Genomic DNA, 56,599 nt, shown 5'->3' on the forward strand with positions numbered 1-56,599 from the left:
GGCGCCCGAGCAGCGCCGCCAGCGGCGCACGACGGCGCACGCGGTCGTCGCGCGCGGGCGGCCCCGCCGGAGCGGCTCCCGTCGACGGGCTCGAGGAGCTGGGGTCTGGGCGCCCCGACGCGGGGCTGTGCGCGGTCTGCGTCATCGCAGCCTCTCTTCGGAGTGCGGCGGCCGCGGGGCGGACGCACCGCAGCGGGGTCCCCGGGACCGGGGCCGCCGGGGGCGACCGTCGGGCGTCGCGCCCGTCCGGCCCTCGCGGGTCGTCGGCGACCCGAGGGGCGTTGCGTGCCTGGTGCTGGGTGGTGCTTCGCGCTCCGCGGCGGCCCCTGCGGGCCGCGCGGCCACCCGCCCTCGTCGGCGGGTGGTGTGGATCGAGGATGACGCGACGAAGGCCGCAGGTCAAGGACTTCGTCCTGACAACAGGACACGTCCTGGCACCGGGGCGCCGGCGGGTCCGGCCGTCGGTCGGCGAGCGCGGCGAGCGGGCGCGGGGCCGACGAGGACGGGCGCGGAGGTGGTCTCCCCCACGACGACGGCGCCGCCCCGGCGGGGACGGCGCCGTCGGTGGGGTGCTGGGTCAGTCGTTCTGGGGGAAGCCGAGGTTCAGGCCGCCGTGGGAGGGGTCGAGCCAGCGCGAGGTGACGACCTTGCCGCGGGTGAAGAAGTGCACGCCCTCGGTGCCGTGGGCGTGGGAGTCCCCGAAGAGGCTGTTCTTCCACCCGCCGAAGGAGTAGTAGGCCATCGGCACGGGCACCGGCACGTTGATGCCGATCATCCCGACCTCCACCTCGTGCTGGAAGCGCCGGGCCGCGCCCCCGTCGTTGGTGAACAGGGCCGTGCCGTTGCCGTAGGGGTTGGTGTTGATGAGCTCCAGCGCCTGCTCGTAGGTGTCCACGCGCAGGACCGACAGCACCGGGCCGAAGATCTCGTCGGTGTAGACGCTCATGCCGGTCGAGACGTGGTCCAGCAGCGTCGGGCCGAGCCAGAAGCCGTCGGCCTCGCCGTCGGGGCTCACCTGGCGCCCGTCCACGACGACCTTCGCCCCGGCCTCCTCGCCCGCCGCGACGTAGCTCTCGACCTTGTCGCGGTGGGCCCTGGTCACCAGGGGGCCCATGTCGGCGCCGCGGGTGCCGTCGCCGGTGCGCAGGGTGTGCGTGCGCTCGGCGATCCGCGCGACCAGGTCGTCCCCCACGCCGCCGACGGCCACCAGCGCGCTGACGGCCATGCACCGCTCCCCCGCCGACCCGAAGCCGGCGTTGACGGCGGCGTCGGCGGCCAGGTCCAGGTCGGCGTCCGGCAGCACGACCATGTGGTTCTTCGCCCCGCCGAGGGCCTGGACGCGCTTGCCGGCCCGCGTGCCGGTCTCGTAGACGTACCGCGCGATCGGCGTCGAGCCGACGAAGGAGATGCTCTTGACGTCCTGGTGCTCCAGCAGGCGGTCGACGGCGACCTTGTCGCCCTGCACGACGTTGAAGACGCCGTCGGGCAGCCCGGCCTCCTTCCACAGCTGCGCCATCCACAGCGCCGCCGAGGGGTCCTTCTCGGACGGCTTGAGCACGACGGTGTTCCCCGCCGCGACCGCCACGGGGAAGAACCACATGGGCACCATCGCGGGGAAGTTGAACGGCGAGATGATCGCCACCGGGCCCAGCGGCTGGCGCACCGAGTGCACGTCCACCTTCGTGGAGGCGTTCTCGGTGAAGCCGCCCTTGAGCAGGTGCGGGATCCCGCAGGCGAACTCCACGACCTCCTGGCCGCGGGAGACCTCGCCGAGGGCGTCGTCGAGGACCTTGCCGTGCTGGCTGGTGATGATCGCCGCCAGCTCGGGCTTGCGGGCGTTCAGCAGCTCGCGGAAGCGGAACAGCACCGCCGAGCGGCGCGCCAGCGAGGTGTCCCGCCAGCCCGGGAACGCCGCGGTCGCCGCGGCGACGGCCGCGTCCACCTCCTCCACCGAGGCCAGCGCGACCTCGCCCGTGGTGACGCCGGTGGCCGGGTTGGTCACCGGGGCGGTCCGCCCGCTCGTCGAGGCGGTGTGCGCGCCACCGACCCAGTGCGCGATGGTCTCGGGGGTCTGGTCAGCCATGTCTGCGTGTCCTCGTCCTTGGGTGCGGAGGTGCGGGGGTGCGGGGGTGCGGGGGTGCCGGGGGGTGGCGTCAGGACGCCGACGGGCTCGTCTCGGCGGGCAGCCCGTGCCGCGACGCGAGGTCGCGGATGGCGGCGAGCATCGAGGTGCCGGACTCCTCGGCGCGCTCGTCCCACCCGAAGACGCAGGTGGTGAGGACGCCGTCGAAGCCGGTGCCGGCGAGGGCGTGGAAGACCTCGTCGAAGTCGACGTCGCCGCGACCGATGTCCATGTGCTGGTGGACGCGGGCGGTCGTGCCGGGCGGGTTGAGGATGTAGCGCAGCCCGTCCGAGGCGGTGTGGTCCATGGTGTCCGCCAGGTGCACGTGCGTGAGCAGGTCGCCGGCGCGCTCGATGATCCCCGGCGCGTCGTCGCCCTGGTGGAACGTGTGGGGCGTGCAGTAGAGGAACGACACGAGGGGGTGGTCGATGCCCCGCACCAGGTCGACGGCCGGCACGCCCAGCTCGACGAAGTCGTCGGGGTGGGGCTCGAGCACGAGCCTGACGCCCTCGCGCTCGAGCACGGGGAGCAGCTCCTCGAGGGAGCGCCAGAACATCGCCTCGGCGAGCTCGGGCTCCTCGGGGCGGCCGTTGAGCTCGGTGTTCATCGTGTCCACGCCGAGCTCGACGCAGATCTGGATGGCGCGCTCCCAGTACCGCACCGCGGCCCGGCGCTCGTCCTCGCCGGGGCCGGACCAGCGCATCACCGGCAGCAGCGACGTCACGCCGACGCCGGCCGACGCCAGCGCGCCCCGGAGCGCCCGCACGGTGGCCAGGTCGACCCGGGGGTGCTTGAAGAAGGGGATGAAGTCCTCGCGCGGGGAGAGCTCCACCCACTCGTAGCCCATGCCGGCGACGACGTCGGGCAGCTCCAGCAGGGGGGTCGTCCGCAGCATCTGCGGGTCCAGGGCGATCCTCACGCGGGCGCGCCCACCGCGGACCTGTCGGCGAGGCGCACCTCGACGCGCGCGCCGGTGCGCACCGACTCCACGCCGGCCTCGCAGACGGCCACGGCGGCGTAGCCGTCCCACACGCCCGGGCCGTCCACCTCGCCGCGGCGGGCGGCGTCCACCCAGCGCTGCACCTCGGTGTCGTAGGCCGGCCCGAAGCGCTCGCGGAAGCCGGGCGTGAGGCGCTCGGAGCGCAGCCCCTCGCCGGCGACGGTCTGGTGGCGGACGAGGCCGCTGTCGCGCCCGATCGTCGCGCTGCCGTCCTCGCAGACGACCTCGGTGCGCACCTCGTACGCGACGCCGGTGCGGACGAAGATCTCCACGTCGACGAGACGACCGCTGGCGGTCTCCAGCAGCACCAGCATCGGGTCGGAGGCGCCCTCGACGGCGTGCCGCGACGCCCGGGGGCGCAGCGCGGTGACGGCGGTCACCTCCTCGTCGAGCAGGAAGCGCGCGACGTCGACCTCGTGCACCACGGAGTCGTTGATCATCATCACGCTGTCGAAGTGCGGCGGGACGTCGGCGTTGCGGTGCGCGCAGTGCACCAGCAGCGGCTCGCCCAGGTCGCCGGAGTCCACCAGGTCCTTCAGCGCGACGTACTCGGCGTCGAAGCGGCGCATGAAGCCGAGCTGGACGAGGCGCCGGCCGGTGCGCTCGGCGAGCTCGTCCTCGGCGCGCACCACCGCGAGCGCCGACGCGGAGTCCGTGGTCAGCGGCTTCTCGCACAGCACGGGCTTGCCCGCCTCGAGGCAGGCCAGCACGAGGTCCCCGTGCGTGGGGCCGGGGCTCGCGATGACGACGGCGTCGACGTCCTCGGCCGAGATGGCCGCGAAGGGGTCGTCCACCGCCCGCGCGCCGGGGACCCCGGCGGCGACCTCGGCGGCCTTGGCGGCCACGAAGTCGTTGACCACGACCACGCGGGCGCCGGACGTGCGCTGGTGCAGCCGGGCCACGTGGTCGGCGCCCATGAGGCCGACGCCGATGACGGCGACGCGCAGGTCCCCGGAGACGGCGGGTGCCGGGGCGGTGTCGGGGAGGCTCATGCCGGGTTCTCCTGCGTCGTCGCGGGGCTCTGGTCGGAGGTGCGCAGGGGGCGCGGGCTGCCGAGCTCGACGGACGGGCGCCCGCACGAGGAGATGTAGCGGGCGGTGCGCTGCGCGATCGGCAGCGGCACGTCGGGCTCGCACGGGTAGAGGTCGTGCTCGACGATCGCGAACACGTCCAGCCCGAGCTCCTCGACGGCCTCGAGGATCGGCGGCAGGTCCGGGACGCCCTGCGGCGGCTCGATCATCGAGCCGCGCTGCACGGCCGTCGGGAAGGCCAGGTCCTGCTCGAGCACCTCGGCGACGACGGCCGGGTCCACCTGCTTGAGGTGCAGGTAGCCGATCCGCTCGGGGTAGCGGCGGATCAGGTCGAGGTTGTCCCCGCCGTAGTAGCTGACGTGGCCGGTGTCGAGGCACAGCGGCACGAGCTCGGGGTCGGTCTCGGCGAGGAAGCGCTCGATGTCGCCCTGGTAGCCGACGTGGCTGTCGGCGTGCGGGTGGAACGCGATGGAGAGGCCGAACTCGTCGCGCACGGCGCGGCCGAGGCGGTCCATGCCGGTGGCGAGGGCCTTCCACCGGTCGTCGTCGAGGTGGCGGCTCTCGATCGCCTCGCCGGTCCGGTGGTCGCGCCACACGTCGGGGATGACCACGACGTGCGTGCCGCCCATGGCCCTCGTCAGGCTCGCGACGTCGCCGACCTGCGCCCAGACGGCGTCCCAGCTGTCGGGCCGGTGCAGGTGCTCGAAGACGGTCCCGGCGGAGACCTTCAGCCCCCGGGAGCCGAGCTCGTCGGCGAGCTGCGAGGGGTCGGTCGGCAGGTACCCGTAGGGGCCGAGCTCGATCCACTCGTACCCGCAGCTGGCGACCTCGTCGAGGAACCGCTGCCACGGCACCTGCTGCGGGTCGTCGGGGAACCACACGCCCCACGAGTCGGGCGCCGACCCGACCCTGATGCGGCTGCTGCTGGCCATGCGTGCTGCTCCTTCGCGTCGTGCGTGCCCGGGGTGCCGGGCCGGGGGGGTGGGGTGCGGCGGGCCGTCAGTCGACCGCAGGCCGCAGGTAGGGGTGCTGGGCGCTCTTCCACCGGTCGTGGACGGCGCGCGCGCCGCGGGTGCTCTCGAGCTCGGAGACCTCGCTGACCGGGACCTCCCACCAGGACTCGCTGGAGGGCGCGTCGACGAGCGGGTCCGTCGTCACGTGCACGACGGTCGTGCGCTCGCTCGCCCGGGCCGTCCGCAGCGCCTGCTCGAAGGAGGCCGCGTCGTCGGCGACGAGGACGTCCACGCCGAGGCTCGCGGCGTTGGCGGCCAGGTCCACCGGCAGCACCCCGCCGTCGAGGCGCCCGGAGTCCGCGGACCGGTAGCGGTACCGCGTGCCGAAGCGCTGGCTCCCGAGGGACTCGGACAGGGCGCCGATCGAGGCGTACCCGTGGTTCTGCACGAGGACGACGACGACCTTGACGCCCTCCTGGACGGCGGTCACCAGCTCGGTGGCCATCATCAGGTAGCTGCCGTCGCCGACCATGACGAAGACCTCGCGGTCGGGCGCCGCCATCCGCACGCCGATGCCGCCGGCCACCTCGTAGCCCATGCAGGAGTAGCCGTACTCGACGTGGTAGCCCTTGCGCTCCCGCGCGCGCCACATCTTGTGCAGGTCGCCGGGCATGGAGCCCGCGGCGCAGACGACGACGTCGCGGGGGTCCGAGACGCCCTCGACGATCCCGATCACCTGGTTCTGCGTGAGCAGGCCCCCCGCGCCGGAGATCGAGGGGTCGCGCACGGCGTCGACCTCGTCCTCCCAGCGCTGCTTCTCCGCGGCGGTGCGCTCGCGGTGCGCGTCGGTCACCGACCAGCCCTCGAGGGCGTCGGCCAGGGCCTCCAGCGCCTCGCGGGCGTCGGCGTGCACGGTGGCGCCGGCGTGCTTGGCGGCGTCCAGCGCGGTGACGTTGATGTTGACGAACCGGACGCCGGGGTGGCTGAACGCCGTGCGCGACGCCGTCGTGAAGTCCTGGTAGCGGGTGCCGACGCCGATGACGACGTCCGCGTCCCGCGCCAGGGCGTTGGCCGCCGTCGTGCCGGTGGACCCGATGGCGCCGAGCGACTGCGGGTGGTCGAACGGCAGCGCGCCCTTGCCGGCCTGGGACTGGCCGACCGGGATGCCCGTCGCCGAGGCCAGGCGGTCGAGCGCCTCGCTCGCCCCGGAGTAGATGACGCCGCCGCCGGCCACGAGCAGCGGCCGCTCGGCGGAGCGGATGACCGCGAGCGCCCGCTCGAGCTCGGCCCGCTGCGGCACCGGGCGCCCGACGTGCCAGGTGCGCTCGGCGAAGAGGTCGACGGGGAAGTCGTGGGCCTCGGCCTGGACGTCCTGCGGGAAGCACACCGTGACGGCGCCCGTCTCGGCGGGGTCGGTGAGGACCCGCATCGCCCCCGTCAGGGCGCCGGCGAGCTGCTCGGGCCGCCAGACGCGGTCGAAGTACCGGGAGACCGGGCGGAAGGCGTCGTTGACCGTGACGTCGCCGCTGCCCGGCTGCTCGAGCTCCTGCAGCAGCGCGCCGGCGGAGCGGGTGGCGAAGGTGTCGGCCGGCAGGAGCAGCACGGGCAGGCGGTTGATCGTCGCGAGCGCGGCGCCGGTGACCATGTTGGTGGCGCCCGGACCCACGCTGGTGGTCACGGCCCACGTCTGCAGCCGGTCCTTGGCGCGGGCGTAGGCGACCGCGGTGTGCACCATCGCCTGCTCGTTGCGGCCGAGGACGTAGGGCAGCAGGTCGGGGTCCTCCAGCTCGGACTGCAGCAGCGCCTGGCCGAGGCCCGCGACGTTGCCGTGCCCGAAGATGCCGAAGCAGCCGGCGAACAGCCGCTGCCGCTCGCCGTCGCGCTCCGTCCACTGGGCGGCGAGGAAGCGGACCACGGCCTGGGAGACGGTGAGCCGCACCGTCTCGACCTCGGCGGGGGGTGCGTACGCCGGCTCGCTCACCGCTGGGCTCCTTCGCTCGTGCTGGGACTCGTCCGGCTGTGGGCCGGAGGGGCGCCGGGCCTCAGCGGCAGGCGGGGGTCGACCTCCTGGTCGGCCCAGGTGCCCCGGACCCACGCGTGCTCGGGGTCGTCGACGATGCGCCAGGCCCGCTCCTGCCCGGGGCCGGCCATGACGTTGAGGTAGTACAGGTGGTGCCCCGGCGAGGCGACGGACGGGCCGTGCCAGCCGTGCGGCACGAGGACGACGTCGCGGTCGCGGACCTCCTCGAGGACCTCGATCGGCCGCTCGGGGGTGCCGTAGACGCGGTGGTAGCCGAAGCCCCGCTGGCCCTGCGGGCCCGGGGCGACCTCGAAGTAGTAGATCTCCTCGAGCTCGGACTCGACCTCGGACGTCTCGTCGTGCTTGTGCGGCGGGTAGGACGACCAGTTGCCGGCGGGCGTCACCACCTCGCAGGCGATGACCGCGTCGGCCTCGAAGACTCCGGCCGTGGCGAAGTTGCGCACCTCGCGGCTGCTGCGGCCCGCACCGCGGAGCTCGACGGGCACGTCGGCCGCGGGGCCGTACCGGAACGGCAGGCGGCGCCGGGCCCGCGCGGCGCACAGCGCGAAGCGGCCCCCGCCCGCGCTCGTCAGCACGGCCGTCGCCCCCGGCGGCAGGTAGGCGAAGTCGGTGGGCCCGTCGAAGACGCCCGCCCGTCCGGCCAGCTCGGCGCGCTCGCCCTCGCACTCGACGTCGAGGGCCCCGGAGAGGGGGACGACGACGACCTCGTCCTCGCCCGTCGCGAGCTCGTGCGACCCGCCGGCCGCGAGCGCCAGGACGCGCAGGCCGGAGTGGCCCCAGCCCGCCGACTCGGGGGTCACCTCCAGCTCGTACGGCCCGGAGGCCGCGCTGCCCGCGGGCAGGTGGAGGGCGGACGGCTGCGCTGCCGGGCTCATGGTGCGGGCTCCTCGGGGTGGGGTCTGTGCGGGAGTGGGTCTGCGTGCAGCGGGTCTCGGCGCGCTGCACCGGGCCGCGTCGTCAGCGGACGAGCGAGACGGCCGTGTCGACGGCCGCGGCGACGTCGTCGTCCTGCGGGTACAGCAGGGTCCGCCCGACCACCAGGCCGCGCACGGACGGCAGGGCCAGGGCCGAGCGCCAGCGCGCGTAGGTCTCCTCCGGCGCGTCCGTCGGGTCCCCGCCGAGCAGGAGGGTGGGCAGCGTCGTCGCCGCCATCACGCGCTCCATCTCGTGCACCACGGGCAGCTTCATCCAGGTGTGGGCGGAGGTGGCGCCGAGGCCCTGCGTGATGTGCACGGACTTGATCACGGCGTCGGCCGACAGGTCGTTGACCACCCGGCCGCCCGGCCCGTCGGGGCGGCGCGCCATGAACGGCTCGAGCATGCAGACGACACCGGCTCGGGCGCACTCGGTCACGGCACGACCCGCGGCCTCGAGCATCCCCACCGTGCTCGGGTCCTCGAGGTCGATCCGGTTGAGCATCTTGGCGGCGTCGAAGCGCGCGGCGACGACGCCGGGGACGTCGTACCCCGTCATCCGGTCGTCGAGCTCGAACGTCGCGCCCGCGAGCCCGCCCCGGTTCATCGAGGCGACGACGACCTTGTCCTCGAGCGCCCCCAGGAGCAGGAGGTCCTCGGCGACGTCGGCCGTCGCGAGCAGGCCGTCCACGCCCGGGCGGGCGAGCGCCGAACGCAGGCGGTCGAGCATGTCGCGCCGGTCGTGCATCGCCGTCGGGCGCCCCTGCGCCGCGAGGGCGCCGCGGGCGGGGTGGTCGGCCGCGACGAGCATGAGCCGGCCGTCCGCGGGCAGGAAGGACGGACGACGCCGGCGCGCCGCGAGGGCTCGCGCGACGGCGCGCGGCTCCCGGGCGCGCAGCTCGGTGACCTCGTCGTAGGTCCGGCACAGCGGGGCCGGCGCGCTCACCGCCGCCGCCGCACCGGCGGTCGAGCCGAGCGGAGGGGCGCCGGGGGCGAGCGCGGCGGCCTCAGGCACGACCAGCCCCCTCGGTGGCGGCGTGGGCGCGCACGTGGGCGTCCACCTCCTCGTGCGTGGGCATGGCGGTGGAGCACTCCAGGCGCGAGGCGACGATGGCGCCGGCGGCGTTGCAGCGCCGCAGCACCTCCTCCAGCGGCAGCCCCGCCAGCAGGCCGTCGCACAGGGAGCCGCCGAAGGCGTCGCCCGCCCCGAGGCCGTTGACGACGTCCACCGGGGTCGGCGGGACGACGACGCGCTCGTCGCGCGTCTTGCCGAGGACGCCGCGCGGCCCCTGCTTCACGACGGCGAGCTGGACCCCCCGCTCCAGCAGCGCGTCGGCGGCGCGGTCGGGATCGGTCTCGCCGACCGCGACCTCGCACTCCTCGCGGTTGCCGACGGCGACGGTCACGTGCTCCAGCGCCCGCGAGACCTGCTCGGCCGCGGCCTCCTTCGACTCCCAGAACACCGGCCGGTAGTCGAGGTCGAGGACGGTGTGCTCGCGACGGGCCCGGGCCTCCCACGCCGCGTGGTGGGCCTCGCGGCTCGGGGACTCCGACAGGCCGGTGACGGTGCACCAGAACAGGTCCGCCGAGCGGACGGCGTCGAGGTCGAGGTCCTCGGGGCGCACCTGGAGGTCCGGGGCCTTGGGGCGCCGGTAGAAGTAGATCGGGAAGTCGTCGGGCGGGAAGATCTCGCAGAAGGTCACCGGGGTCGCGTGCTCGGGGTCGAGGACGACGTGCTGGTCGTCCACGCCGAGGTCGCGCAGCGCCCGGCGCACGAAGCGCCCGAACGGGTCGTCGCCGACCCCGCTCACGAGCGCCGAGCGGCGCCCCAGCCGCGCCGCGGCCACGGCCACGTTGGCGGCGCTGCCCCCGAGGTACTTCCCGAACGTCTCGACGTCCTCGAGGCCCACACCGGTCTGCAGCGGGTACACGTCCACCCCGCTGCGCCCGAAGGCCAGCACCTCGAGCCGTCCTGCTCCTGCGAGCACCTCGTCCTCCACGTCCTCGTGGCCTCCGGCCGGCCGGTCGGGCCGTCCGCGCAGCACTCTGCTCCCCACCGCACGAGCGTGTCAACGCTTTGTCCGGTCATATGGACAACGCGACGGCCGTTCATCACGTCACCCCGCTCTGGCACCATGGGCCCTCCCGACGGCGCCGTCGCCCGGGAGGACCCGAGGAGGACCGCCGTGGTGGCCACCCCGCCCGCGAGCCCGTCGGCGCCGCAGTTCGACGTCGACCGCTCCAGCCCGACCCCGCTCTACTACCAGCTGTCGCAGGCCATGGAGCGGGCCATCACCGACGGCGCGCTGCCTGCCGGGTCGCGGCTGGAGAACGAGATCGCCCTGGCCCAGCGCTACGGGCTCTCGCGGCCCACCATCCGGCGCGCCGTCCAGGAGCTGGTGGACAAGGGCATGCTCGTGCGCAAGCGCGGCGTCGGCACGCAGGTGGTGCAGTCCCCCGTCAGCCGGTCGGTCGACCTCACGAGCCTCTACGACGACCTCGCGCGCGCCGGCGGGGCCCCCACGACGTCGGTCCTGGAGCTCGCGCGCGAGCCGGCGTCCGCGGACGTCGCCGCCGCGCTGGGCGTGGCCGAGGGCGACGAGATCACCCGCCTCGTCCGCCTCCGCCGCACGCACGGCGAGCCGCTGGCCCTGCTGACCAACCACCTCCCGGGCCGCTTCACCCTGACCCAGGAGGACCTCGCGGACCACGGCCTCTACCAGCACCTGCGCGCCCAGGGGGTGCACCTGAGCGTGGCCCACCAGAAGATCGGGGCGCGCCTGGCGGGCGCCCGGGAGGCGAAGCTCCTGGACGAGGCGCCGCGGGCGGCCCTGCTGACGATGGAGCGCACGGCCTACGACGACTACGGGACGGTCGTCGAGCACGGCACCCACGCCTACCGCGCCTCCCGCTACGAGTTCTCCACCACGCTCGTCGACCGCTGAGCCCTCGCCGCGCGACCCACCACGCCGTCCCACCGGGAGGGCCCGACCACGCCGGCCCGCCGGCAGCGCCGCACGGCGCGGAGGAGGCACGCATGAGCGCAGCGACGCAGGGCCGAGGGCTCGTCCTCGGCGTCGTGGGCACGGGGCGGATCGGCGCGATGCACGCCCGCAACGCCGTGCAGACCCCGGGCGTCTCGCAGGTGCTGCTGGTCGACGCCGCCCCCGAGCAGGCCGAGCGCGTCGCGCGCTCGGTGGGCGCGGACGCCGTCGGCTCGGTGGAGGAGCTGCTGGGGCGGGTCGACGGGCTGGTCGTGGCCGCCGCGACGGCCGCGCACCCCGAGCTGGTGCGCGCGGGGGTGGACGCGGGCCTGCCGGTGCTGTGCGAGAAGCCCGTCGCGCCCGACGTCGCGTCGTCGCTGCCGGTGCTCGAGCACGTGGCCGCCGCGGGCGGCGTCGTGCAGATGGGCCACCAGCGCCGCCTGGACGCGGGCTACCTCGAGGCCCGGCGGGCGCTGCGGGCCGGCGAGCTGGGCTGGCTGCACAGCATCCGCTCCGTCACGTGCGACGCGGCGCCCCCGCCCGTCGCCTTCCTCGCGACCTCGGGCGGGATCTTCCGCGACGTCAGCGTCCACGACTTCGACGTGCTGCGGTGGCTGACCGGCGAGGAGGTCGTCGAGGTCTGGGCGCGCGGCAGCAACCTCGGGGACCCGGAGATCGGCGCCGTCGGCGACGTCGACACGGCCCTCGCCGTCTGCACGACGAGCAGCGGGCTGCTCGCCGTCGTCACCGCCTCCCGCTACAACGGCGCCGGCCACGACGTGCGCACCGAGCTGCAGGGCTCGGAGGGCGCGCTGGTCGTGGGGCTCGACGACCGGGCGGCGCTGCGCTCCTCCGAGCGGGGCGTCACCTTCCCCGCCGGCCCGCCGCACCCCACGTTCGCCGAGCGCTTCGCCGACGCCTACCGCGCCGAGCTGGCCGCCTTCTGCGAGCTGGTCCGCGGCGAGCGCGAGAACCCGTGCACGCCGCAGGACGCCGTCGCCGCCTCCCGCGTGGCCGACGCCGCGCAGGAGTCCCTCGTCACCGGGCGGCCCGTGCGCGTCCTGGGCTGAGGAGGAGGCGGCAGCCCTCAGACGCGGTAGGGCCGCAGGCAGGACGCCGGCAGCCAGCCGGTGACGACGCCGGACGTGCCGTCGTCCCCCAGCGCGTAGGCGACGCGCGCCTCCCACGCGCCGACCCCGTCCCGGCGCCACCCGGCGACGACGCCGGGCATCGGGTCGGCGTCGGGCATGAGCACCCAGCAGTGCGTGCCCCGGCCACCGCGGCGCTCCGCGTCCGCCTGCTGCCGGCCCGCCACCTGCTCGTCGCCTCCGACCTGCTGGTCCCGCTCGCCGTGCCGGCCCCGCTCGTCGTGCCGGCCCTGCTCGTCGTGCTGGTCGGCGAGCGAGCGGCGGAAGGACGCCGCCCTGCTGCTCGACCACCCTCCGCCCACGCGGAGTAGGTTCGCACAGGTGTTCGAGTGATCGCACGGCGCGCCCCCGGACGGGTGAGCCGCCGCGGGAGGGACGGCGGAGGGGGCGGCTACCGCCGGCCGGGGCTCTCGCGCAGCAGCGCCTCGACGTCGGCGCGGTGCGGTGCGGAGGTCGCGGCGCCGTGGCGCTGGACCGACAGCGCGGCCGCGGCCGTCGCGGTGCGCGCCGCCGCGACGAGCACCGCCTCGCCCGGCGCGCCGCCCCCGGCCCGCCCGTCGTGGGCGCGGGCCTCCTCCAGCGCGGCGACGAGGGCACCGCCGAAGGCGTCCCCCGCCCCGGTGGTGTCGACCGCCTCGACGGGCAGGCCGGGCACGTGGACGCCGTCGGGCGCCCCGTCACGGACGGCCACGAGGGCGCCCCCGGCGCCCAGGGTGACGACGACCGCCGGCACGTCCGGGAGCAGCCGGCGCACCAGGGTGCGGGCTCGCTCGACGGCGGACCCGGCGTGCTCGACGCCGTCCCCGGCCCGAGGACCGGACAGCGCGGCGGCCTCGTGCTCGTTCACGAGCAGGACGTCGACGTCCCCCAGCAGCCCCGCCGGCAGGGGCTGGACCGGTGAGGGGTTGAGCACGACGACGACGCCCGAGGAGACGGCCGCTGCGGCAGCGGCGGCCACGGTCGCCGGCGGCACCTCGAGCTGGCAGAGCAGGTGCCCCGCGCCGCGCACGACGTCGAGCTCGGCGGGGCCGAGGTCGGTGAGCCCGGCGTTCGCCCCGGGGTCCACGACGATGGCGTTCTCCCCCGACGCCGCGACGGTGATGAGCGCCGTGCCCGTGGGCCGCTCCAGCAGCCGGGTGCGGACCTCGACGCCGGCGCCGGCGAGCGCCTCGCGCAGGCGCCGTCCCGCGCCGTCGTCGCCGACGGCTCCGACGAAGGTGGTCGCCGCGCCGCAGCGGGCCGCCGCGACGGCCTGGTTGAGCCCCTTGCCGCCGACGTGCTCGGCGCGCGAGCGCGCCAGCACCGTCTCCCCCGGGCGTGGGATCTCCTCGACGGCGAGCACGACGTCGAGGTTCGCGCTGCCCACCACCACGACGCCGCTGCGCTCTCCCACGGCCGCCACCCTGCCGCACGGCGCGGCGCAGCGGTCGGTCCCGGCGCCGGGGCGGAGCGCTGCCGGTGCGGTCAGCCCTCCGGGAGGAAGAGGCAGAAGGGGTGGCCGGCCGGGTCCAGCACCACCCGCACGTCGTCCTGGGGCTGGTGCTCGGGGAGCCGGCCGCCGAGGGCGACGGCGCGGTCCGCCGCCGCGGCGAGCGAGCCGACCGGGTCGCCGCCCGCGACCTCGACGGCGACGTCGAGGTGCAGCTGCATCCGCTGGTCCCGCGGCCCGTGCGGCCAGGTCGGCGGCACGTGGTCGGCCTCGAGCTGGAACGACAGCCCGGCGCCACCGCCGGGCGGCGCGAGCATGACCCACTCCGGCTCCTCCAGGAGCACCTCCCAGCCCAGGAGCTCGCGGTAGTAGGCCGCGAGCGCGACCGGGTCGGGTCCGTCCAGCACGGTGGCGGACAGGCGCAGCGACGGGGCGGCGGTCGGGTCCGGGCTCACGAGCGGTCCTCTCGACGACGAGTGGTCGGCTCCCGCATCCTCGCGCGATCGCGCCCGCCGCGGGGGCCGGTGCACCCGCGGAGGACGCCGCACGCGACGAGGCCCCGCACCGCCGAGCGGTGCGGGGCCTCGTGCGGGGTGCTCAGACCTCGTCGCGCCAGGAGTGCTGCGGGTCGAAGCCGAGGAGCTCGCGGGCGGTGTCGATGCCGAGCAGGGTCTCGTGCTCGCCGAGCTCGCGGCGGATCTCGACGCCGGGGAAGACCTCGGCCATCAGGCCGGCGCTGGAGCGGCTCATCACCGTGTCGGCGGCCGCGATGATCGCGACGTGGGAGCCCGGGCGGTCGAGCTCGAGCCCCTTGCGCACCGCCTGCGCGCCGTCGCGGGCGTCGATGTAGCCCCACAGGTTCCACTTGCGCCGCATCGGGTCGGCGTCGAAGGACGGGAACTGCGCGTAGTCGTGCAGCTCCATGACGTTGGAGAACCGCAGGCCCACCATGGTCAGCTCGGGGTCCCACCGGCACAGGTGGTGCGCCATCTCCTCCTCGAGGGTCTTCACGAGGGAGTAGGTCGAGCCGGGGCGGGCGCGGTAGGCCTCGTCGACCGGCGCGTAGGGCGGCGGCTCGTCGAAGGGGAGGCCGAGGACGGTCTCGCTCGAGGCCCACACGACGTGCTTCACGCCGGCGGCCCGGGCGGCCGTCTGCACGTTCCACGACGCCGCCATGTTGTTGGCGAAGGTCGCCGAGTTGGGCACGATCCCCGGCGCTGGGACGGCGGCCATGTGCGCGACGGCGTCGACGCGCCCCTCGCGCTCGTCGGTGCGGCCGCCGATGACCTCGACGACCTGCGCCTGGTCGGTGAGGTCGACCACCAGCAGGCCCTCGGGCGACTCCGGCGTGCGGGCGCGGTCCACGGGCAGGACGTCCCACCCGTGCTCGCGCAGGTCCGCCGTGACGGCGCGGCCGAGCTTGCCGGCCGCCCCGGTGACGACGACGCGGCCGGTCACCGGTCGCCCGCCACCGGGACGAGGGCGGGAGCCGGCGCGGGTGCCCGCAGCGGTGCGGTCGGGGTGTGAGGGCTCATGCGGGCGACCGTCCCACCGCCGCAGGGCTCGCGCACCCCGGCGCCGCGCCCCGCGGCGCAGACGCCGACGGCGCCCGTCCCCGGTGGGGACGGGCGCCGTCGGTCGTCAGCCGTGCGCGGTCAGCGCACCGTCACCGCGGCGAGGGCGTCCACGAGGCCCTCGCCGAAGTAGGAGTTGTCCTCGACCGAGCCCGCGCAGGGCGCGGTCGTGGGCGACGCCGGCGTCGCCGGGCACGCCGTGTCGGTGGCCTGCTCCTCGAGCAGCGCCCGCAGCTCGGCCGGCGTGGCGCCGGGGTGCGTCGTCGCCAGCAGCGCGAGCACGCCGGCCACGTGCGGGGAGGCCATCGACGTGCCGGAGATCGACGCGTACCCGGACGGGGAGACGCTCAGGGGGAAGGTCGAGACGACCGCGCTGCCCGGGGCGGCGACGTCGATGACGCCCGCGCCGTAGTTGGAGAAGGCGGACAGCGTGCCGGCGGACGTCGTCGAGGAGACGGTGACGACGCCGGGCAGCTCGGTGGGCATGTCGACGCAGCCGGTGACGTCGCGGCCCGGGATGGCGCCGCTGCCGTCGTTGGGGCTCGAGCTGCTGGTCGTCTTGTTCGCGAGGTCGTACCGCGAGTTGCCGGCCGCGGCCGCGCTCACGACGCCCTGCTCCTGGGAGTAGGCGACGGCGCGCTCGACGGCCTCACGGGCGGCGGCCTGGTCCACCTCGTCGTCGCACCAGAACTCCCACGGGTCGACGTAGTAGCTGTTGTTGGTGACCTCGAAGCCCTCCTCCGCGGCGTGCATGAAGCCGCAGATGGCCGACTCCGGGAAGATGAAGCCCTCGGCGCTGACGACCTTGACGGCGGCCAGCGTGACGCCCGGGGCGACGCCGACGATCCCCTCGCCGTTCTCCGCCGCGCCGATCGTGCCCGCCACGTGGGTGCCGTGGTAGGCGCCCGCGAAGGGCAGGTGGGCGCCCTCGCTGCCGTCGAAGCGGCCGCCGCCCGTGCAGTCGCCCGAGAGGCTGCGGTCCACGCGGCCCGCGAGGTCGGGGTGGGTGTCGTCGATGCCGTCGTCCAGGACGCCGACGACGACGTCCGGACTGCCGGGCTCGACGGCGTTCGCGCGGTCGGCGCCGATGGCGGCCATGTCGTACTGCAGCGCCTCGCCCGGGTCGGGCACGTCCACCTGCGCCGCCTCGACGCCCGTGCGGCCGCCGAGCCCGCGCAGGTCGGTGCGCTGCGGCTGCGCGCCGGGGCCGCGCAGGCGACCGGGGACGCCCTCGACGACGGGCACCGTGCGCGTGGGGCCGACGGAGTCGACGAGCGCGGAGAAGTGCCCGCCGAGCACCTGGTCGCGGAAGGCCGGGTTCGCCGAGCGGGCCACGACGACGCCGATCTCCGGGTAGTCGACGACGGTGGCCCCGCCCGCACGGGCGACGGCCACGCGCACGCGGGCGACCGCGCTCTGCGTGGCGTCGGTGTTGACGACGTAGCTCATGACCCCCTCGCCCGGTGCGGTGCGGGTGATCGGCTCCGCCGCAGCGGGACCGGCGACAGCCGTGGCGGTGGCGGCGCCGGAGAGCGCCAGGGCGAGGACGGCCGCGGTCGCGCGTCCGGCACGGCGGTGTGCGTGGGTCACAGGGGATCTCCTGGGTCGGTGGCCGGCCCCGGGGCGGGGGCCGCGCAGACCGTACGTCGAGGCACCGACATCCGGGGCGCAGCGGTCGCATCCCGGGCACACCAGTCGCATCCCGGGCACACCAGTCGCATCCCGGGCACACCAGTCGCATCCCGGGCACACCGGGCGAACACCAGGTGCGCGCCGCCGTCGCGGCCCGCCCGGGCGCCCGGCGGCGTCAGCCCAGCTCGTCGACCAGCCGCGCCGCGAGGCCGGTGTACGTCGCGGGGGTCAGGTCCGCCAGGCGCGCGGCCACGTCGTCGGGCAGGCCGAGGCCGGCGACGAACTCGCGCATCGCGGGGCCGTCGACGCGACGGCCGCGGGTGAGCTCCTTGACGCGCTCGTACGGCTCGTCCATGCCCGGCGTCCCCGCGATCGCCTGCGCGCGCATCACCGACTGGACGGCCTCGCCGAGGACCTCCCAGTTGGCGTCGAGGTCGGTCGCCATGACCTCCGCGGCGACGTCGAGCCCGCGCAGCCCGCGGCGCACGTTGTCGAGCGCGAGCAGCGAGTGGCCGACGGCCGTGCCGATGTTGCGCTGCATCGAGGAGTCGGTGAGGTCGCGCTGCAGCCGCGACGTCACGAGGGTCGAGGCGAGCACGTCGAGCAGGGCGTTCGAGACCTCGAGGTTCGCCTCGGCGTTCTCGAAGCGGATCGGGTTCACCTTGTGCGGCATCGTCGAGGAGCCGGTCGAGCCGTGGGCGCCGAGCTGCTGGCGGAAGTACCCGGTGGAGATGTAGCTCCACACGTCGGTGCAGAGGTTGTGGAGCACCCGGTTGAAGCGGGCGAGGTCGGCGTACAGCTCGGCCTGCCAGTCGTGGGACTCGATCTGCGTGGTCAGCGGGTTCCACGTCAGCCCGAGGTGCTCGACGAAGTCCTGGCCGACGCGCGGCCAGTCGACGTCCGGCAGCGCCGCGACGTGCGCGCCGTAGGTGCCCGTGGCGCCGTTGATCTTGCCGAGGAACTCCGCGCCCTCGACCCGGCGCAGCTGGCGGCGCAGCCGGGAGGCGAGGACGGCGAGCTCCTTGCCGAGCGTCGTCGGTGTCGCGGGCTGGCCGTGGGTGCGGGCGAGCATCGGGACGTCGGCGCTCGCGCGCGCCATCTCGGCGACCTGGTCGACCAGCGCCATCGCGGCCGGCAGCCACACCTGCTGCACCGCCCCGCGGACCATCAGCGCGTAGGAGAGGTTGTTGACGTCCTCGCTCGTGCAGCAGAAGTGGACGAGCGCCTCGGCGCCCTCGAGCGAGGTGCCCTCCAGGTTCCGGGCGACGTAGTACTCGACGGCCTTGACGTCGTGCGCCGTCTCGCGCTCGAGCGCGGCCAGCTCGGCGACGGAGTCGGCGTCGAAGCGCTCCACCAGCCCGCGCAGCGCGGCGACGTCGTCCGCGGTCGGCTGCGGGGCGCCCGGCACGACGCCCGTCAGGTGCAGCAGCCACTCGACCTCGACGTGGACGCGCTCGCGGTTCAGCGCCGCCTCGGACAGGTGCTCCACCAGCGGCGCGACGACGCCGCGGTAGCGCCCGTCCAGCGCCCCGAGGGGGATGCCGGCGTCGGCCAGCGGGGTCGAGGTGGGCCCGGTGGTCGGAGTGGTCTGGGCTGCGGCGGGCGCGTCGGTCACGGCGGTCATGGTCCCAGAGCCGGGAGGCAGGGAGGTCCCGCCCGGGCTCAGGTCTGCGGCGCGCCCGGGGGCGGCCACGGGCCCCCGGCGACCAGGCCGGCGGCGCGGCCCGCCGCGCGGGCCTCGTCCAGCACGTCGGCCACCGCCGCCCCCGACCGCCGCGCGGCCGCGAGCGCGTCCTCGAACTCCGGCGTCGCCTGGAGCACGGCGCCGTCCCGGTGGCCCACCTTCACGCGCACCTGCCCGCCCGCGGTCCTCACCGGCCGCCAGTCCCGCTGCAGGACGTCGCGCTCGACGCGCCCCCGCCGCACGCCCAGGGTGCTCGTGAGCTCCAGCACCCGCGCGGAGAGCCCGGAGGCCGAGGCCGGCGCGGCCAGGACGCTCAGCACGTGGCCGGGGCGGCCCTTCTTCATGAGCACGGGCGTGAGCCAGGCGTCCAGGGCGCCCTCGGCCAGGAGGTGGTGCAGGACGTCCGGCCAGACGCGCGGGTCGAGGTCGTCGACCGTCGCCTCGAGGACGACCACGTCCTCGCGCCCTCCCCCGTCGACCGGCGCGCCGGCTCCGGCCCGCGCCGCCGCAGCCGCGCCCAGCACGACCCGCGTGACGTTCGCCCGCCCCGGCACGTCGCGCGTCCCCGCGCCCTGGCCCGACGCCCGGACGTCCATCCGCGGCAGCGCCCCGGTCCTCGTGCACAGGGCGGTGAGCAGAGCGGCGCCCGTGGGCGTCGTCAGCTCGCCCTCGCCGCCGCCGAGGACGTCCCACCCCCGCACGAGCTGGAGGACGGCGGGCACGGGCACCGGCAGCACCCCGTGGGCGGCGCGGACGGTGCCGCTGCCCAGGGCCATCGGGGAGGTGACGAGCTCCTCGACGCCGAGGTCCTCCAGCGCGGCGCAGCAGCCGACGACGTCGGCCACGGCGTCGAGCGCCCCGACCTCGTGGAAGTGCACGTCCTCGGGCGGCATCCCGTGGACGCGACCCTCCGCCTCCGCGAGCCGCGCGAAGACGGCCAGCGCACGGTCCCGGACGCCTGCGGGCAGCTCCGCGTCCCCGATCATCTGCGCGACGGCGGCCCACGTCCGGTGCGGGGGGTCGGCGACGAGCACCTCCACGTCGAGCTTCGACGCCAGCAGCCCGGCCCGCTCGACGTCGTGGACGCCGAGGCGCACGGAGCCGGGGACGACCGCGTCGACGCAGCGCTGCACGGACGCCAGGTCGGCCCCGGCGTCGAGCAGCGCCCCCAGCAGCATGTCGCCGGCGACGCCCGCCGACGCGTCGACCCACGCGAGCAACCCGCCGCCCCCGGTCGGGCTCGCGTCCGTCCCGCGGGGCGAGGGGGCGTCGCCGGAGGCCATCACGACGCCGCGACCTGCGCGGCCACGTGGCCCGCGCCGTAGCCGTTGTCGATGCCGACCACGCTGACGCCCGGCGCGCAGGCGCTGAGCATCGTGAGCAGCGGCGTGATCCCGGCGAAGGAGCTCCCGTAGCCGACCGATGTCGGGACGGCGACGACCGGCGCGCTCACCAGCCCCGCCACCACCCCGGGCAGGGCGCCGTCCATCCCGGCGACGACGACGAGCACCCGGGCCCGTCGGAGCAGGTCGAGGTGGCCGAGGACCCGGTGCAGTCCCGCGACCCCGACGTCGACGACGAGCTCGCACGCGCGCCCGAGGTGGCGCGCGGTGTGCAGGGCCTCGAGGGCCACGGGCAGGTCGGAGGTCCCCGCCGCGACGACGACGACCAGCCCGCCCCGGGGCTCGGGCGGCTCCGCGGGCACGACGACGAGGCGGGCCTCCGGCTCGTGCCGGGCGCCCGGCAGCTGCGCGAGCAGCGGCTCGACCTGGTCCGCGCGCACCCGGGTGAACAGGGTCGGCTGGCCCGAGCGCGCGATCGCCGCGGCGATCGCCGTCAGCTGGTCGACCGTCTTGCCCTCGCAGAAGACGGCCTCCGCGTACCCGCGGCGGGCGAGGCGGTCGGTGTCGAGCTCGGCGACGTCGAGGAGGGGCTGGGGCGGCTGCCAGTCCTGCTGGCCCTGCGCGCCGTCAGCCACCGCGCACCTCGACCAGCGGCAGGGTGAAGGCGCCGCTCTGGAGCCCGCTCAGGTCCACGGTGACGAAGCGGAAGCCCGCGGCGCGCACCGCGGCGACGACCTCCGCGCGCCGCGGCTCCTCGACGAGCGCGGCCAGCAGCTCGGTGCCCAGCTCGAGCCGGGCGACGTCGCCGTGGTGGCGCACCCGCACCTCTCGCAGGCCGAGGTCGTGCAGCGCCGCCTCGGCGCGCTCGACCTGCCCCAGCCGCTCCGGGGTGACCTCGGTGCCGTGCGGGATGCGGGAGGCCAGGCACGGCGCGGCGGGCTTGTCGGCGGACGGCAGGCGGAGCAGCCGGGCCACGCGCCGCACGTCCGTCTTGCCCATCCCGGCGTCGGCCAGGGGCCGCAGGACGCCGTGCTCGAGCGCCGCGCGCGCCCCGGGGCGGTCGCGGCGCAGGAGGTCGTCGGCGTTCTCCCCGTGGGCGACGGCGGCCAGCCCCTGCGCGGCCACGACCCGCTCGTCGATGCGCGTGAAGAGCTCGTCCTTGCAGTGGAAGCAGCGGTCCGGGCCGTTGGCCCGGTAGGCGGGCGAGTCGCCCTCCTCGGTGGGCACCTCGAGGACCTCGACGCCGACGGCCGCGGCCACGCCGCGGGCGGCCTCGAGCTCGCGCGCGGCCAGGCTCGGCGACACCCCGACGAGCGCGAGCACCCGGTCGGCGCCGAGCGCGAGCGCGCCCAGGGCGAGCACGACGGAGGAGTCGACGCCCCCGGAGAAGGCGACCCCCAGGCGACCGGCGTCCCCGCAGGCGCCCCGCAGCTGCTCGACGACCGCCCGGGCGCCGGGCTCCTCGGCGAGGACGTCGGCCCCCAGGGGCTCTGCGCGCAGCTCCACGTCCGTCACGGGGCCCCTCCGGCGGGCACGTCGGCGGGCGCCGGCACCGCCTGGGCGGCGCGCCCGAGGTTCCACTCGTCCTCCGCCTGCGGGCTGACGCCCCGGCGCTCCTGCCAGCGGGCCACGGCCGCGACGACGAAGGGCACGAGGATCGCCGTGACGACGGTCGCGGCGGCGACCTGCGCGGTCGCGAGCGCCTGGACCCCCTCGTAGCTCTGGTCGACGAGCGCGATCGCCGCCGGCGTCGCGATGGCGTTGCCCGCCGTCGTCGACTCGGCGGCCCCCGCGACGAGGTTGCGGGCGCGCTTCGGCCGGCCGCGCAGGACGTGCACCAGCCACAGCACCCCCATCGCCGCGCCGCCGGACAGCACGACCGTCATGATCCCGAGCAGGGCGCCGGGCAGGCCCGCCTGCGCGAAGGTCCCGAAGTCGATGCCGGTGCCGACGACGAAGCCGATGAACGGGATGGTCAGGGCCTCCCCGGGCTTGAGGAACTCGCGGGCCGCGGGGCTCACGTTGCCGACGGCGAACCCGATGAACAGCGGCAGGAGGATGCCGACCAGCATCTCGAGGGGGAAGGCGGCGAGCCCCGCCGCGCCGAGCGCGATCATCGTGAAGAACGGCCCGTCGTTCATCGCGATGACCGTGATGGCGCCCCGGTCGCTCGTGTTGCCGAACTGCTTGGTGAGCGCGACGTAGAGGGCCGAGTTCGAGTTGGTCATCGCCGCGATGATCGCGAGCGGCAGCAGGCCGAAGAGCTCGCCGCTGGGGAGCAGGAAGGCGACGGCCAGGCCCACGGCCACGCCGATCCCGACCTTGCCGACCAGGACCGCGAAGCCCTTCTCGACGGTGGCCGGCGCGGTCCGGAAGTCGAGCTGGGCCCCGAGGCAGAAGAAGAACAGCCCGAGCAGGGCGCCGGTGCCCTCGCTGAACAGGGCGGTGGTGAAGCTGCCGATCTCGAGGAGCTGCGGGAAGAACGAGTTGGTGATCGCCCCGAGGAAGAGCGGGATGATCATGATGGCGCCCGGGATCTTCCCCAGGGCGCGGCCCGCGCCCGCGAGGGGGCCGCCGGCCGTGCTCGTGGTCGTGCTCATGCGTGGAGGTCTCCTCGGGGGCACATCGCCGTCGACGTGGGCAGCGGGGCTGGCTGGGCGGGGGTCCAGGACGCCGGGCAGCGGTGAGCGGCTCGGACCTCGAGCGCCGCGCGGGGAGGCTATCGGCCCGTCGACCGGCGCCCTCGCACCCCTCGAGGGCCGCCGCGCGACGTCGCCGCCCCGGCCCACGCGCCGCGGCGAGCCGCCCCGGGGCGCCGGTCGGGCAGGATGCGCAGATGACTCGCATCTCGCTCTCCTACGGTCGCGACGGCCTCGACATCGAGCTGCCGACCGAGCGGACGCAGGTGGTGGAGCCGTCCTTCACCCCGGCCCCCGCCGACCAGGGGGCCCTGCTGAGGGACGCCCTCCAGCGGCCCGTGTCCGGCCCGCCGCTGCGAGAGCTGGTGCGCCCGGGGGCCACCGTGGCCATCTCGATGTGCGACGGCACCCGGCCCCAGCCGCGGCACCTCGTCATCCCCGCGGTGCTGGAGGCGCTCGAGGGCGTCGTGCGCCGGGAGGACGTCGTGATCCTGGTGGCCACGGGGACCCACCGGGGCAACACGCCGGAGGAGATCCGGGAGATGGTGGGCGACGAGGTGGCGGACAGCGTCACGATCATCAACCACGACGCGCGGGACGACAGCTCCCTGGTCTACCTCGGGCGCCACGGCGACGACGTCCCCGTGTGGCTGAACAAGCACTGGGTCGAGGCCGACGTCCGGATCACGACGGGCTTCGTCGAGCCGCACTTCTTCGCCGGCTTCAGCGGCGGCCCGAAGCTCGTCGCGCCCGGACTGGCCGGGCTCGAGACGGTCCTGACCCTCCACGACGCGCGGCGCATCGGCGACGAGCGCGCGACGTGGGGGATCTGCGAGGGCAACCCGGTCCACGACGACGTGCGCGCGGTCGTCGACGCCGTCGGCGGCGTCGACTTCGCGCTCGACGTCGTGCTCAACCGCGAGCAGGCGATCGTCCAGGCGTTCGGCGGCCCGGTGCTGGCCATGCACGCGCAGGCGCGGGAGGCGGCACGGCGCCTGGCCATGGCCCCGGTCCCGGAGCTGTTCGACGTCGTCGTGACCACGGGGTCCGGCTACCCGCTCGACCAGAACCTCTACCAGTCGGTCAAGGGCATGTCGGCCGCCGCGACGGTCGTCAAGCCCGGCGGCACGATCGTGTGCGCCGCGGAGTGCCGGGACGGCTTCCCCGACCACGGCTCCTACCGCGAGGTCCTCGCCTCGGCGGCCTCGCCGCAGGCCCTGCTGGCCGACATCCGCGCTCGCCCGGAGACGGTCCCGGACCAGTGGCAGGTGCAGGTCCAGGCCAAGGTGCAGAGCCACGCCCGGGTGGTGATGCGCACGTCGTTCCTGAGCGACGCCGCCCTGGCCACGGCGCACCTGGAGCAGACCGACGACATCGAGCGCACCGTGCGCGAGGCGCTGGCGGCCGCGGGCCCGCAGGCGCGGGTCTGCGTGCTGCCCGAGGGCCCCCAGACGATCCCGTACGTGGCCTGAGCCGTCCGGGCTCGGCGCGCGCGGGGGCGTCCGCGCCGGGTCCGGTCGTCGCCGGCCTCGCCCGGAGAGGGCGGTGCGCGTCAGGCGAAGGGCAGCAGCGTCTGCCAGTAGTCCCAGAAGCGGACGCCGACGAGCGCGACGACGACCGCGAGGGAGACGGCGATGAGCGGCACGCGCAGGTCGACGACGGCGGTGGCGAGCCCGCGGGGGGCCGGCAGCGCGCCCTGCTCGAGCGAGCGGGCCGTCGTCGTCCAGAAGAGCGCGATCATCACCGCCCACACGACCATGCAGTAGGGGCACAGCGCGCCGACGACGTAGAGGCTCTGGCTGATCAGCCAGACGACGAACGCGGTGCCCGCCGTCACCCCGACCTGGACCCCCACCTGGACCCAGCGCGCCAGGCGGGCCCCGCTGAGCAGCACGACGCCGAGCGTCGTGAGGACCGCGAAGCACGCGACGCCGATGATCGGGTTGGGGAAGCCGAGCAGCGCCGCCTGCTCGGTCTGCATGACGCTGCCGCAGGACAGGATCGGGTTGATGCTGCAGGTGGGCACGTAGCTCGGGTCGAGCGCCAGCTCGAAGCGCTCGACCGTGAGCACGAACGCGGCGACGAAGCCGAGCAGGCCGGTGACGAGCATCCACGCGCCGAAGCGCCGGTCGCCGATCACGGGCGGGGCGTCGTGCTCCTCGCCGAGCAGGGCGTCGTCGTCCGCCGCGTCGACGCCGTCCGGCTCCTCGCGGGTGCTCCGCTGGTCGAGATGTGCCACGTCGCGAGGGTAGGTCGCCGCCCCTGGGAGCCAGCCGTGAACCGGGCGCACGCCCCCTGGGAACCGCACGGCGAGCGCACCCTCGGGACGGAGGTCCCGGGACCCAGGTCCCGGGACCCGAGCCGGCCGGGCGAGCCGGCGACGACCCGCCCTCGTCAGCGGCCGTGCCGAGGGCGCAGCGCGAGCGCCACCAGGGCGGCGGCGGCGAGGACGACGGCGGCGCCGATGGCCGCGGTCGCGTCGACGCCGGCGGCGAAGGCGTCCTGCGCGGACGCGAGCAGCGCCGCGCCGTCCGCCCCGCCGAGCGCGCCCGCCGCCTCGACGGCGCCGCCGAGCGTCTGGGTCGCCGCGTCGGCGGCGTCGGCGTCGGCGCTGGCCGGCACCTCGAGCGACGCCCGGTAGACGGCGCCCAGCACGCTGCCCAGGACGGCCGTGCCGAGCACCGCGCCGAGCTCGTACGCCGTCTCGGACACGGCCGAGGCGGCGCCCGTCCGGTCGGCCGGCGCCGAGGTGAGGATAGCGTCGTTCGTCAGCGTCTCCGCCAGGCCGACGCCCGCGCCGACCAGCACGGACGCCGCGACGAGCAGCCCGGCCTCCGGGCCGCCGCCCAGCTGGGTGGCGACGCCGTAGCCGACGGCGGACGTCGCGAGCCCGACCGGCACGAGGACGTGCAGCGGCCAGCGGCGGGACAGCCGCACCGCGAGCAGCCCGGTGACGATCGTGGCGGCCATGCTCGGCAGCAGGTGCAGCGCCGCGACCAGCGGCGACAGCCCGACGACGAGCTGCAGGTACTGCGAGGTGAAGAACAGCAGGCCCGCAAAGGCGAAGATCCCCATGAGGTTCGCCGCCACCGAGGCGCTGAAGACCGGTGCGCGGAAGAGCGACAGGTCCAGCAGGGGGCGGGCGCGCCCCAGCTGGCGCCGCACGAAGGCGACGCCGCTCACCACGGCGACGACCGCGGAGGCCACCGCCACGGGCGAGACGCCGTGCTCGGCGGCGGTCTTGATGGCGTAGACGAAGGGGACCATCGTCGTCAGGGACAGGACGACGGACAGCAGGTCCACCGGGCCCGGCGCGCTCTCGCGGGACTCGGGCAGCACCCGCGGCCCGACGAGCAGGATCAGCGCGGACACGGGGACGGCCACGAGGAAGGCCGAGCCCCACCAGAAACGCTCGAGCAGGACGCCGCCGAGGATCGGCCCGAGCGCCGCGCCGGCGGAGAAGCCCGTGGCCCAGATCGCCACCGCGAGGCGGCGCTGGCCGGCGTCGGGGAAGACCGAGCGCAGCAGCGCCAGCGTCGGCGGCATGAGCATGGCGCCGAAGACGCCGAGCACCGCACGGGCCGCGATCAGCGCACCCGCCGTCGGCGCGAGAGCCGCCACGGCCGACACCAGGCCGAAGCCCGCGGTGCCGACGAGCAGCAGCCGACGGCGGCCGATCCGGTCGCCGAGGAAGCCCATCGCCACGAGCAGGCCGGCCAGCACGAGCGGGTAGACGTCGACGACCCACAGCAGCTGGGTCGCCGTCGGCCGCAGCGAGGTGCTGATGGTCGGCAGGGCGAAGGACAGGATCGTCCCGTTCGCCGCCACGAGCAGGGTCGGCAGCACGAGCACGGCGAGCCCGGCCCACTGCCGCGCGGTCACCCGAGGGGGCGCCGCCGGGGCGGTCTCGTCGGGGGCGCGGGTGGGGGTCGCGGTGCTCATGGCCGTCCTTCGTCGTCGTCGCGCCCCAGTGGGCGCGACGACGGTAACTGTACCGTCTGGACGGTCTATTCCTCGGCGACGTCGGGCGACCGCTGACTACGCTGACCGGATGACGGCACGGGACCGCGTCCTCGACGCCTACGAGTCCCTGCTCATCGAGGCGGGCCCGGCGGCCGCGACGCTCGACGCGGTGTCCTCGGCCGCCCAGGTCTCCAAGGGCGGGCTGCTCTACCACTTCCCCAGCAAGGAGGCCCTGGTCACCGGGCTGCTGGAGCGGCTGCGCCAGCGGGGCCTCGAGGACGCCGCGCAGATGCGCGCGGCGCCGGACGGCGCCGTCGCCACCTGGCTGCGCGGGTCCGCTCCCCCGCTCGGCGGCGCCAGCGGCCTGTCCCGGACCTACGTCGCCGCGCTGCGCGTCGCCGGCGGGGACGAGGCGTCCGAGCTGGCCCGCGCCGTCTTCGCCGAGATCGACGAGGGCTGGTTCGCCGCCCTGCGCGACGAGCTCGGCGACCCGGCGCGGGCGCGCCTGGTGCAGCTCGTCGGCGACGGCCTCTACCTCGCGGCGCTCACGGGCGCCGAGGACGCCGGCCCGGTGCCCGTCGACGACCTGCTCGCCGCGCTCGCGCCCGTCCTCGAGCGCCCGATGCCGTCGTCTGGCGACGTCTCCGCCGAGGGCTAGACGCTCGAAGACCGCCCTCGACGCGGGACGCGTCCTAGCGTGGCCGCATGAGCAGCGGGGGCGCGGAGGTCCGGGACGTCGAGCACGAGCTGACGCTGCCCGAGGAGCTGCTGCTGCTCGTCTACGACGACGAGAAGGGCAGCACGTGGAGCACGACGCTGGACGTCGGGCTCGGCGGCGCCGTCCAGGTGGACCTGTCGCTGCGGGGGCGCGTCGACGTGCGCGACGGCGACCTCGTCGTCCTCGACGCGACGCCGACGGGCGAGCCCGTCCTCGACGCGGCCCTGGCCGAGGTCGCGGCGGGGGCGCGGCCGAAGCCGCCGAAGCGGTGGCTGACGGCGCTCGGGAAGGACGCGCGGGCGGCCTCGCTGGAGCGGCTCGTCGAGCGCGGCGTCCTGCGGCGCGAGGAGGGCAGGGTCCTCGGCCTCTTCCCGCGCACCCGCTACCCCGAGGCCGACGGCGGCCCGGAGGCCCGCGTGCGGCAGCGGCTGCACGACGCCGTCGTCGTCGGCACGACGCCGGACGCGCGCACCGCCGCACTGGCCTCGCTGGTGCGGGCCCTGCGCCTGCGCGGCGAGGTCTTCCGCGGCGAGGACCGGCGGGCGACCGACCGCCGGCTCGAGGAGCTGTCCGAGGGCGAGTGGGCGGGCGCCGCGGTCAAGCGCGCGCTCGACGAGATCATGGCGGCGGCGACCACGGTGGTCATCACGACGGGCGCCGCGTCGTCCGGCTGACCCGGGCGCCTCCGCCGCGGGGCGTGGCGCCTGGTGCTGTCAGAACGCGTAGCGCACGGTGAGCCACGGCGTCCGCTCGGCCACGAGGTCGAGCAGGCGCTGCAGCCACACCTTCTTCCAGGCCGCGCGGTAGCGGACGTTCTCCATGCCGTTCTGCGAGCGCTTGGACTCCTGGATGTCGGGGCGCCAGATCGCCTCCTCGCCCTTCGGGTGCCAGCCGAGGTTCACCTCGTGCAGCCCGGCGTTGTGGGTCAGGAGGATCACCTCGGCCTGCGCCTGCGCCTTGGCGGCGGGCGACAGGACGTCGTCGAGCTCGTCGAGCAGCTCGGCCCACTCCTCCAGCCAGCCCTCGTGGACGACGACGGGCGAGAGGTTGAGGTGCACCTCGTACCCGGCCGCGACGAAGTCGTCCACGGCCGCGAAGCGCTGGCTCACGGGAGAGGTGCGCACGTCGAGCAGCTTCGCCATCCGGTGCGGCATCACCGAGAAGCGCACGCGGGTGCGCCCCTGCGGGTCGTAGCCGAGGAGGTCGCGGTTGACCTGCTTGGTGGCGAAGGAGGCCTTGGCGGTCGGCATCGCGCGGAAGGCCGTGACGAGGTCGCGCACGTTGTCGCTGACGACGGCGTCGACCGAGGCGTCGCTGTTCTCGCCGATGTCGTAGACCCACGCCGCCGGGTCGCACTGGTCGGGCTCGGGCTTGAGGCCCTGGCGGGCGACGTGGCGCTGGAGGTAGCCGACGACCTGGTCGATGTTCGCGTAGACGGTGATGGGGTTGGCGTAGCCCTTGTGCCGCGGCACGTAGCAGTACGCGCACGCCATGGCGCAGCCGTTGGCCGTCGACGGCGCGATCCAGTTGGCCGACCGCTCGTTGCGCCGGGCCGTGAGCGTCTTGCGGACGCCGAGCGCCAGCACCTCGGTCTTCACCCGGACCCACCGGTCGACGGACGCCGCGTCGTCGTGCAGGCCCTGGACGCGCTGGGCGGACGGCACCTCGACCACCTCGGCGCCCGGCCACCGGGCGACCACCTGCCGGCCGCGCTCGAGCTCCAGCGCAGCCGGCTCCGCGTAGATGGTGCGGACGTCGAGCAGCTGCCCTGGCGCCCTCGTCCGGGCGACGGGCGCCTCGTCGGCGGCGGGGGTGCTCACCCGCCCATGGTCTCCTCCCGCCGTCCGCGCCCGGCAGCCGCCCGCCCGGACGGCGAGAGGCTGCGACATCGCCCCAGGGACGCCCCCGGACGGAGGAGGGCGACGAGGCCCGGGTGGGGGAGGAGCGCGGCGTCAGCGGCTGGGACGACGGCGGCGGGCGCCCACGAGGTGGTCGAGGCTCGCGCGCCCCGGGCCGGCACCGAGGAGGGCGAGGGCGACGGCGGCGATGACGCCGACGAGCTCCCAGCCGCCGCCGTCGACGAAGACGCCGCTGCCGCGGTGCACGAGCCAGTACGCGGCGGCCATGTCCACGAGGACGAGCGCGGAAGCCACGACCGTGGCGGCGCCCAGGACCAGCAGCACGCCGGTGACGAGCTCGAGGACGGCGAGCACGACCGCCGCGACCTCGGGCGCGGGGACGCCCAGCGACGCCATGAAGCCGGCCGTGCCGGAGACCCCCTGGACGGCGAGCTTGTCCCAGCCGTGGGCGACGAGGACCACCCCGACGAGGACGCGGGCGAGGAGCAGGGCGATGTCGCGGACGGGCTCGGGCACGGTCGGCCTCCGGGGTCGGCGGTGCGAGCGCACGCCGGTGCGTGAGCCCTCAAGGAGTCCGGAGCCTACCGCGACGCCCGGCGGGGGCAGGGGCGACGCCCGCGGGTGCGGACCCACGGCGCGCTCCTCCGCGTCGTGGGTCCGCCCGCCTCTCAGGACAGGTGCTCGCCCGCCCACGCGACCATCGCGTCGCGCAGGAAGCCCGCGAGCCCGGGCTCGACGCCGTCGTAGAACGCCCGGTAGCGCTCGTCCTCGACGTACAGGTCACCGAGCCCGGTGTAGCCGGCGCGGCCCGGCGTCCAGTGCTGGGCGACGGAGGCGTGGTGCTCCGCGACGAGCGCCTGCACCGCCCCGTCCCCCGGCTCCGCGCCCGCGCGCACCCGCTCGGCGAGGCGCTCCGCGAGCTCCCGGTGCTCCTGCCCCGCGCGCTCCAGGTCTGCCCGCGACCAGTCGCCGGTCCGCTCGGCCGCCTCGGCGAACGCCCCGCGCACGCCCTCGCCGTAGCGGTCCACGAGCTGCTCCTGCAGCTGCGCGCGGTCGCGCGCCAGCCCCTCGAAGAACTCCGTCTCGGTCATCTCGCCCTCTCCCTCCAGGTGGGCCGCGGTGCGGCGGGCGGTGGCGGCGAGCCGGGCGAGCCGGCTGCCCTCGGCCTCGAGCCGGTCGGCGTGCTCGCGCAGGGCCGCGACCTCGTCGCGCTCCCCCGCCAGCACCTCCCCGACCAGACCGAGGGGCACGCCCAGCTCCCGGAGCACGAGGATCCGCTGCAGCCGCAGCAGGTGCTCCCGCTCGTAGAGCCGCACGCCCCCGGGACCCGTCCCGGCCGGCACGAGCAGCCCGACGGCGTCGTAGTGCCGCAGCGTGCGCGCCGTCGTCCCCGACATCCGCGCCACCTCAGCCGTCGTCCACGCCACCGCGCGCCCCTTCCGTCCACCGCTCCCGCGGCGCCGTCGGGACCTCCCCGACCGGCTCGCTCGACGCTAGGGACTGACGCTGCGTCAACCGCAAGCGTCGACCCGTGCCCTGCGAGCGCGCCGATGACCGGCGAGCCGGTACGTCATCGCCGCACGCCGCCCCGGTGACGCCCACGAGGCGGGCGAGTCGCCGCGCCTCACGCCCCCGCGACCCGGTGAGCGCCCACGAGGCGGACGGGTCGGCCCGTCACGAGGCACCCGCCCCAGGTGACGCCCACGAGGCGGGCGGGTCGGCCGGTCGCGGGGCACGTGAGCCGAGCAGCGAGGTCGGGGCGCGAGCCCCGACCGAGCGCGTAGGCAGTGCCCCGCGACCGGCCGACCCGCCCGCCCCCCGACCACAGGCGACCGACCCGACCCCGACCGCTGACCGCGAGCGAACGCCTCAGGGCCGGGGCAGCAGCTCCGCTGGCGCGCCGAGGACGTCGAGCACCCAGGCGTACTCGAGGGCGCGCTCCTCCCAGCTCTTGTAGCGACCGGAGGCGCCGCCGTGGCCGCCGTCCATCTCGGTGCGCAGCAGCACCGGGCGGCTGCCCGTCCCGAGCTCGCGCAGGCGGGCGACCCACTTGGCGGGCTCGACGTACAGCACGCGCGTGTCGTTCAGGCTCGTCATGGCGAGGACCGCGGGGTGGTCGACGGCCGCGACGTTCTCGTACGGCGAGTACGCCTTCATGTACGCGTAGACCTCGGGGTCCTCGAGCGGGTTGCCCCACTCGTCCCACTCGGTGACCGTCAGCGGCAGCGAGGGGTCGAGGATAGAGGTCAGCGGGTCCACGAAGGGCACCTGGGCCAGCACGCCGGCGAAGGCCTGCGGCGCCAGGTTGAGGGCGGCGCCCATGAGCAGCCCGCCCGCGGAGCCGCCCATGGCGACGGTGCGCTCCGGCGTCGTCCAGCCCTGCTCGACGAGCGCCGCGGCCGAGGCCACGAAGTCGGTGAAGGTGTTGGCCTTGGTCAGCTTCTTGCCGTCGTCGTACCAGTGCCGGCCCAGCTCGCCGCCGCCGCGCACGTGCGCCACGGCGAAGACGACGCCGCGGTCGAGCAGCGACAGCCGCGAGATGGAGAAGGACGGGTCCATGCTCGCCTCGTAGGAGCCGTAGCCGTAGACCACCGACGGCGCGGGCTCGCCGGCCTCGACGGCGGCGGCGACGTCGCGCCGGGCCACCACCGAGACGGGCACGCGGACGCCGTCGGGCGCCGTCGCCCAGGTGCGGCGCTGCACGTAGTCGCCGGAGTCGTACCCGCCGAGCACGGGCGTCTCGCGGCGCAGCGTCTGCTCGCCGGTGGCGACGTCGAGGTCCAGGACCCGCGGCGGGGTCACGAAGGACGTGCGCACGAAGCGCAGCAGCGGCTGGTCGAAGCCGCGGTTGCCGCCGAGGCCGACGCTGAAGAGCTCCTCGTCGACCTCGACCTCCTGCGGCGCGCCGATCGCCTCGGCGGTCAGCGGGGCCACAGCCAGGCGGGGCAGGACGTCGCGGCGGTAGGCCAGGGCGACGAAGCCCGCGAAGGGGGCCACGCCCTCGAGCCGGGTGCCGGGGACGTGCGGCAGCACCGTCTCCCAGTGCTCCGGCGCCGGGTCGTCGACGTCGACGACGGAGAGCTGGAAGTCCTCCGCCCCGCCGTCGTTGTGGAGCACGAGGAAGCGGTCGCGCACGGAGCCGTCCGGCTGGGGCAGCACGACGTGCTCGACGTCGTACTCCAGGCCCTCGCGGCGGGGCGCCACGACGCGCAGCCCCGCGTCGGGGTCGGTGGTGTCGAGGACGTGCGTCTCGCTCGTCGTCTTCGCGGCGCTCTCGACGACGAGGTAGCGGCGGCTCCGGGTGCGCCCGACGCCCACCCAGAAGCGCTCGTCGTCCTCGCGGTAGAGGACGTCGTCCTCGGCGGCGGGCGTGCCGACGCGGTGGCGGCGGACCTCGTGGGGGCGCCAGGCCTCGTCGACGACCGTGTAGTGGACGACGGCGGAGTCGGCGGACCAGGTGGCGGAGTAGAAGGTGCCGGGCACCTCGTCGGGCAGGTCCTGGCCCGTCTCGAGGTCGCGCACCCGCAGGGTGAAGCGCTCGTCGCCGGTGGTGTCGCTGGACCAGGCGAGCCTGGTGCCGTCCGGGCTCACCGAGGCGGCGCCGACCGAGAAGAACTCGTGGCCCTCGGCCTCGACGTTGGCGTCGAGCAGCACCTGCTCGCCCGGGAGGGCCCCGTCGGGGCCGGCCGGGGGCGGGTCCCAGCTGCCGGGGGCGTCCGGGTCCTGCACCGGCGCCCGGCAGGAGAGGCCGTACTGCTGCCCCTCGACCGTGCGGCCGTAGTACCACCAGCCGCCCTCGCGGCTGGGCACGGACAGGTCCGTCTCCTGCGTGCGGGCCTTGATCTCGCCGAACACGGCCGCGCGCAGCCCCTCCTGGCCGGCGATCACCGCCTGCGTGTGGGCGTTCTCCGCCTCCAGGTGGGCGCGCACCTGCGGGTCGTCCTTGGCGCGCAGCCACTCGTAGGGGTCCTCCACGACGTCGCCGTGGTGCTCGCGCCGCACCGGTCGCCGCTCGGCGACGGGGGCTGGCACCTGCAGGGGGCCGGGGGTGGGCTGCGCCTCGTCGGCGTCGCTCGTCGCGGAGGGGCTCATGACGGCGACCGTAGGCCGCTCGCCGCGACGGCGTCCCGGCGGGCTCCGCGACGGGTGCCGGCTGCGCGGCGGGGTGCTGCTGGGACGACGGGCTCAGGCGCCCAGGCAGGCCCACACGTGCTTGCGGGAGCCCTCGACGTACCAGCCGCGGTCGTGCGCGAGCAGCGCCACCAGGGGCAGGCCGTGGCCGCCCAGACCGGGCGAGCGGTCGTGCTCCGGCGAGGGGGGCTTGGTGACGTCGGGGTCGGCGACGTCGAGCAGGCACCGGCCGCCGTCGAGCACCACGGTGACCTCCGCGGGCGGGGAGGCGTGCCGCAGGGCGTTGGTGACGAGCTCGCTCAGCAGCAGCGCGAGCGTGTCCGGGAGGCTGATCGCCCCGGCCCACCCCTCACCGGCCGCCGGCATCTCGGAGGCGTGCGAGGCGAGCTCGCGCCGAGCGGTGGTGAGGTCCGAGGAGCTGCGGACGACCCAGGAGAGGAAGGGGGGACCCTCCACGTCGGGGTGCCCCTGGGGCCAGGTGGTGCTGCAGGACACCATCCACCCCACCCTCGACCCCCACGGGTCCTCGACACGTCCGGGCGCGTCGACGCCCGTGCTCGCGAACCACGGTAGGTGCGACGCCCCGTGAGCGCCCGTCCGCACCGCGCCGAGGTCCCTCGGACGGGGCTCAGGCGCCGCTGGCGGCGGTGCCCACGCGCGCGGACGCGGCGTCGACGAGCGCCGCCCAGCGCGGGTCCTCGCGCAGCGGCTGGGCCGCCGCCAGGACGCGGGAGCGCGCGGCGAGCACGAGGCCCAGGTGCTCGGCGTCCGGCCGCACAGCCTCCGCGGCGCGGGCCAGCAGGTCGAGCAGCGCGACGACGACCATAGGGTCGCCGGAGCCGTAGAGCAGGGGCTGGCCGACGACGAGGTCGAGGACCTCCGGCACGCCGTCGCGGCGCAGCACCACCCGGACCTGCCCGTCGTCGTCGCGCAGCAGCGCGTCCCCGACCCCGAGCTCGAGCGCCTCGGCGGTGGCCGCGCGCAGGTGGGTGATGGCGTGGACGGCGGTCGTCGGGTCGTTCAGCGAGGAGGACACCGCGCGCATCGCCACGTCGGCGAGCTGCCGCAGGCCGAACGTGGGGTCCTGGGTCGCCGACCGCTCCTCGCCCACGGCGACCGCCCGCCGCACGTCCCGCTCCAGCGAGGCGTCGTGCGCGCCGGTGCCGCTCGGCGCCTCCCCGGCGCGGGCGCCCGCCGGGGGCGGCTCCCGCGGCACCAGCCGCGCCAGCACGACGCCGGGCACCGCCACGGCGCCGGCGGAGGCGAGGAGGTCGACCACGGCGTCGCGCTCGCGGGCGAGCTCCACCAGCGCCGCGGAGTCGACGTGGGTCACGAAGCCCGTGCGCGTGGAGGTGACGGGGACGCCGTCGGTGCGCCCCTGCAGGTGCGCGGGCACCGGCTCCGCGGGCTGGGTGCGCGCCAGCACGCGGCTGGCCTCCGCGTGGACGTCGACGAGGATCGGCTCGATGCGGATCTTGCGCGACAGGTGGGCCAGGAAGAGCACGAGCGTGATGACGCCCACCAGCGCCAGGACGACCGAGAGGGTCACCGAGAGCCGCGGGACGAACTCGGGGGTCGCGCTGGTCTCCTCGCGCACGGTCCGCAGGACCACCAGCGCGTAGGCGAAGGAGCCCAGGAACACGCCCAGGGTCACCTGCACGGCACGGTCGCTCGCGAAGCTGCGCAGCAGCCGCGGCGAGTACTGGCTGCTCGCGAGCTGCAGGGTGACGACGGTGAGCGAGAAGGTCAGCGAGCTGACCGTCATGAAGGCGCCGGCGACGGTCAGGAGGATGTCGCGGGCCGCCGAGGGCCCGCCCCCGAAGACGACGGTCCGCACGAAGAGGGGCAGGTCCTCGTCGACGGCCTGGTCGAGCAGCGGGAGCAGGACCCCGGCGGTCGTCGCGACGACGACGAACGCGACGGGGAGCGGCCACAGGTCCGCGCGCGCGGCCTCGGAGATCGAGGACGCCCCGCCCGCAGCCCGCGGCCGCCCCCTCATCAGCGCGAGGAGCGGTGGGAGCCCGAGCCGGAGGCGGAGTCGCTGGACCCGCGCCCCTGCTGCCCGGACTGCCCCTCGCCGGACCCCTCGCTGTTCTCCTCGCGCAGGCGACGGCCCTCGTCGATCGTCTCCTGCATCTTCTTGTCCTTCTTGTCGCTCGCGGTGGTGTCCCGCGGCGGCAGCTGGACGTGCTCCTCGGCGGGCATGCCCGCCTGGAGCTCGCGGCCGCGCTCGATCTCGGCGTCGATCTCGGCCCCGAGCAGCAGCGCGATGTTGGTGATCCACAGCCAGAGCAGGAAGATCACCGCGCCGCCGAGGGCGCCGTAGGTGGCGTTGTAGCTGCCGAAGTTCACGACGTAGAGCGCGAAGGCCACCGACGCGAGCAGCCACACGACGATCGCCACGAGGGCGCCCATGCTCATCCAGCGGAACTTCGGCTGCTGGATGTTGGGGGTGGCCCAGTAGAGGACCGCCACGAGCAGCACGACGATGAGCAGCAGCACCGGCCACTTCGCGATCTGCCACACCGTCACGGCCGTGGAGCCGAGGCCCACGACATCGCCGACGGCCTGGGCGACCGGGCCGCTGATGACCAGGATGAGCAGGGAGATCGCGATGAGCACGACGGCGCCGAGGGTCAGCAGGAACTGGATCGGCTTGAGCTTCCAGACCGGTCGGCCCTCGTCGACCTCGTAGATCCGGTTCATGGCGCGCGAGAAGGCGCCCACGTACTTCGACGCCGAGTACAGCGCGCCCAGCAGGCCGACGACCACGCCGAGGCTGGCGCCACCGGTGCTCTGGTTGCTCAGGAAGCTCGTGACGAAGCCGTTGATGCTCTCCGCCATGCCCGGGTCGGGAGCCAGGGTGCTGACGATCTCCGTGATGCCGTCGGAGACCGCCTGGCTCTGGCCGAAGAGGCCGAGCAGGGAGACGATGGCGATGAGCCCCGGGAAGAGCGCGAGGACCGAGAAGTAGACCAGCCCGGCCGCGATGTCCGTGACCTGGTCCTTGGAGAACTCCTTGACGGCCCGCTTGACCATGTACTTCGCGGTGGGCTTCTCGATCTCGTCCGGGCTGTCCGGCTTCCGCGAGTCGTCCGGGTGGGGCGAGTCCTGCGCCCTCGCCTTGGTCTTCGACATGTGCAGGTGTCTCCCGATGTGTGCGTGCCGCGTCGGCCCGGGGCCGTGTCCAGTGGCCCAGCGTGGCGGCAGCCGACCGTCCGCGCGAGGGGAGACGGGCGACCACGGCGGCGGACCTGCGCGACGGGGCTCAAGTCGCGGGTGCGACGTGCCGAGGCATGACCCCGTGAGCGCCCCTGACTTCCCCGCCCCGCAGCCGGTCGCGACCGCCGCCGGCCGGGTCGCGGACCGGCTCCTGTCCTCCGCCCGCGCCCCCTGGCGCACCTGGCGCCGCCGGCAGGCGGTGCTCACGAGCGCGCTGGCGCTCGCGGCGGCGCTGCTGGCGGCCGCCGTGGCCCTCCCGGGCACCTCGGGCGCCCCCCGCGGCGCCGGGGGCGCCGCCGCGGTGGTGCTGGTCCTGCTCGCCGTCGGAGCCGCCCCCCTGCTCCTCCCGGGAGCCCGGGTCGGGCGCGGCCCCGCGGCCTCGGCCGGGGCCGCGGGCCTCGTCCTGGCCGCGCTCGCGCTCGGCGCGCTCGCGGACGGCGCCGCGCCCGCCGCGCTCGGCGTCGTGCTCGCGGGGCTGGTGGCCGTCCTCGTCGTCGCCCACCGGGCTCCCGGCCCGCTGCTGACCGCTGCCGCCACCGCCGCGCTCGGCCCCCAGGTCCTGGCGGCGCTCGGCCTCCCCGGCGCGCCGGGCGGGCTCGCGCCGGTCGCGGGCGCCGTCGGGGCGCTCGCCGCCGCGGTGCTGGTGGCTCGCGCCGCCGCCGCCCGGCGGACGGGGACCGCGACGGGCGGCGCCCCCGGCCCGCGCGGCCCGGAGCTCGTGACCGCGCCCGACCGCGACAGCCTGCGCGACCTGCTGGTGGCGCACCTGCTGGCCCACCCCGGGCAGGGGCTGGCCCTGCTGCTCGTCGGCCTCGTGCCCTCCGAGGGCCGCGACGGCGCGGGCACCTGCGCCGACGAGCTGCTGCGCGCCGTGACCACGCGCACCGCCGGCGCCGTCCGCGACGGCGACGTCGTCGTCCGGCTGCCCGAGGGGGAGCTCGCCGTCCTCGTCACCGGCGGGACGGCCGAGAGCGCCCGCCGGGTGGGCGAGCGCGTCCGCGCCGCCCTGTCCTCCGGCGTCGTCGTGGGGGGCGCGCTCGTGGACCTCGAGACCAGCATCGGCGCCGGCGCCGGCGCGACGACGGCCGCCGCGGCGGACGGCCTCATGGCGGACGACGCCGCGGCCGACCGCCGGGGCGCCCTGGCGGGGGCCGCCCGCTGCGCCGACCGCCTCCTCGCCGAGGTGGACGCCGCCCTCGAGGTGGCCCGCGGGACCGGCACGGGCGTCGCGGTCGTCGACCCCGGGGAGCGCGAGGGCGCTCGTCTCGCCGACCTCGCGCAGCTGCGCGCGGACCTGCAGCGCGCCCTGGCCGACGACGCGGGCTTCCCCTTCCGGCTGTGCTGGCGCCCCCGCTTCGACGTGCGCGGCGGCCGCTGGACGACCGCCACGGCCGAGCTGGAGTGGGCCGGCGCCTCCGGCGCCGGCCGCCCCCCGCAGGAGCTCGCCGCGGGGACGACGATGGCGCCCGACCTCTTCCAGCTGCTCCTGCGCCAGTCGCTGCGCGCGGTGGTCGCGTGGCGCGCCGCCGGCGTGCCCGTCCAGGCCGCCGTCCGCGTGCCCGGCGAGGCGCTGGGCCGGCCCGGGCTCGTGGACCTCGTCACCGGCTCCCTCGCCGAGACCGGTGCGCAGCCCGCCGACCTACGCCTGCTCGTGGAGGACGACGACGTGGCCGCCGACCCCTCCGCCGCCGCCGTCGCCCTGGCCCGCCTCGCCGTCCTCGGGGCCCCGGCCTCCGTGACGGGACTGGGCGCCAACCGCTCCTCCGTCGCCGGGCTGGGGGCCCTGCCCGTGGACGAGGTCGTCGTCGACGCGCGGCTGGTGGCCTCCCTGCGCGCCGGGCACGAGGCGGACGCCCGGCTCGTGCGGGCCGTGGTCGGGCTCGGGCACGGCCTGGGGCTGCGCGTCGTCGCCGCGGGGGTGGACGACGCGGGCGTCCACCGCGCCGCCGTCGCCCTCGGGTGCGACGCGGTCGAGGGCGAGCACGTCGGGGCCCGTGCAGGCTCCTCCGCGGTGGCCGGTCTCGTCCTCGGCGGCCAGGGCGCCGACCTGCTGGCCCCGGCGCGACGTCCGTCGCTGCCCGCGCCCCGCCGCCACCCCGGCGCCTGAGGGCCGAGCGGCGGGAGACCCCGGAGGGGCTCAGTCCTCCACGTCGAAGAAGTCGACCATCGCGGTGATCTCCAGCATCTGCAGCACCGGGCGCGAGGGGCGCAGCAGCCGCACGCGCGCGCCGCGCTCCCGCGCGGCGACCGCGGCGGTGATGAGGCAGTGCAGCCCCATGGAGTCGATGAAGGTCACTCCCGAGGCGTCGACGACCTCGATGTCCCGCAGCTGCGCGGTGAGAGCCGGTCCCGCGCTCTCCACGGCGTGCAGGTCGACCTCCCCCTCCAGGCGCAGCAGCGTCGGGTCGTCCCCGTCGAGGGCCACCGCGCCGTGGTCGGCGGAGGACGCGGGGGCGGTCTCGTCGGGTCGGCTCACGGTCCCATGGTGGCCCGCGAAGCGGTCAGCGCGCACCACGACCACGGGCCGGCGGTCCGGGCCCGCCGCAGCACCAGGGGTTCCGGCGCCTCCACCGGGCCCGGGACGAGCATCGACCCCGGGAGCCGACGGGGGGGACGGCTCGACCGGGGTCGACCCCTGAAGCGTACGCCCGGTGGACGGATGGGCCGCCCACCCGGTCCGTAGGGTGGACGGACGCGGCGCCCCCGTCCCCCGTCCGCCGCCGGCCCCGGAGCCCCCATGCCGCCGCCCGTCCTGCTCCTGCCCGACCCGCTGCCCACCCCGCCGCCGACGTCGTCGCCGACCGTCGTGCCGCAGCTCCTCCCGGTGCAGGACCTCTCCGACCTCTCCCTGCTCGTCGCCGCGGTCGTGGCCGTGGTCGACGTCGTCCTCCGGCTGGTCGCGCTCGCCGTCGTCCCCCAGGACCGCAGGCCCTCGTCGGCGATGGCGTGGCTGCTCCTGATCTTCTTCGTCCCCTCGCTCGGGGTCCTCGCCTTCCTGCTCATCGGCAGCCCGAAGCTGCCGAGGGTGCGGCGGGAGAAGCAGGCGAGCATGAGCCGCCTCATCGAGCAGGAGTCGCGCGGGGCCGAGGACGTCCTCGCGGACCACCCGTGGCCGCCGTGGGTCGAGGGCGTCGCGCGCCTCAACCACGCCCTCGGCGCGATGCCGCTGCTGGCCGGCAACGACGCGCACATCGTCCCGCGCTACGAGGACCAGCTCCGCGAGCTCGCCGAGGGCATCGCCGAGGCGCAGCGGTACGTCCACGTCGAGTTCTACATCCTGTCCTTCGACGACGCGACGGCCCCGGTCTTCGCCGCGATGGAGGACGCCGCCGCCCGGGGCGTCACGGTGCGGGTGCTGCTGGACCACATCGGCTCGTGGCGCTACCCGGGGTACCGGCGCGCCGTCCGAGAGCTCGACCGCCTCGGCGTGCAGTGGCGGCTCATGCTCCCCGTGCAGCCCCTCCGGGGCCGGTACCAGCGCCCCGACCTGCGCAACCACCGCAAGCTCGTCGTCGTCGACGGCGAGACGGCGTTCGTGGGCTCGCTCAACCTCATCGACCGCACGTACGACAAGAGGGCCACGCTGAAGCGGGGCCTGCTCTGGCAGGACATCATCGTCCGCCTGCAGGGGCCCGTCGTGCAGGAGGTCGACGCCCTGTTCGTCACCGACTGGTACAGCGAGACCGACGAGGTCGTCGCCGAGATCCCCGACCAGCTCACCGAGCCCGCCCCGGACCGCGCGCTGCACTGCCAGGTGGTGCCCAGCGGGCCGGGCTTCGAGGGCCAGAACAACCTCAAGCTGTTCAACTCGCTGCTCTACGGGGCGCAGCGCCGCGTCTCGATCACCAGCCCGTACTTCGTCCCGGACGAGTCGCTGCTGACGGCGGTGACGACAGCTGCCGAGCGCGGCGTCGAGGTCGAGCTCTTCGTCGGGGAGATCGGGGACCAGCTCCTGGTCTTCCACGCCCAGCGGTCCTACTACGAGGCCCTGCTGCGGGCGGGCGTGCGGATCTGGCTGTACCCGGCGCCGTACATCCTCCACGCCAAGCACCTGACCGTGGACGACGAGGTGTCCGTCGTGGGCTCGAGCAACCTCGACATCCGCTCCTTCGAGCTCGACCTCGAGCTGACGCTGCTCGTGCTCGGCCGCGACTTCACCACCGAGCTGCGCGCGGTCGAGGACGGCTACCGCGCGCGCAGCACCGAGCTCACGCTCGAGGCGTGGTCCGGCCGCGGCTTCTGGCGGCGCCTCGCCGACGACCTGGCCCGGCTGACGTCCGCCGTCCAGTGACGGCGGACGTCGGCGAGGCGGCGGGCGGCAGCGAGGCGGCGGGCGGCGGGGAGCCGGAGGGCTAGAAGCCGCGCCGGCGAGCCCGGTCGGAGCCCTCCGCGGGCACGAGGACCCACAGCACCGCGTAGACGACGACCTGCGTGCCGGGCAGCAGGATCGAGAGGACGAAGAGCAGGCGCACGAGCGAGACGCTGACGCCGAAGCGGTTCGCGAGAGCGGCGCAGACGCCGGCGACGACGCGGCCGGAGCGGGGACGGACGAGCACGGCGGCCTCCTGGGACCGGGGACGGACGACCGGCCGGCGGCCGGGTCGGCAGCCTCCCAGCCGGGGGACGCCCCCGCGCGCCGAGCGGCGCCTCGACCCCGGGCGTCCGCCGCTCGCCCCCCTCCCTCGGAGTCGACGTGGTCGACGACTCCCCCGAGCGCACCGGCCGAGCCCCGCGGACCTGCGGGGCTCGGCCGGACGAGCCTCAGCCGGCGGGGGTGGGCGCGCCGGTCACCTCGGAGAGGGGCACCGCGCCCTCCGGCGCCTCCACCTGCACGTCCGCTCCCCAGTCGGCGAAGTCGACCGTCGACGTCGAGGACACCTGCTGGCCCTGGCTGCTCGTCTCCACCGCGGTGGCCATGCGCACGGGCAGCCCGTCGGGCCCGACGAAGAGGTCGAACGGGACGGTGGACAGCCCCAGCTGCGCGTACTGCCGGCGCAGCTCCTCGGCGTCAGCCCCCTCCTGCTGCGCCCGCTCGGCCGCCGCCTCGAGGTCGACGACGCCGGCGTAGTGCGTCGTCTCCACCCCGGCGACCTGCTCCTGGCCGACCTCCTGGACGTCGTCGCCGACCTGCTCGAGCAGGGCCAGCTGCTGCGAGGGGTCCGCTCCCCCGAGGGGACCGCTGGCGGCGCCCATCTGCTCGAGCGGGACCTCCACCCACTGGCCGGCGGGCTGCTGGGGCAGGCCGGAGACGTAGGCCGTCCCGTCGACCTGCCGCAGCTCCACGGCGATCTCCCCCTGACCGGGCAGCTCGGAGGTGAGCTGCACCTGCGAGGCGCCCGTGGCGCTGTCGAAGGAGCCCCGGCCCGTGGCCGTCACGACCTGACCGGCCGCGCTCGTCTCCGAGGAGAAGTCGAAGGTGCCGCTGCCGGCCTCGCGACCGGCCGTCAGCGCCTCGGCCACGGCGGCGGCGGCCTCGCTGCTGCCCGGCGCCGGCGCCGCCCCCGACGAGGCGGTCGGCGACGAGGACGCGGTGGGCGACGGCGTCCCGCCGGGCGACGAGGACGAGGCCGGGGCGGGCGCCGTCGCGGGGTCCGCGTCGTCACCGGACCCGCTGCAGCCGGTCAGCGCCAGGGCGCTCGCGGCGAGCAGGGCGGTCCCGCCGCGCAGGGCGCGGGCTGGACGCCGCAGGGCCGCGGCGCTGCAGGCGGACGGACGAGCACGGGCGTCGGTCATGGCGTCTCCTCGTCGGGCTGGACCCCCACCGTCGCACGGGCGGGCGCCGGTCGTCGCGGGACCGGCCCCGGACCAGCCGGTCTGGCGGTCGGGCGGTCGGGCAGCCACGGGATCAGGCCGGGCGCAGCTGCTCGGCCGCGAGCCAGGACTCGACGACGGTGGCCATCTCGCCGTCCCCGAGCGCGTAGACGACGCGCGCGAGCCACCCCGTCGGCGTCAGGCGCCACTCCGCGACGACGCCCGCGAACGGCTCGCCGTCGTCCTCCTCGGCCCCGCCCCCCGCCTCGTCCGCCTCGTCGAGGAGCACCCAGCAGTGGCGGTGGGCCCGTCGCAGCTCCGCCGGGTCGCCCAGATCGGCGGGGTCGTGCCCCTCGCGGTCAGCAGGTCGGCCGCCGCCCCGGGAGACCGCGTCCTCCTCCACCGGCGGCGGCGCGGAGGGGCCGGAGGGCACCCGGTCCGCCGCGGGCCCCGACCGCCCGAGGAGCGCGCTGCCGGCCGCCGTGCGCGCGACCGGCTCCCCGCGCCGCGGGCCGCGCCCCGCCGTCATCCCCCCTGCCACGCCCCCATGGTGCCACGACTCTCGAACACGTGTTCGAGGGATGTGGACGGGCGGCGGCGGGAGCCCCGTCAGAGCGCGCGCGGTCGGTGCGCCTCCACCAGCCGGCTCATCACGGCGTCCATGTGCTCGTCGACGACCTGGCGCGAGGGGTCCGCGTCGTACCACTCGACGACCTCGCGGGCGCCGCGCGAGAAGGGCGTGGTCGCGGCGAACCCGGGCACGAGCCCCTTGAGGACGCTGTTGTCGAACACCATCGAGTGCGCCTTGTCGCCCAGCAGGCCGGCGCCCCACCCGGCGTCCGCGGCGGCGATGGCGTCCGACGGCACGTGCACGATCCGCGGCTCGACGCCGGCGGCCGCGGCGACGGTGCGGAAGATCTGGTCCCAGGTGAGCGCCTCGTCGGAGGTGATGTGCACCGCCTCCCCCAGCGCCCGCTGGTTGCCGAGCAGGCCGGTGAACCCCTGCGCGAAGTCGCGGTGGTGGGTCAGCGTCCACAGCGAGGTGCCGTCGCCGTGGACGACCACCTCCTCCCCGCGGCGCATGCGGTCCACGACCGTCCACCCGCCGTCGAAGGGCAGGAGGGTCTTGTCGTAGGTGTGCGACGGGCGCACCACCGTCACGGGGAAGCCGTCCTCGCGGTAGCGCTGCGTGAGCAGCTCCTCGCACGCGATCTTGTCGCGGCTGTACTGCCAGAACGGGTTCCGCAGCGGCGTCGACTCGACGACGGGCACCCGCAGCGGGGGCGTCTGGTAGGCCGACGCCGAGCTGATGAACACGTACTGGCCGGTGCGCCCGGTGAACAGCTCGAGGTCGGTGCGCACGTGCTCGGGCGTGAAGGCGACCCAGTCGACGACGACGTCGAACTCCTCGTCGCCCAGCGCCTCGCGCACCGAGGCGGCGTCGCGGACGTCGGCCTGCAGCACCCGCACCCCCTCGGGCAGCGGCCGGCTCGACGTCGTGCCGCGGTTGAGGACCGTGAGGTCCAGGCCGCGCTCGACGGCGAGCGCGGAGCAGGCGGAGCTGATGACGCCGCTGCCGCCGATGAACAGGACCTTCAGGGCGCTCATGGCGTCACGGTAGGCCCGTGGCCGCTCGCCTGGACCGGTCGGTCGTCCGCGCGGTCGTCCACCCGCGCGTCCGAGCGACCGCGACGGCCATCACCGGCCCGAGGAGGGCGCCGACCGGCGGGCCCCGCCGACGAGCGGGACGCCGTCCACGCCCGTCACCGCCCCCGCCGGCCCCGTGAGGAGCAGCGGGGGAGGGCGAGGGGCGGGAGGACGTGGACCAGCGGCGCGGGGACGAGGAGGAGGCCGTCGAGGAGCCGCCCGTCACGGCCTCCCGCGGGTGTCGTCCCCCGCACGTCCTGGGCCGACGACCGCCCGTCGTGCGGCGTTCACCCCAGCGCCCGGCCGGCGACGCCCGGCAGGTCCACCGTCACCCGACGTGACCACGCAGACCTCCTCCCCTCCCCGCGCCGACGCGGGCGACCTCCTCCCCGGGCTCTCCCGCCGCAGCGTCCTGCTCGGGGGCGCCGCGGCCGCCGGTCTCGCCGGCCTGAGCCCCGCCGACGCCCGCGCCGCCGTGGGCGACCTCGTCTCCCGCGGCGGCGTCTTCGCCTTCGGCGTCGCGAGCGGCGATCCCACCGCCACCGAGGTGCTCCTCTGGACGCGCATCACGCCGGTGCCCCACGCCGTCCCCGGCAGCGGGCGCGGCCCCGCGCGCGACGTCCACTGGGAGGTCGCGGCCGACGAGGAGTTCACCGAGGTCGTCCAGCGCGGCCGGACGAGGACGAGCGCCGAGCGCGACCACACCGTCAAGGTCGTCGTCGGGGGGCTCACGCCCTACACGCGCTACTGGTACCGCTTCCGGGTCCGCCGCGACGTCTCGCCCGTCGGGCGCACGCAGACGTCGCCGGACGAGCCGGGCACGACCCACGCGCTGCGCCTGGCCTTCGCCTCGTGCAGCAACTACACGGGCGGCTACTTCACCGCCTACCGCGGCATCGCCCGGCGCGACGACCTCGACCTCGTCCTGCACCTCGGCGACTACGTCTACGAGTACGGCAACGAGCCCCGCCGGCCCGGCGTCCCCGGCTCCGGGGACCGCTACGGGCCGGACGCGCTGATCGGCGTCCGCGACCACGAGCCGGCCGTCGAGATGGTCTCGCTCGAGGACTACCGGGTGCGCCACGCGCTCTACAAGGCGGACCCGGACGCGCAGGCCGCGCACGCCCGGCACCCGTGGGTGGTGATCTTCGACGACCACGAGATCACGAACGACGCCTACGACACCGGCGCCGAGAACCACGAGGAGCAGGACGACCCGGGCACGCCCTACACCGGCCCGGGCCAGCCGGACGGCGTCCGCCCCGAGGGCGACTTCCTCGAGCGTCGCGCCCGCGCCTTCCAGGCCTACCTCGAGTGGATGCCGATCCGCGAGCCCGAGCACTGGGACCCCCAGCCGCACCAGGGGATCCAGTTCTTCCGCCGCTTCTCCTTCGGCGACCTGGCCGACCTGTCGGTGGTCGAGACCCGGCAGCACCGCAGCCAGCAGGTGCCGGCCGTGGTCGCCGGCGCCGTCAACCCCGCGCTCGCCGACCCCGACCGCCAGCTGCCGGAGCCCGAGCAGCTCGCGTGGCTGACGAGCGGGATCCGCGGGAGCGCGAAGGCCTGGCACCTCGTCGGCAACCAGACCGTCTTCGCCCGCGTCCTGTCCACCGGCGGGCCCGCGGGCGCCGTCTTCAACACCGACCAGTGGGACGGCTACCAGGCCGACCAGGCCGCCGTGCTGGCGGCGATGGACGACGCGCCGACCGCCGACGCCGTGGTGCTCACGGGCGACATCCACTCCTCGTGGGCGATCGACCTGCCGGTCGACCCCGGCGCCTACCGGACCGGGGACGACGCGGCGGGCGGCTCGTCCGCGGGCGTCGAGTTCGTCTGCCCGTCGGTGACCAGCAACGGCTTCCGGGAGATCCTCGGCAGCGCCGCCGCCGCGCAGCGCTCCACGGCGGCGTTCCAGGGCCGCAACCCCTGGATCCGCTACCTCGACGGCATCGGCCACGGGTTCGTCGTCCTGGACGTGACGCCCGAGCGCGTCCAGGCGGACTTCCACTTCATCCGCTCCGGCGGGGACAAGGGCTTCGACGTCGACCCGCGCCTGGACCCGGAGGCCACCACGGCGCACGAGACGTCCTACGTCACCCTGCGCGGCTCCCGGCGCGTCAGCGGGCCCGTCGCCGAGCTCGGCCCGCGCAGCGACGGGCCCCGGTCGGCGTCCCGCCGCTGAGGCGCGGGCGGGGGGGCGCCCGCGTCGTCCGACCGCGTCGGCGCCGCCCCTCGCGAGGACCGGCTCACGCCCTCTGGGGCGAGGCGGTCGGGGTCTCGCGGGGGGCGGGGACCTCGAGCGCGCCGGTCGCGCGCGCCCCGCCCCCCAGCACCCGTCGGACGTGGTCCGCCGCGGGCTCGGGCCGCCCGAACAGCCAGCCCTGCCCGTACCGGATGCCCAGGGCGAGGAGCGCGTCCCGCTGCGCGACGGTCTCCACCCCCTCCGCGAGGACGTCGAGGCCGAGCGTGCTCGCCATGGCGGTGATGCCGGCGACCACGGGCCGCCGGCCGCCGTCCACGGTCGTCGTCACCGCCCGGTCCAGCTTGAGCACCGCCACGGGGAAGCGCTGGAGGTAGTCCATCGAGGTGTAGCCGGTGCCGTAGTCGTCGAGGTGGACGTCGACGCCCGCCGCGACGAGCGCCTCGAGGTTGCCCGCCACGACGTCGTCGTCCGGGAGCTCCTGGTGCTCGGTGACCTCCACGTGCAGGAGGCCCGAGGGGATCCCGTGGTGCTCGAGGACGGCGACGACCCGGTCGGCGAGGTCGGGGTCCACCAGGCTGCCCCGGCTGAGGTTGACGCTCACCGGCACGGGCTCCAGGCCCTGCCCGCGCCACCGCGCGAGGTCGGCCGCCACCTCGCGCAGCACCGCCTCGTCGAGGCGCGCGTCCAGCCCGCCGGCCGACACGGCGCCGAGGAAGGCGTCGGGGAGCACCAGCCCGCGCTCGGGGTGGCGCCACCGCACCAGCGCCTCGGCGCCGACGACGCGGCCCGAGGCCAGCTCGACCAGCGGCTGGTAGTGCGCCTCCAGGGAGCCGACGCCGCCCTCGCCCGCCAAGAGGCGGCGCACGTCGACGCCCGTGCCGAGGCGGTCGGCCACCGCCGCCTGCAGGTCCGGCCGGAAGTCCGCGGACGTGTCGCGCCCCGCCGCCTTGGCCGCGTAGAGCGCCACGTCCGCGCGCGTGAGCAGCTGCGCCAGGGACGCGCCGTCCCCCGGCCGGGCCACGCCGACGCTGCCGCTGCTGCGCACGGCGAGGCCGTCCAGGTCCACGGGGCGGCGGAGCTCCTCGAGGACCCGCCGCACGACGTCCTCCGTGCGCCGCTCCTCGACGAGGAGGACGAACTCGTCGCCGCCGAGGCGCGCGACCACGCCCGCGCCGTCCGCCGCGAGGAGCAGGCGGTCGCGCACCACGAGCAGGAGGGCGTCCCGACGTCGTGGCCGTGGGCGTCGTTGACCTGCTTGAACTCGTCGACGTCGACGAGGAGCAGGCTGCGCGGGCCGCGGCCGGCCGCGAACGCGCCGGCGAGGCCGCGCCGGTTGAGCAGGTCCGTCAGGGCGTCGTGCTCGGCCAGGTGCTCGCTGCCGCGCAGGGCGGTGGACCCGCGCACCAGGCACAGCCCGGACATGACGGCGCCCGCGACGACGAAGACCCCGGTGGGCAGGCCGCCGGCCGGCGCCGTGGTGCCCACCCACCACAGCCCGACGGGCACGACCGCGAGGGGCAGCAGGCCGAGCAGGGCGACCGAGGAGCGGCGACGCCCCGCGAGCGCCTCCGACGTCAGCGCCGTCCGCACCGAGGGGTGCAGGAGCGCGGCGCTGAACAGGGCCATGCAGAGAACGCCCAGCGCCTGCGCCGGCTCTCCCGGGAGGGCGACGCGGTGCTCCGAGGCGATCCGCGAGGTGTCGTAGAGGGAGATGGCCAGGCCCGCCGCCATGAACAGGTGCGCGCTCGGCGTGAGGCCGCGGCGCGAGGCCGCGAACCGCAGCAGGACCCCGAGGATCGTCACGTTGACGCTGGGGACCACGACGGCCGCCACCTCGCCCCCCGCCACCGCCGGGACGGCCAGCGAGACGACCTGCGCCGCGGTGAGGCCGAGGACGACGGCGATGATGAGCACCTCGACGCGGCCGGAGCGCAGCCAGGAGCCGGCGCGCTCGGACCGCGGGGGGCGCGCCGGCCGGGAGCGGCGCTGGACGAGCCCCACCACCGCGGCGGCGGCCACCACCTGGCCGCACGAGAACACCGCCACGGCCGCCGTGTGCGACGCGGGGCCCAGCACGGTCGCGGACGGCAGCGCGAGCGCCGCGGCGAGCAGGGTCAGCATGACCAGGACGAGCCGCCAGGTCCCCGCGGCACGGGGTCGGTGCTGGCGCAGCCCCGCGACCGCCGCGGTGACGGCGACCGGGGCCGTGAGCAGCGTCAGCGGCTCCCGCAGGGCCGGGACCGCGAGGGCGAGCCCCGCGGCGCCCGCGCCCGCGGCCACGAGGGTCCAGGCCGCCGCGGCCCACCGGGGCGCTGCAGCACACCGGCGGCTCTCCACGCTGGCTCATCGGCCCGGCGGGCGTCGGACTTGAGCGCCCGCCGCACGCGTCCCGCGGACGGCCCCGCCCGGCACCTCGGCGCCCCGGCCGGGACCGCCCGTGACGACGCACCTCGGCGTCCTCGGCGTCTTCCTGCCGCCCCGAGCGCCGGGGGACGGCGAGAGGTCGCCGAGGTGCCGGGAGTCGCCCGGGGGCGTCAGGCCTGGGCGGCGTCCTGGTCCTGCGAGGGCCGCTGCACGTGCCCGAAGCGGTGGCGCGTGCGGCTGACGGCCTGCTCGCGGACCGCCGTGAGCAGCTCGCGGCGGCCGGCGGCCAGCGCCGGGCCGGTCACGAGGCTCGTGCCGGCCTCCGCGGCGCCCGCGGCGACCTCCGGCTCGAGGTCGCCGAGCACGCGCAGCCGCTCGCCGGCACCCAGGCGCGAGCCGAGCGCGGCGGCGTCCTCGACGACCACGCGCACCCGCGGCGCCGGGTGCGCCCCGGCGGCCGCGACGGCCCGCAGGTCCTCGGCCCCCGGCGCCGCGCTGAGGACCAGCGGCGTGCCGGTCCGGGCCGCGGCGAGGCGCACGCGGGCGACGTCGCGCGGCGTCGTCCCCGGCCCGCACCGGACCTGCAGGGAGGGCAGCGGCCGGTAGCGGAAGGTGTTCTCCTCCACCTCGAGCCCGGTGGCGTCGCGCTCGACGCCGATCTCCTGCGCCCAGGCCCGCTCGTCGGAGGAGGCCGCCGCGCGCAGCCACGCCGCGCCGTCCGCGCCGACCGCCGGCGCGGTGGCCGCGAGGACCGCCGCGACCTCGGCGGTGACGTCGGGCCCGCCGGACGTCGAGCCGGCGCTGCCCGGGAGGTCGGCGTCGGCCCACGTGCCCAGCTGGGCCACGTAGTTCGGTCCGCCGGCCTTGGCGCCGGCCCCGACGGCCGAGCCGTTCCAGCCGCCGAAGGACTGGCGCTCGACGATCGCGCCGGTGATGTGGCGGTTGACGTAGGCGTTGCCGACGGGCGCGATCTCGAGCCAGGCGTCCACCTCGGCGTCGTCGAGGGTGTGGATGCCGCCGGTGAGCCCGAAGCCGGTCTCGAGGGCGACCTGCGCGGCCTCCTCCAGGTCGCGCACCTCCATGATCCCCAGCACCGGGCCGAAGCACTCGGTCGTCGCGAACCAGGAGCCGCGCCGCACGCCCTCGCGGACGCCGGGCGACCACAGGCGACCGGTGTCGTCGAGCTGGCGCGGCTCGACGAGCCAGCGCTCACCGGGCTCGAGCGTCGTCAGCGCGCGGTGCAGGTCACCCGTCGGGGGCTCGATGACCGGGCCCATGACCGTCGAGAGGTCGGTGCCGACGCCGACGGGCAGCGAGCGGACGGCGTCCTCGAGCTGGCGGCGGAAGCGCTGCGAGCGAGCCACGCTGCCGACGGCGAGCACCAGGCTCGCGGCCGAGCACTTCTGGCCCGCGTGCCCGAAGGCGGAGCGGACGACGTCGGCGACGGCCAGGTCGATGTCGGCCGACGGCGTCACGACGAGCGCGTTCTTGCCGCTGGTCTCGGCGAGCAGGCGCAGGTCGGGCCGCCAGGAGCGGAACAGCCGCGCCGTCGCGGAGGCGCCCGTGAGCACGACCGCGTCGACGACGGGGTGCGTCACGAGCCGGCGCCCGGCGTCGGCCTCGTCGGTGCGCAGCAGCTGCAGCAGCCCCTCGGGGGCGCCCGCCTCGGCCAGCGCCTCCTGGATCGGCTCGAGCCCGACCTCGGAGCACCGCACCACCTGCGGCGCCGGCTTGATGACGACGCCGGCCCCCGCGGCCAGGCCGGCGAGCACCCCGCCCATCGGGATGGCCACGGGGAAGTTCCACGGCGGCGTCACGACGACGACGCGCGCGGGGGTGAACGTCGCGCCCTCCACCTGCTCGAGCTCGAGCGCGCTGCGCGCGTAGTAGCGGGCGAAGTCGACGGCCTCGGAGACCTCGGGGTCGGCCTCGGCGACGGTCTTGCCGGCCTCGTGCGCCATCACGGCGACGAGGTCCCCGCGGCGGGCGGCGAGCAGGTCGCCCGCGCGGCGCAGGACGGCGGCGCGCTCGGCCACCGGCGCGGCGGCCCACGCCTCGCCGGCCGCGCGGGCGCGCTCGACGGCGGCGTCGACCTCCGCCACGTCGGTGACGACGGGAGAGCGCACCGGGCCGGGCTCGCGGGCCAGCACCTGCTGCGCCCACACGCGGTTGGCGGGCAGGGAGGGGTCGGTGTCCGGCTCGCCGGAGAAGGCGAGCGCCTGGTCGGGGGCGTGCCCGGTGGTGCGCTCCCCCGGGCCGCCCTCCTGCGCCGCGGCCTCCTCGGCCAGCCGGTCCTGCGTGCGCTGCGGCGCGGCCCCGACCTCGAAGCGGCGGCGCACCGAGTCGCGGAAGCGCTGCTCCTGGTCCGCCAGCGGGGCGCCGCCGGCGGAGTCGGGCGCGAAGAGCGCGTAGAGGTAGTTCTGCGGGGCGGCGTTCTCCTCGAGGCGGCGCACGAGGTAGGAGACGGCGACGTCGAAGTCCTCGGCGTGCACGACGGGCGTGTAGAGGACGAGGCGGCCGGCGTCGGCGCGCACGGCGCGGGCCTGGGCGGGCGCCATCCCCTGCAGCATCTCGACGTCGAGGCCGTCCTCGGCGCCGCGGGCACGGGCGACCTCCACGGCCAGGGCGACGTCGGGCAGGTTGTGGCTGGCGACGCCGATGCGCACCGCGCGCGTCCGCTCCGGCGTCAGGGAGACGTCGAGGAGGCGCACGTAGTTCGCGTCCACGTCCTCCTTGGTCGTGTACGGCGCCTGCGGCCAGTCGTGCACCTGGGCGTCGACGTGCTCCATCGCGAGGTTGGCGCCCTTGACCAGGCGGACCTTGACGGGCGCGCCGCCGGCCTCGACGCGGGCCCGGGCGAAGTCGGTGATGCGCTCCAGCGCGGGCAGGGCGTCGGGCAGGTAGGCCTGCAGGACGATGCCGGCCTCGAGCCGCTCGAGCCCCGGGGTCGAGACGAGCTGCTCGAAGACGTCGATCGTCAGGTGGAGGTCCTTGTACTCCTCCATGTCCAGGTTGAGGAAGACGTGCGGCGAGCGCTCGGCCGCCGTGCGGTACAGCGGCAGCAGGCGCTCGACGAGGCGGTCGCGGCTGCCCTCGGGGTCCCACGGCACGAGCTGGGCGGCGACGGAGGACGCCTTGACCGAGACGTAGTCGACGTCCTCGCGCTCGACGAGGCGGCGCACCGCGGCCAGGCGGGTGTCGGCCTCCTCGGAGCCGAGCACGGCCTCGCCGAGCAGGTTGAGGTTGAGCTGGACGCCGTCGCGGCGGGCCTTCGCGAGGTGGCGGCCCAGCGGGCGGTCGTCGGCGTCGGCGACGAGGTGGCCGACGAGCTGGCGCAGGCGCACGCGGGCCAGCGGCATCGCGATGCGCGGCAGCAGGGGGGCGATGCGGGCCCCGGCGGCCATGAGCACGCGGTCGGGGACGGAGAGGAAGTCGGGCAGGTCGTCGCCGACCATCTCGCCGAGCGCCCGCGCCGCGACGGCGTCGTCCTCGGGCCGGGCGACCCGGTCGACGAAGTGCATCGTCATCTCGACGCCGCCCGGGTCGTGCACGAGCGAGGCGAGGCGCTCGGTGGCCTTCTTCTCGTCGGCGGCCTGCGGGCCCTTGGTCGCGTCGACCCAGCGCTGGGCGCGCTCGAGGGCGGCGGGCACGCAGCGCTCGACGACGTCGTCCAGCGGGGCGGTGGGCACCGAGGCGACCCAGCGGTCCCACGCCTCGCGCTGCTGCGCGACGTCCCGGCGGACGGACGGACGGACGGGCTCGGCGGCGGCCGTGCGCGGCGCGGGGTCGGCGATCGTCATGGCGACAGCGTGCGGCCCGGGGCGGGAGGGCGTCTTGTACGTTCGCGACTCCCATGACGAGCCCTGCCGACCACGACGGGCCCGGCGGCGGCGGTGGCCGCCCGGACGGGCCGCCCGAGACGTCGCCGACCGAGGGGCGTCCGGCCGAGGGGCGTCTGCCCGAGGGGCGTCCGGCCGAGGGGCGTCCGGCCGAGGGGCGTCCGGCCGAGGGGCGTCTGCCCGGGGGCTGGCCGGCGGAGGCGCTCGCGCCCGCGCTGCTGGACCTGCTGGGCGAGGCGTCCGACGTCATGTTCTGCGCCAAGGGCGCCGACGGCCGCTACACCGCCGTCAACGACGCCTTCGTGCGCCGCACGGGCGAGCGCTCGCGGCGCGACGTCGTCGGCCGGACGGCGCGCGAGCTCTTCGTGCCGCAGCTGGCCGAGCGCTACGAGGACCAGGACGCCGGCGTGCTGCGCACCGGCGAGCCGCTGCGCCACGAGCTCGAGCTCATCCGCCGCGAGGGCGGCTCCCCCGGCTGGTACCTGACGACGAAGCTCCCCGTCCGCGGCCGCGACGGCGTGGTGCACGGGCTCGTGAGCATCAGCCAGGACCTGCGGGCCGCGGACGACGCCGACCCGACCCTCACGGGGCTCTCGCGCGTCGTCGAGCTCGTGCACGCGCGGCTCGCCGACCCCCTCCGGACGGCCGAGATGGCCGCCGCCGCGGGCTGCTCGGTGCCCGTGCTGGAGCGGCGGGTGAAGAAGGTGTTCGGCCTGTCCCCCCGTCAGCTGGTCCTGCGCGCCCGCATCGACCGGGCCGCCGACCTGCTCACGACCACCGACGTGCCCCTGGCCGACGTCGCCGCCGCCTGCGGCTTCTACGACCAGCCGTCCTTCACCCGCCAGTTCGCGCGCCTTGCCGGGGAGACGCCGGGCCAGTTCCGGCGCCGCGGCCGCGAGGGCGCCGGCTGACCAGGGCCGGCCGCAGCCGCTCGCCGGACCGGGCGCCCACCGCCTGCGCGTCAGTCGCCCAGCGGGTCGTTCCCCCAGTTCATGAGCGAGTAGCGCCACTTCGAGTGCTCGACGTCGCTCTTCGGCTCCTGCGCCCGGTGGCGGTGCACGTAGCCGACGACCTTGCGCATGTGCGCGACGTCGTCCTCGGTGAGGTCGTCCTTCTTCGTGCGCAGGATCTCGACGATGCGCCGCCCGCTCTCGTGCCCCGTGGACTCGCCCTTCCCGCCGGTGTCGCCCACGGACTGCGACTCGTCGGTCTCGAGCCACTCCTCGAGCTGCTTCGGCGTCATCGTGACCGCGTCCTGCCAGTCGTCCCACACGTCGTCGAGGCCCTCGGCCCGCTGCGTCGCCATGCCCAGCACCCTGCGCCAGCCCGGCCGGACCGGCACCTCGGGCGCTCGCGAGCCGGTCCCGCGGACCGGCGTCGCGCGGGCGCCTGCGCACGGGGAGGACGAAGCCCCGCCCCGGGAGGAGGCCGGGCCCGTGACCTGCGGCGACGCCCTGGACAACAGACTTCGTCCTCCCCGTCTGCGGCTACGGGCGCGGCGCGTACATGATCACCGCGACGCCGACGACGCAGAGGGCCGCCCCGACGACGTCCGTGACCGTGGGCCGGAAGCCGTCGAGCGCCACTCCCCACAGCAGCGACCCGACGACGAAGACGCCCCCGTACGCGGCGAGCACCCGCCCGAAGTCGGCGTCCGGCTGCAGCGTCGCGACGAAGCCGTAGGCGCCGAGCGCCATCACGCCGACACCGGCCCACCACCACGGCCGCCCCTCGCGCACGGCCTGCCAGACGAGCCAGGCGCCCCCGATCTCGGCGAGCGCCGCGAGCGCGAACAGGGGGACGGAGCGCAGGACGGTCATGGCGGCAGCCTCCCCGACCGGCGCGCTCACGACGGCGGGTCGGCGACGACTCACGCTCCAGCCGCGCGCCCCCACGGGAAGCAGACGCCTGCTTCGCGTCAGGGGGACCACCGAAGGGCGAACGGGCACCGACTCGCCCTGAGGGGGCGCAGACGGCGCCGCGCACAGCGCTCGGCGGGGAGCGCAGCAGTCCCTACGGTGCCCGTCGTGGACGCGCGCTCGACCGACGACCGACCCGGCCTCCCCCACGAGGTCCTCGCCAACCGGCGGAACTGGGACGAGCGGGTGCCCATCCACCTCGTCGGCTACGGCACCGACGCCTTCGTGGCCGACCCGGAGCGCCTGTCCGACGTCGCCCGCGAGGACCTGGCGCTCATGGCGCCGCACCTGCCCGGCGGCTCGCTCGCGGGGCTGGACCTGCTGCACCTGCAGTGCCACCTCGGCACGGACACGCTGTCCTTCGCCCGGCTCGGCGCCCGCGTCACCGGCGTCGACCTCTCCCCCGCCGCCGTCGACGCGGCGCGCGACCTCGCCCGGCGAGCCGGCCTGGGGGCGACCTTCGTCGAGTCCGAGGTCACGGCGACGCAGGACGTCGTCGCCGAGCGGTTCGACGTCGTGCACACCGGCATCGGCGCGCTGTGCTGGCTGCCCGACCTCGACGCCTGGGCCCGCACCGTCGCGACGATGCTGCGCCCCGGCGGGCTCTTCTTCGTCCGCGACGGCCACCCGGTGCTCGCCTCGCTGGACGACGAGCGCGACGACGGCCGGCTCGTCCTCGCGCGCTCCTACTTCGCCGGTCCTCCCCTGCGCTGGGACGACGACGTCAGCTACGTCAACCAGGAGGTGCGGATCCGGAGCGCCGAGACCTACGAGTGGCACCACCCGCTGTCGGAGGTCGTCGGCGCGCTGCTCGGCGCCGGCCTGCGCCTGACCTCGCTCGGCGAGCAGACGACGCTGCCGTGGAAGGCGCTGCCGTCCATGGTCGAGGAGGCCACCGAGCACGGGACGGCGTGGGTCCTGCCCGAGGGCCGCGAGCGCCTGCCGCTGACCTTCTCGCTCACCGCCGTCAAGGACGCCTGAGCGGGGCGCCGAGGTCCAGCCCGGAGGTCCTCAGCGCCCGCCCCGCGGCGAGGGAGACATCGCCCGCGAACCCCACCGCGACGGCGCGGACCCCGTCGAGGGGGTCGCCGACCCCGCCGGAGGCCGGCGGCTGACCACGGCCGCGGGAAGAAGCCACGCTCCTCGAGCGCTCGAGCGACCCTGGGCGCCGACCGTCGGCGCGGGAGCGGAGCGCACCATGTCGATCGTCGTCACCGGAGCCACGGGCCACCTCGGCCACCTCGTCGTCGAGGAGCTGCTCGACCGCGGGGTCCCCGCTGACCATTTGCTCGCCACCGGCCGCCGCGTCGAGCGCCTCGAGGACCTCGCCGCGCGCGGCGTGCGCACCGCGGTCGTCGACCACGACGACGTCACCACGCTGGACGCCGCGCTCCAGCCCGGCGACACGGTGCTCCTGGTCTCCGGCTCGGTGCCCGGCGCCCGCGTGGACCAGCACCGCGCGGTCATCGGCGCCGCCACGCGCGCGCAGGTCGGCGCGCTCGTCTACACCTCTGCGACCCGCGCCGACGACACCCCGCTCGTGCTCGCGCCCGACCACGCCGAGACCGAGGCGGCGCTGCGCGCCAGCGGCCTGCCCGTCGTCGTCCTGCGCAACAACTGGTACACGGAGAACTACGCGCAGGACCTGCAGCGCGCCCGCGAGACCGGCGTGCTGGCCGCCGGCGCCGGCGACGGCCGGGTCGCCAGCGCCACCCGGCGCGACTACGCCGCCGCGACGGCCGCCGTCCTCGCCGACCCGACCGAGCACGTCGGCCGCACCTACGAGCTCGGCGGCGACGTCGCGTGGACCTACGACGAGCTGGCCGCCGCCATGGGCGAGGTCCTGGGCCGCGAGGTCGCCTACCAGCGCCCGTCGCCCGAGGAGCAGACGGCGGCGCTGCAGGAGGCGGGCCTGGACGAGGGCACCGCCGGCTTCGTCGTCGCCCTCGACGGCAGCATCGCCGCCGGAGCGCTCGACGTCACGACGGGCGACCTCTCCCGCCTCGCCGGCCGCCCGAGCACGCCGCTCGTCGAGGGCCTGCGCCCGCTCGCCGCCGCCTGAGCCGAGCGCCGAGCCGGCGCGGAGGGCGCGCCGCCGGGTTCAGCCCGCCGAGCCCGACCTCCGCGCTGAGCGCTCGGGGGTCAGGTCCCGTGCGCCGGCCTGCGCCTGCAGGGCCAGCTCGACGGCCTTGAAGGCGTGCTCCTGGGTCATCGCGTCCTCGGTGCGCCGGAGGCAGTCGAGCACGAGCTGGCCGAAGAAGGGGTAGCCCACCTCGCCGAAGAGCCGGAAGTGCGTCTCCTGCTGGCCGTTGGCGAGGAACAGGTGGCCCGGCCCGTCCTGGGTGCCGAGGTTCATGTACTTGCGCTGCTCGATGAACCCCTCGGTGCCGAGGATGAACGTGCGCCCGTCGCCCCAGGTCTGCAGCCCGTCGGGGGTGAACCAGTCGCAGCGGAAGTAGCCGGTGGCGCCGGTGCTCGTGACCAGGTTG

Annotated in this window: 49 protein-coding genes and 1 pseudogene (2 of these 50 cut by a window edge); 11 read left to right on the forward strand and 39 right to left on the reverse strand. The window is 76.3% G+C overall.

Translation table 11 applies throughout. The features are described from left to right. From Q0848_RS07135 to iolC, 9 genes are all read right to left on the reverse strand, one after another. Window positions 1-145, reverse strand: the 5' end (the start) of a protein-coding gene (locus Q0848_RS07135) for an ABC transporter permease (RefSeq protein WP_299036391.1). It extends 962 nt beyond the left edge of the window; 145 of the gene's 1,107 nt are visible here — the first part of the coding sequence; its start codon is at window positions 143-145; the stop codon falls past the left edge of the window. A gap of 432 nt (window positions 146-577) precedes the next feature. Further along, window positions 578-2,083, reverse strand: a complete 1,506-nt coding sequence (locus tag Q0848_RS07140) for a CoA-acylating methylmalonate-semialdehyde dehydrogenase (protein WP_299036392.1) — start codon at window positions 2,081-2,083, stop codon at window positions 578-580. A 70-nt stretch (window positions 2,084-2,153) separates the two neighbouring features. After that, a complete protein-coding gene (locus Q0848_RS07145) occupies window positions 2,154-3,041 on the reverse strand; it encodes a sugar phosphate isomerase/epimerase (protein ID WP_299036393.1) in 888 nt (295 codons plus the stop codon). Then, window positions 3,038-4,114 (reverse strand): Gfo/Idh/MocA family protein, encoded by a 1,077-nt coding sequence (locus Q0848_RS07150; RefSeq protein ID WP_299036394.1) that lies wholly within the window; start codon window positions 4,112-4,114, stop codon window positions 3,038-3,040. Before Q0848_RS07150 ends, Q0848_RS07145 begins: the two co-directional genes overlap by 4 nt. After that, window positions 4,111-5,085: a sugar phosphate isomerase/epimerase gene (locus tag Q0848_RS07155; protein ID WP_299036395.1), complete on the reverse strand. Its 975-nt coding sequence runs from the start codon at window positions 5,083-5,085 to the stop codon at window positions 4,111-4,113. The genes Q0848_RS07150 and Q0848_RS07155 overlap by 4 nt, the downstream gene beginning before the upstream one ends. A gap of 67 nt (window positions 5,086-5,152) precedes the next feature. Continuing rightward, window positions 5,153-7,087, reverse strand: coding sequence for a 3D-(3,5/4)-trihydroxycyclohexane-1,2-dione acylhydrolase (decyclizing) (gene iolD / locus Q0848_RS07160; protein ID WP_299036396.1), 1,935 nt, complete (start codon window positions 7,085-7,087; stop codon window positions 5,153-5,155). After that, window positions 7,084-8,022 (reverse strand): 5-deoxy-glucuronate isomerase, encoded by a 939-nt coding sequence (gene iolB, locus Q0848_RS07165; RefSeq protein WP_299036397.1) that lies wholly within the window; start codon window positions 8,020-8,022, stop codon window positions 7,084-7,086. Before iolB ends, iolD begins: the two co-directional genes overlap by 4 nt. Window positions 8,023-8,104: 82 nt before the next feature. Next, on the reverse strand, window positions 8,105-9,007 hold the full coding sequence (locus Q0848_RS07170; protein WP_366146466.1) for a deoxyribose-phosphate aldolase: 903 nt from the start codon (window positions 9,005-9,007) through the stop codon (window positions 8,105-8,107). Window positions 9,008-9,068: 61 nt separating this feature from the next. After that, on the reverse strand, window positions 9,069-10,061 hold the full coding sequence (gene iolC / locus Q0848_RS07175) for a 5-dehydro-2-deoxygluconokinase (protein ID WP_366146467.1): 993 nt from the start codon (window positions 10,059-10,061) through the stop codon (window positions 9,069-9,071). Between the two features lie 186 nt (window positions 10,062-10,247). Here iolC and Q0848_RS07180 point away from each other — a divergent pair, with 186 nt between their 5' ends. Together Q0848_RS07180 and Q0848_RS07185 are read left to right on the forward strand one after the other, a co-directional pair. Then, window positions 10,248-11,006: a GntR family transcriptional regulator gene (locus Q0848_RS07180; RefSeq protein WP_299036400.1), complete on the forward strand. Its 759-nt coding sequence runs from the start codon at window positions 10,248-10,250 to the stop codon at window positions 11,004-11,006. Window positions 11,007-11,098: 92 nt separating this feature from the next. After that, a complete protein-coding gene (locus Q0848_RS07185; protein ID WP_299036401.1) occupies window positions 11,099-12,115 on the forward strand; it encodes a Gfo/Idh/MocA family oxidoreductase in 1,017 nt (338 codons plus the stop codon). Window positions 12,116-12,132: 17 nt separating this feature from the next. Here Q0848_RS07185 and Q0848_RS07190 read toward each other — a convergent pair whose 3' ends face one another. The 10 genes from Q0848_RS07190 to Q0848_RS07235 form a co-directional block, all read right to left on the reverse strand. Then, window positions 12,133-12,495 (reverse strand): hypothetical protein, encoded by a 363-nt coding sequence (locus tag Q0848_RS07190; RefSeq protein WP_299036402.1) that lies wholly within the window; start codon window positions 12,493-12,495, stop codon window positions 12,133-12,135. Window positions 12,496-12,584: 89 nt separating this feature from the next. Further along, the gene (locus tag Q0848_RS07195) at window positions 12,585-13,586 is read right to left on the reverse strand and encodes a ribokinase (RefSeq protein ID WP_299036403.1); all 1,002 of its coding nucleotides are present in this window, start codon (window positions 13,584-13,586) and stop codon (window positions 12,585-12,587) included. A 71-nt stretch (window positions 13,587-13,657) separates the two neighbouring features. Further along, window positions 13,658-14,077 carry a VOC family protein gene (locus Q0848_RS07200; protein ID WP_299036404.1) on the reverse strand — a complete coding sequence of 140 codons (420 nt, stop codon included), beginning with the start codon at window positions 14,075-14,077 and terminating at the stop codon, window positions 13,658-13,660. Between the two features lie 142 nt (window positions 14,078-14,219). Next, on the reverse strand, window positions 14,220-15,080 hold the full coding sequence (locus tag Q0848_RS07205) for an NAD(P)-dependent oxidoreductase (RefSeq protein WP_299036405.1): 861 nt from the start codon (window positions 15,078-15,080) through the stop codon (window positions 14,220-14,222). Between the two features lie 197 nt (window positions 15,081-15,277). Continuing rightward, window positions 15,278-16,786: a S8 family serine peptidase gene (locus tag Q0848_RS07210; protein ID WP_299036406.1), complete on the reverse strand. Its 1,509-nt coding sequence runs from the start codon at window positions 16,784-16,786 to the stop codon at window positions 15,278-15,280. Window positions 16,787-17,003: 217 nt separating this feature from the next. After that, on the reverse strand, window positions 17,004-18,383 hold the full coding sequence (gene purB, locus Q0848_RS07215; protein WP_366146468.1) for an adenylosuccinate lyase: 1,380 nt from the start codon (window positions 18,381-18,383) through the stop codon (window positions 17,004-17,006). A gap of 107 nt (window positions 18,384-18,490) precedes the next feature. Beyond that, complete coding sequence (larC, locus tag Q0848_RS07220; RefSeq protein ID WP_299036447.1) at window positions 18,491-19,795, reverse strand: nickel pincer cofactor biosynthesis protein LarC; 1,305 nt, start codon at window positions 19,793-19,795, stop codon at window positions 18,491-18,493. After that, on the reverse strand, window positions 19,795-20,490 hold the full coding sequence (gene larB / locus Q0848_RS07225; RefSeq protein WP_299036408.1) for a nickel pincer cofactor biosynthesis protein LarB: 696 nt from the start codon (window positions 20,488-20,490) through the stop codon (window positions 19,795-19,797). The genes larC and larB overlap by 1 nt, the downstream gene beginning before the upstream one ends. Further along, window positions 20,483-21,286 (reverse strand): ATP-dependent sacrificial sulfur transferase LarE, encoded by an 804-nt coding sequence (gene larE, locus Q0848_RS07230; protein ID WP_366146469.1) that lies wholly within the window; start codon window positions 21,284-21,286, stop codon window positions 20,483-20,485. Before larE ends, larB begins: the two co-directional genes overlap by 8 nt. A gap of 80 nt (window positions 21,287-21,366) precedes the next feature. Next, a complete protein-coding gene (locus tag Q0848_RS07235; protein ID WP_299036410.1) occupies window positions 21,367-22,455 on the reverse strand; it encodes a 2-keto-3-deoxygluconate permease in 1,089 nt (362 codons plus the stop codon). A 236-nt stretch (window positions 22,456-22,691) separates the two neighbouring features. Between Q0848_RS07235 and larA the strand changes: the two genes are divergently transcribed. Next, window positions 22,692-23,966: a nickel-dependent lactate racemase gene (larA, locus tag Q0848_RS07240; RefSeq protein WP_299036411.1), complete on the forward strand. Its 1,275-nt coding sequence runs from the start codon at window positions 22,692-22,694 to the stop codon at window positions 23,964-23,966. Between the two features lie 80 nt (window positions 23,967-24,046). Here larA and Q0848_RS07245 read toward each other — a convergent pair whose 3' ends face one another. Both Q0848_RS07245 and Q0848_RS07250 read right to left on the reverse strand, forming a co-directional pair. Continuing rightward, the gene (locus Q0848_RS07245; protein ID WP_299036412.1) at window positions 24,047-24,733 is read right to left on the reverse strand and encodes a vitamin K epoxide reductase family protein; all 687 of its coding nucleotides are present in this window, start codon (window positions 24,731-24,733) and stop codon (window positions 24,047-24,049) included. A gap of 155 nt (window positions 24,734-24,888) precedes the next feature. Further along, window positions 24,889-26,436 carry an MFS transporter gene (locus Q0848_RS07250; RefSeq protein WP_299036413.1) on the reverse strand — a complete coding sequence of 516 codons (1,548 nt, stop codon included), beginning with the start codon at window positions 26,434-26,436 and terminating at the stop codon, window positions 24,889-24,891. A gap of 109 nt (window positions 26,437-26,545) precedes the next feature. Between Q0848_RS07250 and Q0848_RS07255 the strand changes: the two genes are divergently transcribed. Then, window positions 26,546-27,115 (forward strand): TetR/AcrR family transcriptional regulator, encoded by a 570-nt coding sequence (locus Q0848_RS07255; protein WP_299036414.1) that lies wholly within the window; start codon window positions 26,546-26,548, stop codon window positions 27,113-27,115. Window positions 27,116-27,162: 47 nt separating this feature from the next. Continuing rightward, entirely contained in the window at window positions 27,163-27,849 is a 687-nt protein-coding gene (locus Q0848_RS07260) for a GPP34 family phosphoprotein (RefSeq protein WP_299036415.1), read from the forward strand. A 39-nt stretch (window positions 27,850-27,888) separates the two neighbouring features. Here Q0848_RS07260 and Q0848_RS07265 read toward each other — a convergent pair whose 3' ends face one another. From Q0848_RS07265 to Q0848_RS07295, 7 genes are all read right to left on the reverse strand, one after another. Then, window positions 27,889-28,995, reverse strand: coding sequence for a spore photoproduct lyase family protein (locus tag Q0848_RS07265; RefSeq protein ID WP_299036416.1), 1,107 nt, complete (start codon window positions 28,993-28,995; stop codon window positions 27,889-27,891). Window positions 28,996-29,127: 132 nt separating this feature from the next. Beyond that, complete coding sequence (locus Q0848_RS07270) at window positions 29,128-29,550, reverse strand: DoxX family protein (protein WP_299036417.1); 423 nt, start codon at window positions 29,548-29,550, stop codon at window positions 29,128-29,130. A gap of 152 nt (window positions 29,551-29,702) precedes the next feature. Continuing rightward, window positions 29,703-30,461 (reverse strand): MerR family transcriptional regulator, encoded by a 759-nt coding sequence (locus tag Q0848_RS07275; protein ID WP_299036418.1) that lies wholly within the window; start codon window positions 30,459-30,461, stop codon window positions 29,703-29,705. A gap of 442 nt (window positions 30,462-30,903) precedes the next feature. After that, on the reverse strand, window positions 30,904-33,126 hold the full coding sequence (locus tag Q0848_RS07280) for a S9 family peptidase (RefSeq protein WP_299036419.1): 2,223 nt from the start codon (window positions 33,124-33,126) through the stop codon (window positions 30,904-30,906). Between the two features lie 93 nt (window positions 33,127-33,219). Further along, a complete protein-coding gene (locus Q0848_RS07285; protein ID WP_299036420.1) occupies window positions 33,220-33,663 on the reverse strand; it encodes an ATP-binding protein in 444 nt (147 codons plus the stop codon). Between the two features lie 130 nt (window positions 33,664-33,793). Further along, window positions 33,794-35,164: a DUF2254 domain-containing protein gene (locus tag Q0848_RS07290; protein ID WP_299036421.1), complete on the reverse strand. Its 1,371-nt coding sequence runs from the start codon at window positions 35,162-35,164 to the stop codon at window positions 33,794-33,796. Then, a complete protein-coding gene (locus Q0848_RS07295) occupies window positions 35,164-36,303 on the reverse strand; it encodes a YihY/virulence factor BrkB family protein (protein WP_299036422.1) in 1,140 nt (379 codons plus the stop codon). The genes Q0848_RS07290 and Q0848_RS07295 overlap by 1 nt, the downstream gene beginning before the upstream one ends. A 166-nt stretch (window positions 36,304-36,469) precedes the next feature. Between Q0848_RS07295 and Q0848_RS07300 the strand changes: the two genes are divergently transcribed. Continuing rightward, window positions 36,470-38,494: an EAL domain-containing protein gene (locus tag Q0848_RS07300; protein ID WP_299036423.1), complete on the forward strand. Its 2,025-nt coding sequence runs from the start codon at window positions 36,470-36,472 to the stop codon at window positions 38,492-38,494. 30 nt (window positions 38,495-38,524) lie between these two features. Here Q0848_RS07300 and Q0848_RS07305 read toward each other — a convergent pair whose 3' ends face one another. Beyond that, a complete protein-coding gene (locus Q0848_RS07305) occupies window positions 38,525-38,863 on the reverse strand; it encodes an STAS domain-containing protein (RefSeq protein ID WP_299036424.1) in 339 nt (112 codons plus the stop codon). Between the two features lie 261 nt (window positions 38,864-39,124). On the opposite strand from Q0848_RS07305, the gene cls reads away from it, so the two are divergent. After that, entirely contained in the window at window positions 39,125-40,678 is a 1,554-nt protein-coding gene (gene cls / locus Q0848_RS07310) for a cardiolipin synthase (protein WP_299036425.1), read from the forward strand. Between the two features lie 61 nt (window positions 40,679-40,739). Here the strand turns inward: cls and Q0848_RS07315 are convergent, their stop codons facing one another. The 4 genes from Q0848_RS07315 to Q0848_RS07330 all read right to left on the reverse strand — a co-directional run bounded on the left by Q0848_RS07315 (window position 40,740) and on the right by Q0848_RS07330 (window position 43,746). Next, window positions 40,740-40,943 carry a PspC domain-containing protein gene (locus Q0848_RS07315; RefSeq protein WP_299036426.1) on the reverse strand — a complete coding sequence of 68 codons (204 nt, stop codon included), beginning with the start codon at window positions 40,941-40,943 and terminating at the stop codon, window positions 40,740-40,742. 205 nt (window positions 40,944-41,148) lie between these two features. Then, window positions 41,149-42,120: a hypothetical protein gene (locus tag Q0848_RS07320; RefSeq protein ID WP_299036427.1), complete on the reverse strand. Its 972-nt coding sequence runs from the start codon at window positions 42,118-42,120 to the stop codon at window positions 41,149-41,151. A gap of 112 nt (window positions 42,121-42,232) precedes the next feature. After that, window positions 42,233-42,679: a hypothetical protein gene (locus tag Q0848_RS07325; protein ID WP_299036428.1), complete on the reverse strand. Its 447-nt coding sequence runs from the start codon at window positions 42,677-42,679 to the stop codon at window positions 42,233-42,235. A 68-nt stretch (window positions 42,680-42,747) separates the two neighbouring features. Continuing rightward, window positions 42,748-43,746 carry an SDR family oxidoreductase gene (locus Q0848_RS07330; protein ID WP_299036429.1) on the reverse strand — a complete coding sequence of 333 codons (999 nt, stop codon included), beginning with the start codon at window positions 43,744-43,746 and terminating at the stop codon, window positions 42,748-42,750. A gap of 376 nt (window positions 43,747-44,122) precedes the next feature. Between Q0848_RS07330 and Q0848_RS07335 the strand changes: the two genes are divergently transcribed. After that, a complete protein-coding gene (locus Q0848_RS07335; protein WP_299036430.1) occupies window positions 44,123-45,967 on the forward strand; it encodes an alkaline phosphatase in 1,845 nt (614 codons plus the stop codon). Between the two features lie 64 nt (window positions 45,968-46,031). Here Q0848_RS07335 and Q0848_RS07340 read toward each other — a convergent pair whose 3' ends face one another. The 3 genes and pseudogenes from Q0848_RS07340 to Q0848_RS07350 all read right to left on the reverse strand — a co-directional run bounded on the left by Q0848_RS07340 (window position 46,032) and on the right by Q0848_RS07350 (window position 52,152). Next, window positions 46,032-46,883, reverse strand: a complete 852-nt coding sequence (locus Q0848_RS07340) for an EAL domain-containing protein (RefSeq protein ID WP_299036448.1) — start codon at window positions 46,881-46,883, stop codon at window positions 46,032-46,034. 42 nt (window positions 46,884-46,925) lie between these two features. Then, window positions 46,926-48,109: pseudogene (locus Q0848_RS19025) on the reverse strand (GGDEF domain-containing protein); the annotation flags it as partial. Window positions 48,110-48,522: 413 nt separating this feature from the next. Beyond that, window positions 48,523-52,152 (reverse strand): bifunctional proline dehydrogenase/L-glutamate gamma-semialdehyde dehydrogenase, encoded by a 3,630-nt coding sequence (locus Q0848_RS07350; protein WP_299036431.1) that lies wholly within the window; start codon window positions 52,150-52,152, stop codon window positions 48,523-48,525. Between the two features lie 53 nt (window positions 52,153-52,205). Between Q0848_RS07350 and Q0848_RS07355 the strand changes: the two genes are divergently transcribed. Then, a complete protein-coding gene (locus Q0848_RS07355) occupies window positions 52,206-53,102 on the forward strand; it encodes an AraC family transcriptional regulator (protein ID WP_299036432.1) in 897 nt (298 codons plus the stop codon). 50 nt (window positions 53,103-53,152) lie between these two features. On the opposite strand, the gene Q0848_RS07360 is transcribed toward Q0848_RS07355, so the two are convergent. Beyond that, window positions 53,153-53,497, reverse strand: a complete 345-nt coding sequence (locus Q0848_RS07360; protein ID WP_299036433.1) for a DUF3140 domain-containing protein — start codon at window positions 53,495-53,497, stop codon at window positions 53,153-53,155. Window positions 53,498-53,678: 181 nt separating this feature from the next. Beyond that, the gene (locus tag Q0848_RS07365; protein ID WP_299036434.1) at window positions 53,679-54,011 is read right to left on the reverse strand and encodes a YnfA family protein; all 333 of its coding nucleotides are present in this window, start codon (window positions 54,009-54,011) and stop codon (window positions 53,679-53,681) included. A 207-nt stretch (window positions 54,012-54,218) separates the two neighbouring features. Between Q0848_RS07365 and Q0848_RS07370 the strand changes: the two genes are divergently transcribed. Both Q0848_RS07370 and Q0848_RS07375 read left to right on the forward strand, forming a co-directional pair. Then, on the forward strand, window positions 54,219-55,091 hold the full coding sequence (locus tag Q0848_RS07370) for a bifunctional 2-polyprenyl-6-hydroxyphenol methylase/3-demethylubiquinol 3-O-methyltransferase UbiG (RefSeq protein ID WP_299036435.1): 873 nt from the start codon (window positions 54,219-54,221) through the stop codon (window positions 55,089-55,091). A gap of 217 nt (window positions 55,092-55,308) precedes the next feature. Further along, window positions 55,309-56,172 (forward strand): SDR family oxidoreductase, encoded by an 864-nt coding sequence (locus tag Q0848_RS07375; RefSeq protein ID WP_299036436.1) that lies wholly within the window; start codon window positions 55,309-55,311, stop codon window positions 56,170-56,172. Window positions 56,173-56,211: 39 nt separating this feature from the next. Here the strand turns inward: Q0848_RS07375 and Q0848_RS07380 are convergent, their stop codons facing one another. Then, on the reverse strand, window positions 56,212-56,599 hold the final stretch of the coding sequence (locus Q0848_RS07380; protein WP_299036437.1) for a Gfo/Idh/MocA family protein. It continues 722 nt past the right edge of the window; only the last 388 of its 1,110 coding nucleotides appear in the window; its start codon lies beyond the right edge, outside the window; its stop codon occupies window positions 56,212-56,214.

Source organism: uncultured Pseudokineococcus sp., from assembly GCF_947495735.1.
Classification (GTDB): domain Bacteria; phylum Actinomycetota; class Actinomycetes; order Actinomycetales; family Quadrisphaeraceae; genus Pseudokineococcus.

What these genes read in the sequence shown, in the direction of transcription:
- Q0848_RS07140 (WP_299036392.1), bottom strand. Translation starts at nt 2,083, where the DNA reads ATGGCTGACCAGACCCCCGAGACCATCGCGCACTGGGTCGGTGGCGCG.
- Q0848_RS07150 (WP_299036394.1), bottom strand. Translation starts at nt 4,114, where the DNA reads ATGAGCCTCCCCGACACCGCCCCGGCACCCGCCGTCTCCGGGGACCTG.
- Q0848_RS07155 (WP_299036395.1), bottom strand. Translation starts at nt 5,085, where the DNA reads ATGGCCAGCAGCAGCCGCATCAGGGTCGGGTCGGCGCCCGACTCGTGG.
- iolB (WP_299036397.1), bottom strand. Translation starts at nt 8,022, where the DNA reads ATGAGCCCGGCAGCGCAGCCGTCCGCCCTCCACCTGCCCGCGGGCAGC.
- Q0848_RS07185 (WP_299036401.1), top strand. Translation starts at nt 11,099, where the DNA reads ATGAGCGCAGCGACGCAGGGCCGAGGGCTCGTCCTCGGCGTCGTGGGC.
- larC (WP_299036447.1), bottom strand. Translation starts at nt 19,795, where the DNA reads ATGGCCTCCGGCGACGCCCCCTCGCCCCGCGGGACGGACGCGAGCCCG.
- Q0848_RS07235 (WP_299036410.1), bottom strand. Translation starts at nt 22,455, where the DNA reads ATGAGCACGACCACGAGCACGGCCGGCGGCCCCCTCGCGGGCGCGGGC.
- larA (WP_299036411.1), top strand. Translation starts at nt 22,692, where the DNA reads ATGACTCGCATCTCGCTCTCCTACGGTCGCGACGGCCTCGACATCGAG.
- Q0848_RS07250 (WP_299036413.1), bottom strand. Translation starts at nt 26,436, where the DNA reads ATGAGCACCGCGACCCCCACCCGCGCCCCCGACGAGACCGCCCCGGCG.
- Q0848_RS07255 (WP_299036414.1), top strand. Translation starts at nt 26,546, where the DNA reads ATGACGGCACGGGACCGCGTCCTCGACGCCTACGAGTCCCTGCTCATC.
- Q0848_RS07260 (WP_299036415.1), top strand. Translation starts at nt 27,163, where the DNA reads ATGAGCAGCGGGGGCGCGGAGGTCCGGGACGTCGAGCACGAGCTGACG.
- Q0848_RS07280 (WP_299036419.1), bottom strand. Translation starts at nt 33,126, where the DNA reads ATGAGCCCCTCCGCGACGAGCGACGCCGACGAGGCGCAGCCCACCCCC.
- Q0848_RS07285 (WP_299036420.1), bottom strand. Translation starts at nt 33,663, where the DNA reads ATGGTGTCCTGCAGCACCACCTGGCCCCAGGGGCACCCCGACGTGGAG.
- Q0848_RS07290 (WP_299036421.1), bottom strand. Translation starts at nt 35,164, where the DNA reads ATGAGGGGGCGGCCGCGGGCTGCGGGCGGGGCGTCCTCGATCTCCGAG.
- Q0848_RS07295 (WP_299036422.1), bottom strand. Translation starts at nt 36,303, where the DNA reads ATGTCGAAGACCAAGGCGAGGGCGCAGGACTCGCCCCACCCGGACGAC.
- cls (WP_299036425.1), top strand. Translation starts at nt 39,125, where the DNA reads ATGCCGCCGCCCGTCCTGCTCCTGCCCGACCCGCTGCCCACCCCGCCG.
- Q0848_RS07320 (WP_299036427.1), bottom strand. Translation starts at nt 42,120, where the DNA reads ATGACCGACGCCCGTGCTCGTCCGTCCGCCTGCAGCGCCGCGGCCCTG.
- Q0848_RS07330 (WP_299036429.1), bottom strand. Translation starts at nt 43,746, where the DNA reads ATGAGCGCCCTGAAGGTCCTGTTCATCGGCGGCAGCGGCGTCATCAGC.
- Q0848_RS07350 (WP_299036431.1), bottom strand. Translation starts at nt 52,152, where the DNA reads ATGACGATCGCCGACCCCGCGCCGCGCACGGCCGCCGCCGAGCCCGTC.
- Q0848_RS07355 (WP_299036432.1), top strand. Translation starts at nt 52,206, where the DNA reads ATGACGAGCCCTGCCGACCACGACGGGCCCGGCGGCGGCGGTGGCCGC.
- Q0848_RS07360 (WP_299036433.1), bottom strand. Translation starts at nt 53,497, where the DNA reads ATGGCGACGCAGCGGGCCGAGGGCCTCGACGACGTGTGGGACGACTGG.
- Q0848_RS07365 (WP_299036434.1), bottom strand. Translation starts at nt 54,011, where the DNA reads ATGACCGTCCTGCGCTCCGTCCCCCTGTTCGCGCTCGCGGCGCTCGCC.
- Q0848_RS07375 (WP_299036436.1), top strand. Translation starts at nt 55,309, where the DNA reads ATGTCGATCGTCGTCACCGGAGCCACGGGCCACCTCGGCCACCTCGTC.